Raw genomic sequence first — 57671 nt, 5'->3', positions numbered from 1 at the left:
GTATGGAAATCAATTCAAAACCAGAAGAATTAGACGTTTTGGATAGAAAAATCATGCAGTTGGAAATCGAAATGGAAGCGATTAAACGCGAAAATGACGAGACCAAATTGAAAGGTTTGGGCTTGGATTTAGCCAACTTAAAAGAAGAACGAAATGAAATCTTTGCCAAATGGAAATCAGAAAAAGATGTAGTAGATAATATTCAGGCAGTAAAACTAGAAATAGAAGATTTTAAAATTGAAGCCGAACAAGCCGAACGCAATGGAGACTATGGCAAAGTAGCCGAAATTCGTTACGGAAAAATTAAAGAAGCGCAAGAACGATTAGATGCTTTACAAACACAATTAGCAGAAAATCAAGCCGGAACTTCTCTAATTAAAGAAGAAGTAACTCGCGAAGATATCGCTGAAGTAGTAGCTAAATGGACCGGAATTCCAGTTATGAAAATGCTTCAAGGTGAACGCGAAAAACTACTTCGCTTAGAAGAAGAATTACACCGAAGAGTTGTAGGTCAAGAAGAAGCTATTGAAGCTGTGAGTGATGCTGTTCGTAGAAGCCGCGCTGGTTTACAAGACATGAAAAAACCAATTGGTTCGTTCTTATTCCTTGGAACAACAGGTGTTGGTAAAACCGAATTAGCAAAAGCGTTAGCCGAATATCTATTCGATGATGAAAATGCGATGACCCGAATTGATATGAGTGAATACCAAGAACGTCATGCAGTAAGCCGATTAGTGGGTGCGCCTCCAGGATACGTAGGCTATGACGAAGGCGGACAATTAACAGAAGCCGTAAGAAGAAAACCATATTCAGTTGTATTGTTAGACGAAATTGAAAAAGCACATCCTGATACATTTAATATCTTGTTACAAGTATTAGATGAAGGACGATTAACCGATAACAAAGGTCGTGTGGCGGATTTCAAAAACACCATTATCATTATGACTTCGAATATGGGAAGTCAAATAATTCAAGAGAAATTCGAGAATTTAAAAGGTGGAATTGAAGCAGCAACCGAAGCAGCAAAAACAGAAGTTTTAGGCTTGTTGAAGCAAACCGTTCGACCAGAGTTTATCAACCGTATTGACGAAATCGTAATGTTCACTCCTTTGACTGATAAAAACATCAAAGAAATTGTGAACTTACAATTGAAAAGTGTTATTAAAATGTTGGCTCACCAACAAATTACAATGGATGCCACTCCAGAAGCAATTGACTATTTAGCACATAAAGGCTATGATCCTCAATTTGGAGCGCGACCAGTAAAACGAGTTATCCAACGTGAAGTATTGAATCAACTTTCTAAAGAAATATTAGCTGGAAAAGTAACAACAGACAGCATCATTTTACTAGATAGTTTTGATGGCAATCTAGTTTTCAGAAATCAAAGTGAGTTGGTACATTAAATTCTAATTCACTAAAATATCCCCTAATCCATGGGCTCATAATGGGTTAAGTTTGTTTTAGTTTGGGAAACACCGTTTCAATTTTGAATCGGTGTTTCTTTTTTTATTTGATAACCAAATATTTTTCTATTTTTGAAACAAATGGAACCCATGAAAGAATTTACAACCCAAGAAAAACTAAAACACTTACTATCCTTTCCTGTAATTGTAGCGGCTTTAGGCTACTTTGTTGATATTTACGATTTATTACTTTTTGGGATTGTTCGTGTTCCCAGTTTAAAAGACTTGAATTTAGATGTAGACACCGCTGGAACAATGATTTTAAATTTTCAAATGGTTGGATTGTTATTAGGTGGAATTCTTTGGGGTATTTTGGGCGATAAAAAAGGTAGACTTTCCGTTTTGTTTGGTTCCATTTTAGTGTATTCTTTAGCGAATATTGCTTGCGGATTTTTGCCTCATTTCCCTGTCGAAGATAAAACGATGTTATACGCTTGGTTGCGATTTATTGCAGGAATTGGTTTAGCAGGAGAACTTGGAGCAGGAATTACTTTAGTATCAGAATCATTGCCTAAGCAATTGCGTGCCATAGGAACATCTATCGTTGCTGGTTTTGGTTTACTTGGAGCAGTTGTAGCCCAATTAACAGTAGAATTAGCAGGTGATTGGACGATTGCGTATTACATTGGTGGTGCTTTAGGATTAATGCTTTTAGTATTACGAATTAGTGTAGCCGAATCTGGAATTTATAACGACATTAAACATGATTCGAACATCAAAAAAGGAAATTTCTTTTCTTTTTTCACCAATTGGAATCGTTTCGTAAAATACATGAAATGCATTGCCATTGGATTACCTACTTGGTTTTGCATCGGAATTTTAGCGGTAATGGCCAATCAATTTGCACCTGTAATGGGAATTGATAGTATTCAACCTGGAAAAGCGATAATGTGGGCTTATGTTGGAATTTCTGTGGGAGATTTTGCCAGTGGTTTCATCTCGCATTGGTTACATTCTCGAAAAAAAGCGATTTTTTATATGATGTTGTTTACCATCGTTGGGGCATGCTTAATGCTTTTTGGTGGAACGAAATCAGAAAATATGTATTACTTCTATTGTGCTTGGTTAGGCTTAGGAACTGGTTATTGGGCTATGTTTGTAACCGTTGGAGCCGAACAATTTGGTACGAATATTAGAAGTACAGCTACTACCACTATACCAAATATGGTTCGCGGATTAGTTCCTGTAATGTTATTGGCATTTGACGGATTAAAAGTAAATAATGGAGTTATAACCGCTGCGGCAATTGTTGGTTTCTTTGCTTTTGCATTGGGCATCTACTCTACTCTAACTATTTCTGAAACACATAATAAAGATTTAGATTTCAACGAATAATTTCGTTAAATTTGAAGAACTAACTAAAACTAATCACATGAACAAAATTGTTTTAAAAAACGGATTTTTAGGAAGTAGTATTGTTACTGCACTATTGTTATCTGTTACTTTCTACATGAAAGCAAATCCAGAAAAAGAAGTAAGCATGTTTTTTGGTTTTGCCGGAATGCTTCTTGCTTTCATCTTTGTGGTATTAGGAATTAAACAACAAAAAGATGCTAACAACGGATTCATTTCTCTGGGAAAAGCTTTTCTAACTGGTTTTTGGATAACATTATTTATTTCAACCATTTATGTGATAGTTTGGCTAATTATCTTTTATAATTTCTTCCCAAATTTTGCAGAACATTATACGGACATGGCTATTGCAAAAGCAAGTCCAGACGAAGTAGCTAAAGTAACCGAAGATATGAATTCCTTCAAAGAAATGTACAAAAATCCTATTATGGTTATCCTATTAACTTATATGGAAATACTACCATTAGGAATTGTATTTTCATTTGTAAGCGCATTAATTTTAAAGAAAAAGCAAATTAACTAAATGAAAAAACTACAACTTTATACACTATTATTCTTTGTAGGTTTAGTAGTTTCTGGAATTTATCCAAAAGAATATTTTACTTGGTTTTTAGAAGTTTTACCTGCTGTAATTGGGTTAGCGATTTTAGCATTCACCTTTAAACGCTTTCAATTTAGCAATTTCACGTATTTCTTTATCTTAATTCATTGCTACATCTTATTTCTTGGCGGGCATTACACTTACGCTGAAGTACCACCATTTGAATGGATAAAAGAAACGTTTCATCAAACTCGAAACAACTACGATAAAGTTGGGCATTTTGCACAAGGTTTTGTTCCAGCTATGATTGTTAGAGAATTATTCATTCGTAAAAATGTAATTTCAAATAAGAGTTTCTTTAACTTCATCATTGTAGCAGTGTGTTTAGCAATAAGTGCCGCTTACGAATGGTTAGAATGGGGTGTTTCATTATCAACTGGTGAAGGTGGAGATGCTTTCTTAGGAACGCAAGGTTATGTTTGGGATACACAATCTGATATGTTATATGCAACCATTGGTGCTATTTGTATGTTGATTTTCTTCAGTAAAAAACACGATAAAGCAATTCAAGAGCAATTTCAAACTCAATAACAAGATTCAAATTATACAAAAATAATGTTACAACTTGACTTCTCTCCTTTTCCGATACTAGAATCGGAACGTTTACGTTTTAGACGACTAACCAATGAAGATGCTCCTGAAATTTTTGCTCTTCGTGGCAATCCTGAAACTATGAAATTCATACCAAGACCATTGGCAACAACTATTGAAGATGCTTTAAATCATATCAAAATAATAAATGATAAAATAGACGAAAACCAAGATATTAATTGGGCGGTAACCGAAAAAGGAAGCGACAAATGCATTGGATTGATGGGATTTTACAGAACGCAACCTGAACATTTCAGAACCGAATTAGGTTACATGATTGCTCCTGAACACAACGGAAAAGGTTATGTTACAGAAGCGGTTAAAACGCTATTAGATTATGCTTTCAACACCTTAAATTTTCATTCTATAGAAGCCGTTATTGACTCTAGACACACTGCTTCAGAACGTGTTTTACAAAAAAATGGTTTTGAAAAAGAAGCCCATTTTAAAGAGAACTTTTATTACAACAATGAATTTACTGATACCGTAATTTATGGCTTGTTAAAACGAAATTTCAACAAATGCTTATAACCATAACAAATACTAAAATTTCGGCATCAATTAATGCTCTTGGTGCCGAATTAATTCGATTAGAAAAAGATTCCAAAAATTACATTTGGACAGTTGATGAAACGTATTGGAACAAAACATCTCCAATATTATTTCCTATTGTAGGAAGATTAAAAAATGACACTTACAGCATTGAAAATAAAACCTATGAATTACCGCGACATGGTTTTGCTAGAAATTTAGAATTTCAAATTGTAAATCAAACCGAAAGTTCCGTTGTTTTTGTATTGGAAAGTAATTCCGAAACTTTGAAAAATTATCCGTTTGAGTTTGAATTACGATTGGAATATGAATTAGACGAAAACGAATTAAAAATGAAGTATTTCGTTGAGAACAAATCAGAAGCAACTATGCCTTTTTCTATCGGAGCGCATCCAGCATTTGCAATTGAAAATTCATTTTCTGATTATTCTTTGAAATTTAACCAAACCGAAGAATTTATATCGTATGAATTGGATAACGAGCAATTTAATGCAGCATCCAAAAAAATACAATCTGAAAAGGGGATTATTAATTTGAATTACACTCTTTTTGAAAAAGACGCTTTAGTTTTTAAGCATTTACAATCAAACGAATTAACAATTTTAAAAAAGAAGGAACCCGTTCTTTCTGTTCAGTTTGAAGGATTTCCCTATTTAGGCATTTGGACCAAACCTAACGCTCCTTTTTTGTGTATTGAACCTTGGTGTGGTTTAGCTGATAATAGAAATCATAACGGAAATATTTTTGAAAAAGAAGGCATTAACTTTTTACAAGCAAAAGAAACTTTTTCAAAAACAATCAAAATAAAAATATAAAAAAATCCCGATTTCTCGGGATTTTTAATTTAGTCGATATACGTTTTATTACCATTTTTATTGATGTAATATTTACCGCCTCTTGGTCCTGTAAATACTTTTTTTCCTTTGTATTCTCCAGTAACTTTATCTTTTACTTTTTTCTCAGCTGCTTTAGACATTGCAGTTTCTTTTAAGTCTTCTTTTTCTTCAGCTTCGGTTTTCTTTACTTTTGTTTTAGCATCAGCTTTTTTTGTTTCTACTTTTGCTTTTGTTTCTGCTTTTTTAGCATCAACTTTTGCTTTCGTTTCTTCTTGCTTTGCAGTGGCTTTTGCTTTTGCATCAGCAGAAGTTGATTTGCCTTTGGCAGAAGCCTCATCTGCTTTCGATTTAGAATCTTTTTTTACTGAGGTTGCTTTCTTTTCTGTCTCTTTCTTTTTCTTTTCAGCTTCTTTTTTACTTTTTTCAGCTTTTTCTGTTGTAGCCTTTTTAGCTTCTTTTGTTGTTTTAGTTTCTTGTGCTAAAGAACCTAATGTAAATAATAGGGATAAACCCAAAAGAGCGATTTTTTTCATAAGTAATCAGATTTTAAATTAAACAATTTTATGTATTCTTTTTACCGGAATTACAACTCCTTGTTTTAAAATAACACGTTCTTCTGTAACTCCCCAAATAGTAGTTTCTACCATTTTCTTTGACATATCATCTTCAAAATAAATTTTTATCTTAACATGCTCTAGGTTACCCAAAGAAAGTGCTCTATCTAAATCGTTTCTGCGTTCCGCGATATCTTCTTTATCTTCTAATACATCCTCTTTTGGAAAATTTAAAGATGTAATTATTTCTTTGTCGATTAATTCAAATACTGTATTCATAGTTTATTAATTAGGTTAGTTAAATAAAATTATAAAAAAAAACTAAATAAAATTACTTTTTTTCTCTTTTATTTCAAGGCTTAAGCATTATTTAAGCTAACTTTAAAATACATGTAAAAAAAAGAGACTACCCTAGAGTAATCTCTTTAAGATTAAAACTAACCGATAAGCTATTAGAACTTCATTCCAACACCAACACCAAACAACCAAGGATCAATGTCAACAGTAGCAGGAATACTCAATCCAGGAGCTAAATTTGAAGCGTCAACCGTTACGTCAGTGCTTAAAAATAAACGTTTAGCGTCTACGTTTATGAAAAATGTATCATCTAACATTAAGTCAAAACCTACTTGAGCTGCATATCCTAATGCATTATCATATTTTACATCAGCAACATCTCCTGACTTAACATTGTAAAACAAAGTATAATTTACACCAGCTCCAATATAAGGTTTGAAAACTTTTTGATCTGATGTATAAAAATGATATTGAGCCGTTAATGTTGGAGGCAATAACCAAACACTTCCTAAATCTACATCACCAGCAGCAGTATTAACAGCTTTTACATCATGTTTTGCAGTTCCTAAAATTAATTCCGTCGCAAAATGTTCTGTAAAGAAATAAGTGAAGTCTAATTCAGGAATTAAAGCATTCGAGATTGCAACATCACCCCCAATAATACCAATTTTAGCACTTTCATCTGGAGCAACTCCAACTGCTCTTAATCGAACTTGCCATCTTTTAAATTCATTTGATTTTGATTCATTTTTTGTTTCACTATCTTGTGCATTAACAAAATTTACTGTCATTAAAGACATTGCCATTAAAGCAAAAACTATTTTTCTCATTTTTAATTAGTTTAAAATTATGAGTCAAAGATATTCAGATGTAAAACCCTAAAAACTGATATAAATCATAGATTAAAAATTATTTATCTGTAATTATCATTTTAAAATGCTACAATTTTAATTTACATTTGTAGTCCTTATGCAAAAGACCGTTAACATACTTAATAAAAGAGCTAAATTCGATTACGAAATTTTAGACAAATACACCGCTGGAATCGTTTTAACTGGAACCGAAATCAAATCAATTCGTCTCGGAAAAGCTTCTATTGCTGAAAGTTTTTGCGAATTTCATGATGGCGAATTATTCGTAATTAATTCACACATTGAGGAATATTTATATGGTACGCATTACAATCACAAAGCAAAAAGTGAGCGTAAATTATTATTGAATAAACGCGAACTAAAAAAACTCGATAAAGATTCTGATAATAAAGGACTAACCATTGTTCCGCTTCGTTTGTTTACCAATGAAAAAGGATTAGCAAAGCTAGATATTGCGCTATGTCGTGGTAAAAAGAATTACGACAAACGTGAATCGTTAAAAGAACAAGATACCAAACGCGATATCGACCGAATTAAGAAAAGTTTCTAATCATTTTTTATGAAAGAAATTTTAAAACAAGGCCGAATAGATAAAGAACTTTCAACCCGAAAGTTAGCCGAAATTGCGAAAATCGACCAAGCTTTAATCAGTAAGTTTGAAAACGGATTTCGTATTCCAACAAAGAAACAAATTCAAACGCTTGCTCAAATTCTAGAAATTGATTTAAAACCATTGTTAGTTGCTTGGTATAAAGTAAAACTCGACCATAATTTCGATTTAAATCCATTTGCGATTCAAGCTATTACGGAAATTCTTCAAGAAAAAGGAATCGAAGTTGGAAATTCTTCAAAAGAAAAAGAAATCACTTCCATATTAGACGAATTGGAAGTTTTGAAACAAAAATTAACGAATCTTCGCTAATTAGTTTTTGTTTTCCAAAAGAGGCACAAATCTAAAATCACCAAATTCGTGTTTTTCAAATTGGGTTTCGTTTTTACGAATCAATAACGTCATGATTTGTTCTTTTTCGCCTACTGGAATCACTAACCTTCCTCCTATTTTTAATTGCGCCATTAAAGGTTGTGGAATAAATGGTGCTCCAGCAGTTACAATAATTCCGTCAAAAGGTGCATAATCGGGTAAACCTTTGTAACCATCTCCAAACGATAAATATTTTGGGCGAATATTTAATTTAGGTAATAAATTCGAAGTGATTTTAAACAATTTATTTTGTCTTTCTACCGAATATACTTTGGCTCCCATCATACACAAAACTGCGGTTTGGTAACCACTTCCGGTACCAATTTCTAAAATTTTATGGTCTTTTTCTACTTCTAATAACTGAGATTGAAATGCCACAGTATAAGGTTGAGAAATAGTTTGACCCGCTTCAATTGGAAACGCTTTATCTTGATAAGCAAAATTTTCAAAACTAGAATCTAAAAACAAATGACGCGGAATTTTTCCAATAGCCGCTAACACGTTTTTATCGGTAATTCCTTTTTCTTCCAATTGCTTTACCAACTGATTTCTAAGTCCTTGATGTTTATTAGTATCTTTCAATTTGGGATGATTTTGATTGGGTAAAAATAGCTTTAAAATCTCAAAAAACAAATCAGAAAATAAACTAACTTTTTTAAGAAGTTTCGGAATTTAATCTTTTGCACTTTCAACTAAAATCGTACTTTTGATAAAATTAATTTTTTATGCTAAAAGTGGGAGTTTTAGGTGCAGGTCACCTTGGAAAAATACATTTGCGATTATTAAATCAATCTGAAAAATATGAATTAGTTGGCTTTTACGATGCTTTTGAAGAAAACGCCAACAAAGTTGCAGCCGAATTTGGTTATAAAAAATTCGATTCTATTGCCGAATTAATCGCTGCAGTTGATGTAGTAGATATTGTAACACCAACGATGCAACATTTTGAATGTGCCAAACAAGTTATCGAAGCTGGAAAGCACATTTTCATCGAGAAACCAATTTCAAATACTGTTGCCGAAGCCGAAGAAATCATCACTTTAGCAAAAAAACACAACGTAAAAGGTCAAGTTGGGCATGTAGAGCGTTTCAATCCTGCGTTTACTGCTGTGAAAGATAAAATCAACAATCCGATGTTTATTGAAACGCATCGTTTGGCGGAATTCAATCCTCGTGGTACGGATGTTCCTGTGGTTTTAGATTTAATGATTCACGATATTGATGCGATTTTGAGCGTAGTAAAATCGAAAGTAAAATCAGTAAATGCTAGTGGTGTTGCTGTAATTTCAGATTCACCCGACATTTCAAATGCCCGTATCGAATTCGAAAACGGTTGTGTAGCCAACATTACTTCGAGCCGAATCTCGATGAAAAACATGAGAAAATCGCGTTTCTTCCAAAAAGACGCTTACATTTCAGTAGATTATTTAGATAAAGTGTGCGAAGTAGTTCGTATGAAAGACGCACCCGAAGTTCCAGGCGATTTCGACATGATTTTACAAAATGCTGAAGGCATTAAAAAACAAATCTATTTTGATAATCCACAAGTGGATGCCAACAACGCCATTTTGGACGAATTAGAAACTTTCGCGGATGCTATCAATAACAACACCACTCCAATCGTAACTTTAGAAGATGGTACAGAAGCACTTCGTGTGGCGTATCAGATTATTGAGTGTATGAATGCAAGAAAATAAAAACCAAACAAACCTAAAATAAAAATGAACACAATCGCAGTAATCGGAGCAGGAACAATGGGTAACGGAATTGCTCATACTTTCGCGCAAAGCGGATTTACCGTAAAATTAATCGATATTTCAGAAAAATCATTAGAAAAAGGAATGGCAACTATAGCAGCTAACCTTGACAGAATGGTAGCAAAAGGAAGTATCACCGAAGAAGACAAACACAAAACTATCGGAAATATCATCACGTATACTGACGTTAAAGATGGCGTTGTAGGTTGTGATTTAGTAGTGGAAGCGGCGACAGAAAACGTACAATTGAAATTCAACATCTTCAAACAATTAAGCGAAGTTTGCGATCATAACGTAATTTTAGCAACCAACACTTCTTCAATTTCTATCACTCAAATTGCAGCTAATGTTGTACATCCAGAAAGAGTAATTGGAATGCACTTTATGAATCCGGTGCCAATTATGAAATTGGTGGAAATCATTCGTGGTTACAACACTTCAGATGAAGTTACGAAAATCATCATGGATTTATCGGTGAAATTAGGAAAAACACCAACAGAAGTTAACGATTATCCAGGTTTCGTAGCCAACAGAATTTTAATGCCAATGATTAACGAAGCCATCGAAACGTTATACAACGGTGTTGGTGGTGTTTACGAAATTGATACGGTTATGAAATTAGGAATGGCACACCCAATGGGACCATTACAATTAGCAGACTTCATCGGATTAGACGTTTGTTTGTCTATCCTAAACGTAATGTACGACGGATTCAAAAATCCAAAATACGCTCCATGTCCGTTATTAGTAAACATGGTAATGGCTGGAAAATTAGGAGTTAAATCAGGAGAAGGATTCTACGATTACTCTGAAAGCAAAAAAGCAGAGAAAGTTTCGAAACAATTTTCTAAATAAAGTGAAAAGTGATTAGTAATTAGTGAATAGCTAGTTACTAATCACTAATTACTAATCACTCAAAAATGGCCAAAATAAAACCTTTCAAAGCAGTACGACCAGCGCCAGACAAAGTGGCTTTGGTAACCTGTAGAACATATGACGATTATAGTTCGGCTGAGCTTGCTGCTTGGTTGGATTTCAATCCGTATTCGTTTTTACATGTGATTCATCCTGCTTATGCCAATGCGCAAAAAGTGTCATTGGAAAAACGTTTTAAAGCCGTTGCTAATAAATATCAAGATTTCAAGCACGACCAAATTCTAATTGAAGAAGAACATCCTGTTTTTTATCTGTACGAAATTCAGTCAAAAGGACAAACTTTTACTGGAATTATTGCTGGAACTTCGGTGAAAGATTACCAAAATAACGTAATCAAAAAACATGAAGATACGCTGCAATATCGAGTAGAATTGTTCAAAGATTATTTGCATCAAACGAATTTTAATACGGAACCAGTTTTGATTACCTATCCTGATAGTGTGGAAATCAACACCTTTATTGCGTTACGAAAAAAGAGCAAACCAGTTTACGAATATTCGACAACCAATAAAGAAAAGCATACATTGTGGAAAATTGATACCCAAAGTGAAGTCGATTGGTTGCAAGAACATTTCGAAAACATCCCGAATTTATACATAGCAGACGGACATCATCGTTCGGCTTCGGCGGAATTGTTGTACGAACAAGACAAGCATTTAGGAAACGAAAATCTGAATTATTTCATGAGTTTCTTAATCGCCGAAAGCAACGTAAAAATTTACGAATTCAACCGATTAATTCACGATTTGAATGGTTTAAACAAAGAAGAATTCATCAAAAGACTATCCGAAAACTTCATCATTAAAGCAAAAGACCAAGAAATTTGGAAACCGCAAAACAAGTTTGAATTTGGAATGTACTTAGACGGTAGTTTTTACGCTTTGTTTTACAAAAAAGAAAATCACCAACAAGCTTCTATTTTGGATAATTTAGATGCTCAAATTTTATACGACAAAGTCCTTTTCCCTTTATTAGGAATCGAAGATTTAAGAAATGACGAACGCATTGATTACATTCCAGGAAAGCAATCAATTTCTGTTATTAAAGATTTAATCGACGAAGGCGAATTTGAAGTAGGCTTCATGCTCTACCCTTCCGATATCAATGAAATAAAAGCCTTAGCCGATAACAATTTAATCATGCCTCCAAAATCAACGTATATCGAACCTAAGTTTAGAAGTGGTTTGGTGGTGTATGAGTTGTAGTTTTTTAGAGAAAAGAAGCAAGAAAAAAGAAAAAAGACACAACTTTGTCATTTCGACGAAGGAGACTCGAGCGATAGCGAACAGATGAAATAAATCACATAAAAATGAAAAAAATAATATTCTTTTTATTGTTTGTTAACTTTTGTTTTTCGCAAAATGAAAAATTATCAATTACAAAGATTGATAGCATAACATCAAAACTGAACTCTATTCAAATCCAAGCTGAAGGGAGTGCAAAAAGGAAAAATGGATTAGTTGATTTTATTTTTGTAACAACCTATTTTAATCCTAAAGATTCAATATCAAAAAAAATTATTAAAGGTGAATTCTTTGAAGAAGAGAAACAGACAAATGATTATACTATTGGTTACAAATATTCATATTACTATTATGATGACAAACCTTTCTATTTAAAATTGATTATTTATAAAGTACTACCAAATTCAACAGAAAGAGACACTATAACTATTGAGCTAAATAAAGAAGAGCTAAAAAGCAACAGAGAAATAGAAAATAAATTCAAATTAAAATTAAGAAAAAGAATTAAGACAATAAATAAAGCACTTTTACATTATCATTATCCAAATGAAAATTAAAGAAAACCTCAATACCATAAATTTCAAAGTTTGTCATTTTGACGAAGAAGGAAGCATGAAAAGTTAAAAATGAAAAAGATTATAGCTTTTATAGTACTTTCTATAGTTGGTTTTATAATAGTTTTATGCTACTATAAACCAATAGTTATAAAATATCTATCAGGAAATGCAATCATTTTAGAGAAAGTAAAAAATTATAACGTAAAAATTGAAGGAAAAGAATATGAAGATGTATTGTATGAAAATGAAAACACACTTCTCCTTTTTCTCACAAATCGATTGATTTCAAATGATTTTTCAGTTATATCAATCGATAAGAAAAATAATATAGTTGGATACAATTGTTCGTCAAATAATTGTTATGATACCTTTTTGGGAAATTTATTCCAAAGTGATATGGGAAAAATGTTTGTGTTATTTAGTGATATGTACAAAGGTCCAAATTTTGACACAAAATTAAAAATAGACAGAGATAGTATAGAATTTTATATTCCGAATAAAGAAAATGGAAAAATTCATATTCAATTAAATTTACAAGATTCATGTATATAGCTAAAAACCTCAATACCATAAAATCCCAACTTCCAGCACACGTTACATTGGTTGCAGTTTCAAAAACCAAACCTGTGGCGGATTTAATGGAAGCGTATGATGCTGGCCAACGTATTTTTGGAGAAAACAAAATCCAAGAAATGACCGATAAATGGGAAGTCATGCCAAAAGACATTGAATGGCACATGATTGGTCACGTGCAAACGAATAAAGTCAAATACATGGCGCCTTATGTGAGTTTGATTCACGGAGTTGATAGTTTGAAATTACTGCAAGAAATCAACAAACAAGCCGCTAAAAATAATCGCGTAATTGATTGTTTGTTACAAGTGTATATTGCCGAAGAAGAAAGTAAATTTGGTTTAGATAAACAAGAATTAGATGAGATTTTATCATCTACAGAAATCAAACAATTAAAAAACATCAGAATCGTCGGTTTAATGGGAATGGCAACATTTACCGAAAATAAAAACCAAATCGAAAAAGAATTCAAGCATCTAAAAACGATTTTTGACAAATTCACAATTCACAATTCACAATTCACAATTCTTTCCATGGGCATGTCGGGCGATTATCAACTAGCAATTTCATGCGGAAGTACAATGGTTCGAATTGGAAGTAGTATCTTTGGATCCAGATAAGAGAAAATTGAATAAAAAAAACTAATCACTATTCACTAATTACTAATCACTTTTTTGTACGCAATAATCGACATAGAAACCACAGGAGGCCAATTCAACGAAGAAGGAATTACCGAAATCGCCATTTATAAATTTGATGGTCATGAAGTAATCGATCAATTCATTAGCCTTGTAAATCCCGAAAAACCGATACAACCTTTTGTTGTGAAGTTAACTGGGATTAATAACGCTATGCTTAGAAGTGCTCCAAAATTCTATGAAGTAGCCAAAAGAATTATTGAAATTACAGAAGGCTGTGTGATTGTAGCGCACAATGCTTCTTTCGATTATCGCATTTTAAAAACCGAGTTTAGACGTTTAGGTTACGATTTCAAAAAACAAACACTTTGTACTGTGGAATTGGCTAAAAAGTTAATTCCAGGTCAAGAATCGTATAGTTTAGGGAAATTGGTGCGTTCGCTTGGAATCCCAATGGCAGATAGACATCGTGCAAGTGGTGATGCTTTAGCTACAGTGAAATTATTCAAAATGTTGTTGGTAAAAGACATCGAGAAAGAAATCGTAAAAAGTTTCATTAAAACCGAAATCAAATCGGGGATATCTCCAAAACTATTGGATATCGTAGAAAATTTACCTTCAAAAACTGGTATTTACTACATTCACAATGAAAAAGGCGATTTGATTTACATCGGGAAAAGCAAAAATATCAAAAAACGCGTTAATCAACATTTTACAGGAACTTCAAGCAAAAGTAAAAAAATACAACGCGATGTTTATACTGTAACTTTTGAAGAAACGGGAAGTGAATTGATAGCACTTTTAAAAGAAAGCGAAGAAATCAAAATCAATAAGCCAATTTATAATAGAGCGCAACGAAAAAGCATTTTTCAATATGCTTTGTATCAACACAAAAACGAACAAGGCTACATCGCTTTAACCATTGAAAAAGCGGATGGTAGAAAAAAAGAAATAACCTCTTTTACTTCGTTACAAGAAGGAAAAAATGCGTTGTTCAAGATTACAGAAAAACACAATTTGTGTCAGAAAATCAATGGTTTATATGATACTCAAAACGGATGTTTTCAATACAAAATTAAAGAATGTAATGGCGCTTGTATTGGTGAAGAAAATCCAGAAAGTTACAACGAACGCGTTTTAGAATTCATCGAAGAAAACTCATTTGAAAATAACAACATGGTAATTCTTGACCGAGGCAGAACTTACGATGAAAGAACCGCAGTTTTAATTGAAAATGGTATTTATAAAGGCTACTGTTTTTACGATTTGAATTATCAGGTAAACAACATTGAAATTTTGAAAAACATCATCATTCCAATGCAACACAATCGCGATACGAAAACAATTATACAATCTTACATTAGAAAACATAAAGTATATAAAATAATTCGTTTTTAATGAACTATCTTATTACCATTATCGGCCCAACAGCCATTGGAAAAACAGCATTAAGTATTGCTTTAGCTCAACATTTTGGTTGCGATATTATTTCGTGCGATAGTCGTCAGTTTTTTAAAGAAATGAAAATTGGTACGGCTGTTCCAAGTGATGAAGAATTAGCTTCAGCTAATCATCATTTCATCCAAAACAAATCGATTTTTGAAAGTTATTCGGTAGGTGATTTTGAGCAAGAAGCTTTAGCTAAATTAGACGAATTATTTCAGAAAAACAACATTCAAATAATGGTGGGCGGTTCTGGATTATATGTCGATGCTCTTTTAAAAGGTTTTGATGATTTTCCAGATATTGATGATTCAGTTCGAACTGAAATTAATGCTAAATATGATGCATTAGGAATTACCTATTTACAAGAGCAACTCCAAAAACTAGATTCGGAATATTACCAAAAGTTACAAACTGAAAATCCGCAAACCTTACAAAATCCGCAACGAATGAAACGTTTTGTTGAAGTTTGCATTGGAAGTGGAAAACCCTATTCGAGTTTTATTGGAAAACGAAAAAATTTGAGAAACTTCACTCCTATCATCATTGGTTTAGAAGCCGAACGAGAAATCATGTACGATAGAATCAACCAACGTGTTGCTATTATGATGAATGAAGGACTTTTAGAAGAAGCGCAATCTTTATATCCAAACAAACATTTGAATGCCTTACAAACGGTTGGTTACAGAGAATTATTCGATTATTTTGATGGAAAAACAACATTAGATTTCGCCATCGAACAAATCAAAATGAATACCAGACGTTTTGCAAAAAGACAAATCACTTGGTTTAAACGAACCGAAAACGTGAGTTGGTTTGATTATTTAACCGATAGAAACGAGATTATAAATTCTGTAAACAATACAATTAATAATAAAGAAACACAGATTGAATAAATTTAAAAAATTATTATAATTTCTATAATTTTAATAATCTGTGTTACAAAAAATAAAAAAATTATAATGCCAATTTCACCCAATTTTACTTCTATTTTAGAACAAGAATACGAAATCAACTTTTTGCAATGTTATCCAAATGGTTTGTTGAAATATACTGAGTTATGTAATATTTTTCAAATCACAGCCGGAATTCATGCTGATTTAGGTGGAATAAGTTTTAGCGATATGCAAGAACATCATCAAGCTTGGGTAATGAGTAAAATGCGTTTGGAAATTATTAGTTTACCCAAATGGAAAGAAAAAGTAACGGTAAAAACGTGGATTAAATCGTTAGAAAATTCGCGTTCGACACGTTGTTTGGAATTGTATCGTGGTGATGAAAAATTAGCTGGGTGCGAAACGTATTGGGCAGTTTTAAATACGCAAATTAGAAGACCTGAAAATTTAGCTTTGCCACACGAACATTTTATAAAATATCCAGAACATAGTGCAACTGAGAAATCGGTAAAGCGTATTAACTTAGATATTCCGTTTGAAAAAGTATTGGATTATAAAGTACAATTATCCGATTTGGATATTGTAAATCACGCTAACAATGTAAAATACTTGGAATGGTGTTTGAATACTATGGATAGAAAATTCGTTTTAAAACAACACATAAAGGGTTTTGAAATGAATTTCTTAAAAGAATTAAATTGGAATGATGAAGCGGTGATTTCGAAAAATGAAAACACTTATATTATTACCAAAGACGATAAGATTTGTTATGCTTTAGAAATTATTGAATAAAAAAAGTCCTGAATTACTTCAGGACTTTTTTTATTATTTTTTGATCACTAATCTAAAACCTTCACCGTGAATGTTTAAGATTTCTACGTTTTCATCTTGCTTTAAGAATTTTCTCAATTTAGCGATATAAACGTCCATACTTCTTGATGTGAAGTAGTTATCGTCTCTCCAAATTTTGGTTAATGCTAACTCTCTTGGCATTAAATCGTTCTCGTGAAGTGCTAACATTTTTAAAAGCTCGCACTCTTTTGGAGATAATTTAATTGGCTCTTGACCAGGATATGTTAAGAAACGTAATTTTGAGTTTAAGTGGAATTTACCAATTTCGAACTCAAATTTAGTAGTATCTGGTTTTACTTCGGTTGCTTTTCTTTGAATAATCGCTTTGATTTTCATTAAAAGTACTTCAGAATCGAAAGGCTTATTCAAATAATCATCCGCTCCTACTTTATATCCTTTTAAAACGTCTTCTTTCAAAGTTTTAGCCGTTAAAAAGATAATAGGCACTTCTTGATTTTTCTCGCGAATTTCTCTAGCCAAAGTATATCCGTCTTTGTATGGCATCATTACGTCTAAAATACATAAATCGAAAGTGTCTTTTTTGAATTTCTCAAAACCTTCCATTCCGTTTTTAGCCAACGTAACTTCAAAATCATTTATCATTAAATAATCTTTCAAAACCGCACCAAAGTTTGGATCGTCTTCAACTAATAATATTTTCTTTGCTTCCATAGTAATTGTATGTATATTTTTTAATTTATTAATGGCATTTTAATAATAAAGGTACTTCCTTTACCTTTTTCACTCTCAACAAATATTTGACCATTATGATCTTCTACTATTTGTTTTACGTAGGCTAATCCTAACCCATGACCTTTTACATTATGTAAATCTCCCGTATGCTCACGGTAGAATTTTTCAAAAACTCTTTTTTGTGCTACTTTAGTCATTCCGGCACCTTGATCTTGTATTTTTATCAGGATAAAGTCTTTTATATTTTCTGTAAAAACATCAATTACAGGCGCGTTTGGCGAATATTTTATAGCATTATCTAACACGTTTACTAATACATTCGTAAAATGTACCTCGTTTAATAGAATCGTACTTCGTTGTGCATTAAAATGCGAATGAACAACTCCTTCTCTATCTTCTACTATTAAACTAACATGTTCGATGGCATCTTCAATTATTTCGGTTACATCTCTTGGCTCTTTTGAGATATCAAGTTCGTTTTTCTCTAATTTAGAAATACGCAATACATTTTCAACCTGAGCGTGCATACGTTTATTTTCTTCTTTTATCATTTGAAGATAACGTTGTACTTTTTCTCTATCTTCAATGATTTTTGGGTTCTTAATGGCATCTAAAGCTAAATTAATGGTCGCAATAGGTGTTTTGAACTCATGTGTCATATTGTTAATGAAATCGGTTTTGATTTCTGAAATTTGTTTCTGCTTGATTAATTGATTCAACGCACTAGAATACGTTAATACGATAACCAATGTGAACAATAATGACAAACTCGAAATTCCAATTAAAGAAGAGAATACAAATTTATTTTTTTGAGGAAAACTGACTAATAATTGATATTTAGACATCCCTTCATTGTCCTGAAAAACAGGAATTCCATAAGTCGTTTTCACATCATATTTGAAGTCTTCAGAACGCACTTTTGTTGCTAAACCATTACTGTAAATACCAAACTCAAAAGGAGTTTTAACACCATATTTATGAAGTTCATCTTTTAAATATTTACCTAATTGCTCTGTTGAAACTCTTTCTTGCAAAGGTTTTAAAGAAACAACATCTTTAAAAGCAACTTCAAAATTGGCTTTATCCAAGCTAGAAACACTTCCAGATTTTTTTATCGTTACATCTGGAAAGGAACGCATTTGTAAACTTCCATCATTAATAGTATTTCCATTAAAAATTTCTGTTTTTCTTTTAGAAACCACGTTTCCAAAATTAACTGAATTTGCATTTTTATCAAAGAACGAACCATTAATACCGTAGTTTTCGGCTACTAGAGTATTGGTGTAAATTATTGTTTCATTTGTTTTTTTATCACGCTCATAGAAATAAATTTCTTTCAATTCCTCTTCCTTTGGAATTTTCCCTGTACTATCAATAATTTTATTATAGTAATTGTAAAAAGAAACTAACTCTTTTTCTTTAATTGTGTTTGAAACATTTCCTAAAACTTGCTGAACGTGATATTTGAATTCCTCTTCATTTTTATCCAAAGAAGTGGAAATCCAATACAATTGAACTAAGATGATTCCAATTAATGACAAACTCATTAAAAAGACCAATAATCTAAATCTTGACTTATTCATCGAAACAAATTTAACATTTTAACATTTCTTGTTAAAATACATTAACCAAAGATTAACATATAAACCTTTTTTTAAAGTTTTGCTAATATTTTAAGAATTTCATCGATTTTTAAGAAAGTATTGCTCAAATTTATATTTTCTATTATAAAATCGCTCAATTCTTTCTTTTTTGACTCAGGAAGTTGATTGTTAATTCTAACTAAAATGTCCTTTTTTGTTACATTATCACGTTTCATGGCTCTTTCTATTCTAAGTTCTTCGGGAGCAGTGATTAAAATAACTTTATCACATTGTTTATTACCACCTGTTTCAAAAAGGATGGCAACTTCTTTGATTATGTAGGGAAAATTTTCATGTTCTTTTACCCAATTTTTAAAATGGAGTTGAACTTCGGGATGTACAATTGCATTTAACTCTTTTAACTTTTCTGGGTTGTTAAAAACGAATTCGGCAATTTTTTTTCTATTAAGTGAATTATCAGGATTGAGTACCGAATCAGAAAACAAATTTTGAATTTTTTGTTTGACATCTTCTCTCTCCATAATTTTTTTGGCTTCTTCATCAGCTATGTACACCGGAATTCCCTTTGAAGCAATATAATTTGCAACAGTAGATTTTCCACTTCCAATTCCGCCTGTTAAACCAATTATTTTAGTCATATTTATTTCTTAAAAAATAACTCTGGAAATGCTTTTTGAGGCTCTTGCTTTAACACCTCAACTCTATAGTAGGAAAGAAAGAATCCTTTTCCATAACCATAAAACTGAATTAAGGCAGCCCATACCGAATATAACGCTATTTTGAGACTTTTATTGGATAGTAATGAGCTTATGAATAATAACAAAAAGTATAATCCGTAAACACCAATAAAAAAGTAAATTTTAAAAATGACCAATAACGCAGAGAATAGAAAGCCTAATAAAAATAAACTTGGAAACCAAAATGTAATTTTTTTATGCTCTGGATACCATGAATTTAAAATTGGTCGCGCTTTTCCAAATTTATTGACTTGGATTTGGAACTTTTCCCAGCTGATTCTTCGTTTATGATACACGAAGGCGTTTTTAATTAACTTCGTTTTGAAACCTAAATTCCACAATCGAATAGATAAATCAGGATCTTCTCCGGGATGAATATTTCCAAAACCATTTGATGCTTCAAATGCTTTTTTGGATAATCCCATGTTAAAACTTCGAGGTTGAAATTTATCTACTTTTTCACTTCCTCCTCTAATTCCTCCTGTAGTTAAGAAAGAAGTCATCGTGAAATTAATTGCTTTTTGAATATCGGAAAACGAATCTAATGCTGCATCTGGACCTCCAAAACAATCTACATATTCTTCATTTAAACTTTTCTCAACTTGAGATAAATAATCCGATGGTATTATACAATCAGAATCAAGAATAATAAAATAATCGCCTTGAGCAACTTTCATTCCGTAATTTCGAGAATCTCCTGGACCTGAATTTGGTTTAAAATAATAGGAAATAGTTAATTTATCAGCATACTTTTCAATTATATTCTGACAAGGAATAGTTGAACCATCTTCAACAATTACTACTTCAAAAGGAATAGTTGATGTAAACTTAGTTAAGCTTTCAAGTAATTCATCAATCTCATCTGGTCGGTTATACACCGGAACTATAAACGAAAAATACATCTTAAATTTTTTACAAATATAATAAAAGAAAAGTCCCGATAAATCGGGACTTTAATCATTAACTCAATTTAATTTATTATTGTTTAATAACTTTCAATGTTTTAACTGAGTCACCTACTGTCACATTCACAATATATGTACCAGCACTTAATTCAGACATATCAACCTGAGTTGAAGTAGCATTAATATTCTTTGAAATTACTTCCTGGCCTATCATATTGATAACTCTTACAGAAGATATTTCAGTTGTGTAAGAAATATTTATAATATCTCTAACTGGATTTGGATAAGCTAAGAAATTTGAATTATCAAAATCACTATTAGATAAAGCCACATCAACAACAATATTATCTACAAATAAATAGAATTGATCAGCTATTGAATAAGCATTAAATCCGAAATAATATACCCCTGATGTTGCTGGTGTAAAATTAACAATATTATTAACCGGAGTAGAACTATTCACGTTTGGATGATCAGCTAATAAAGTTGTCATTGCAGCAGCATTAGCTGAATTACCATAAGAAACTTTTAATTTTTCTGGGTAAGTAGTTCCGGTTCCTCCGTAATCATAAGTAATTTTATAAGTAGTTCCGCCTACTAAATTAATTCCATTTGTATAGAACCAAACATTAGCTGCATTTGAACCATTCCAAGCATAACGTAATGCCTTTGTAGTAAATCCATAGCCAGGATTGTTTTGAACAGTCCAAAGATTACCAGTTCCTACATTTTGTTGTGTTGTACAAGAAGGTAAAGCTGGCACAGTTGCCGATTCAAAATTTTGAGAATAAGGCACGTTATCTGCAACACAAGAAGTAGTAAAACTAAACGGTCCAGACCAAGTACTATAACCACCCGCACCACAATTAGCTCTTACATAAAAACTATATGTTGTATTAGGACTCAATGACGAAATTGGTTGTGTATTAGTAGCATTAGCAATTGTTGGTGTTCCAGTTGGAGTAAATCCGAAAGTTCCCCATTCTACATCCCACACAGTTGCAGTTCCTGCTTCTGTCCAACCTAAATTAGCTGAAGAAGAAGTTACAGCAGTTGCATTTAAAGCTGTTGGAGGTAAACAAGCTGGAGTTGGCAATATATTAACTAGGTAATCTTCTGTTTGTCCATATGTACTTGAAGAAGCTCCACAAGCTTGTGTATTTAGAATAGCAGCATCATCACCCCCTCTAATTCTCATTCTAGTAACTCCTAAAGTTGCACCAGCAGGCACGTTAACAACAATGTTAGCAGTTCCACCACCAGCTACACTTGTTCCTAAAGAAAATGATTCTGAAGGTTCAAAAGTTAGGTTTTGATTAAAATCAACCCAAACTCTACTATATTGAGTCCCATCTGTACCCATTGTAACAGCAACTGTTGAATTTAAACCCGCAGTTAATGTAGGAATAGCGATTGGAGCTGGTTGTTGTGTAGTAAAATCTTCATAATAAGGTGTAACATTACCAGTTGATGCGTTAGACCAAGAACCAATTACCACATTAGTAATATTATCTCCAGTTCCACCATTTGTGTAAGTAGGAATACAAAAACATCCATTTAAGCTTGTTGTGAAAGAGACCTCAGAACAACCTGTAGCTGGCCCAACACCATTATAAGGTGAAATTGTAAAATAATAAGTTGTATTAGCATTTCCACTGAAAGAATAAGACAATACGTTTCCTAAATTAACATTATTTGCAACGTTATTTCCTCCAGTCGTTGTGCCAATAGTTATATTGTAACCATCAGCTCCTGCAACTGCATCCCAAGTAATAGCGTTTGCAAAATTACCACATGTTGCATTAGGTGTTGCTACAACATTAGTTGCACAAGCTGGTACTGACGCCGGAGTTAATCTTACTTCAAAATTATCTACAAAGAAATCCACATCAGCTCCACCATCAGCAGCACCTTCTACTCCTCTAAAAGCAAAACGAACATCTAAACCCGCATATGCATTAAGATTAATCACATTTGTTGCTCCAGTTGGTGCTGGAACATTCGTATTATTGTATGTGTATAAAACTGTCCAGTTATTTAAACCAGATGTTGATATCAAGACTTGAACAAAATCATCAGCCTCCCATGGTGTTGTTGGAGCACCTGTTCCATTCCATTGAGTAACAGCAGCATCAAATTTCAATTCGTATCCAGCTGCTGGTATATTAACAATTGGAGAAATAACCCAATCATTGTCACCAGTAAAGTCTATATTAATCTTAAATGCTCCTGTACCACTTGTATTACCAAAACCATCAGCGGCCCAACTTGAAGTACCAAATGTATCTGGACCCGTTGTTAGGTTTCCGTTATCAGCAGCTTGCCAACAAGATGGTAAAAAAGTACTAAACGTTTCTAAATGAGGCACAGATAATGCATCACATGTTGTAAAGTTAATTTCTGTACAGCCTGTCGCTTGACCAAAAGTATTATAAGGAAAAACGGTTACGTAATATGTTGATCCAGGATCTGTAGGAAATGAATATGATAAAACATTACCAACATCAAAATTATTTAAAACATCTGTTGCACCTGATGAAGATCCAACACTTATTCTGTAACCAGTAGCATCTAAATCACTAGCCCATGTTACAATTGAATTCATTACATTAATAGCACCAGTAGTTGGCGAAGTAATAGCAACACAACTAGGAGCAACAGCAGGAATATCTTCAACTGTTACATCATCAATGTATATTCTCCATCCATCAAGACCTCCAGAAGGAACATGCCATGCAAAATATACATCACCAGAAACACCACTCAAATCTAAAGCCATAGTTTCTGGTGTAGTGTTAGAATAACTTGCCAAAGATGCTAATTCAGTAGTGAAATTAGCAGGAGCATTTCCAGTTGTTGATAACAACACTCTAAAATCATTAGGCTCAAAAGAACTTTGAACTTTGTATTTAAAAACTAATCTTTGATTACCAGATAAAGTAATACGAGGAGAAATCAACCAATCGTCATTTGCTCCACCATTAAAGTCAGTATATATGTTTGCAGATTGATCACCCGTGATTGGTGAATTAGAGTAATTTGTATTCCAAGAATCACCATCACCATTTACATTTAAAACAGACCAACAAGATTCTGAAGAAGATGTAGAATCAAAAGTTTCTAAGAAAGGAACTGTAAAAACATCACATGTCGTAAAGTTACTCTCAACACATCCTGTTGCTGCACCATTTAAGTTGTAAGGAAAAACCGTAACATAATAAGTTGAACCTCCTACTAGACCAGTTAATGAATAAGAAAGTACATTACCTACATCAAAATTATTTAAAACATCTGTAGCGCTAGGTGAAGATCCAACACTTAGCCTATAACCTGTTGCACCACCTGAAGCAGCTGGCCATGACACAACACTTGAGCTCACATTAATAGCTCCATTTACTGGAGACGACACTGTCACACAAGATGGTGGTGTCATAGGCACAAAAGTAGCCTCTACACCTATTGTTATAGTTACTCCATCTGAGTAAACATCATCATCATGTGAAGTAATTGTTAAAGTAGTGAACCCTGTTATGTCTAAATTATTGAAAGCTGCCGCACAACCTGTAATAATTGGTCCACCATCAATTGATAAATCAAAGCCATACCAACTCGAACCATCAGCAGTACAAAAACCAGAAGTTAAACTTCCTGCTGGATTTATTAATCTTAAACTAGTTAATGGATTAGCTCCATAACAAGTTATGTCTGCCGCATTAATTGTTAAAACTGTTGGGTCATCGTCTTGTCCTGTAGCTGTAAATGTTTGGCTACACGTTTGTGCATTTAATTGCCAACAGGTTAAAAGAGCGAAAAACAACCATAAAGTAATTTTTTTCATGTATTTATATTTTAAGTTATGTTAAAACAAATTTAATGATTTAATTATACCTCAAAAGTTAAAAAAAAAATCAAAAAAACTATACGAAAAAAAAATCGACGAAAAACAAAAAAAACCGATAAAAACAATAAAACCCTAACTAAGTCAGGGTTTTATAACAATTTTTATGTAAAATGTGTTAATTATTTAATACTTGGCACCATTACCATTTCATTAGTATCCGCTTCGTAATCAACACCGTCAAATCCAAACCCAAATAAATTTAAGAAATCTTGCTTATATCCTGCTAAATCTCCTAGTTCTACTAAAGTTTCTGTAGTTGATTCTCCCCAAAGTTTAGCAATTTTTTCTTGAACATCAGTTCTCATTTCCCAATCATCGATACGGATTCTTCCTTTATCGTCCGTTGGAACTGCATTTCCAGTGTACAATCTATCCGCATACAAACGTTGGATTTGCTCAATACAACCTTCATGAATTCCTTCAGCTTTCATTATTTTGTATAGCAATGAAATATATAATGGAATTACAGGAATTGCCGAACTTGCCTGAGTTACTAACGCTTTGTTTACTGAAACATATCCTTTTCCATTAATATCTTTTAACTTCTCTGTAATTTCAAAAGCTGTTGCTTCTAAATGATCTTTTGCTCTTCCGATAGTTCCTTTTCTGTAAACTGCTTCAGTTACCTCAGGTCCTATGTAAGAATAAGCAATTGTAGTTGCTCTTTCTGCTAAAACTCCTGCACCTTTTAAAGCATCCATCCACATTGACCAGTCTTCACCACCCATTACAACAACTGTGTTTGCAATATCTTCTTCGTTAGCTGGTTCGATTGAAACACTAGTTACATTTCCTGTATGAAAATCAACTGTCTTATTAGTAAAAGTACTTCCAATTGGTTTTAAAGTTGAACGATGTAGAACACCAGTTACTGGATGTTGACGCACTGGAGAAGCTAAACTATAGATGATTAAATCAACCTGACCTAAATCCGCCTTAATCATATCGATAGTTTGTTGTTTTACTTCGTTTGAGAATGCATCACCATTGATACTTTTTGCATACAATCCTGCTTTTTGAGCTTCCACTTCAAAAGCGGCTGAATTGTACCATCCTGGAGAAGCTGTTTTGCCTTCTGAAGGTTCTTTTTCAAAAAACACACCAATAGTTGCTGCATCAGAACCAAAAGCACTTGTAATTCTTGAAGCCAAACCAAAACCTGTTGAAGCTCCAATTACTAAAACTCTCTTTGGTCCGTTGATTTTTCCTTTCGATTTTACATATTCAATTTGATTTTTTACATTTTGTTCACAACCTTTTGGATGAGCTGTCAAACAAATAAATCCTCGCATTCTTGGTTCAATAATCATCTTATTCTATTTTTATAATTGGTTTGTTCTCGTTTAAAATAGTAAGCAAAAGTACTTTAAAAAATTAATTCAACAAAGCTTTTGCGTGTTGTAAAGCCGAATCGGTAATATCTTTTCCGGATAACATTTCGGCTATTTGTTGGATTCTTTCTTCTGATGTTAACAAATTTAATTCTGAAATTGTAGTTTCACCTACATTTCGTTTTGAAACCTTGTAATGAGAATTTCCTTTAGCTGCAATTTGTGGTAAATGCGTAATGGCAAATACTTGCATAGAAGCACTCATATCTTTCATTATTTCACCCATTTTAATGGCAATTTCTCCCGAAACACCTGTGTCAATCTCATCAAAAATGATGGTTGGTAGTTTGGAATAATTCGCTAAAATGGCTTTTATTGCCAACATGATTCGCGACATTTCTCCTCCTGAAGCTACTTTTTTTAACAAACCAAAACTCGTTCCTTTATTTGCCGAGAATAGTAAAACCACTTCATCTTTTCCTTTTGTATTATAAGAATCGGTATGATTGATTTCGATTTGAAAATTAGCTTCCAACATTCCTAGTTGTGATAAAATTGCTTTAATTTTTTCAATTAAAATTGGAGCGGTTTTCTTTCTGTTTTCAGAAATCGATTTTGCTATTTCATCAACTTTTTGTTGTTTCGAATTTAATTCAGATTGTAATTTATTAATGGTACCATCCAAATCATCAACACGAATAACTTTTGCATCCAACTCGTTTTGAATTACCAACAATTCGGAAATCGTTTGCACTTGATGTTTCTTCTGTAAATTATAGATGGTTTGTAGTTTTGTATTTACCAATTCTAATCGCTCAGGATCGGCTAAAATCTTTTCATTACTTTGTTCGCATTCCGAAATAATATCTTCAATTTCGAGTAAACTACTCGTCAAACGTTCTAATAATTGTGCATTTGAATTAGAAAAAGCAGCCACTTTTTGAAGTGCAAATTTGATTTCCTTCAAGTTTACAATAGCTCCTACTTGCTCTTCATTGGCAATAGCTAATATTCGGTCGAAATTTTCTTTTATAAACTCAACATTGCTAAGTTGTTCTAACTCTTGCTCTAATGATTCTTGTTCGCCTTCAACTAAATTGGCAGCTAAAAGTTCGTTTAGTAAAAAAGAATTGTATTCATATTCTTTAATTAAAGCTTCTTTTTCAGAAACGAATTGTTTCAACTCCTTTTGAGTCAATTTGAAATCAGCTAATGAATTCTTATATGAATTTACGAATTCTCCATTATTGGCAACCGCATCTAAAATATCTATTTGGTAGTTTTCTTCTGTAAGTTCTCTGGTTTGATGTTGGGAATGAATATCTAACAACATCGCACCTAATTCTTGCAATTCTTGAAGATTTACTGGACTATCATTTACAAAAGCACGCGATTTTCCAGAAGGTAAAATTTCTCTTCTAATGATGGTTTTATCTTCATAATCCATGTCATTATCCTCAAAAAAAGATTGAAGATTATAATTAGAAATAGCAAATTGTGCTTCGATAATGCATTTTTGCTCTTTATCTTTTAAAGAAGTTAAATCGGCTCTATTTCCTAAAACCAAACCTAAAGCACCAAGAAGAATTGATTTTCCGGCACCTGTTTCTCCTGTAATAACAGAAAACTGATTGGAAAAATCAGTTTCAAGCGATTCGATTAACGCATAATTTTTTATGGAAAGTGAAAGCAACATAAGTTAAATATTCATTAAGCGATTGAACTACCTTATTTTATTCCACTTTTGAGAATTAAGAGGAGAAATTCTATTTAAAGTTTCTAGTAATTTAGTGTTATTAGTTTGTGGTCCACCAGAGAAAATAGAAACTAATTCATCTCCTTTAGCATCAAAAAATGTTCGGACTAACAATGAATTTGGTCTAGTTTTTTGAATTTCCGCAAGTATTTCAATTGAATTTGCAATATTTTCTTTTCCTTTTTTTACATCGTCACTCATGATGTCTAAACCTTGTCTATGATACTCATAAAGGGTTTTTCTAAAAGGGGCAAAAGTGGTTGATAACATATCAGAAATTAAAAAATAACGATTGTTATTATTTCCTTCAGACTGTGACCATCCTTTATATCCACTAGATTGAGCTAAGTTAACAATATTTGAAGCTACTTCTAAATATTTTGAACCACCATTTAAAGCAAAAGAATCCATATCCATTCCAATAATCATATTAGAATAAAATGCTAACACAGAAACCAAGTTGGAATTAAACGAGTTTTGATCGTAAATCATAGTTTCAAATTCGATAAATCGAAAAGTGAAATTTTTGTCGTTTATGTTTAAAATTGGCGTTACTAAAGTAGAGTTTAGAACTGGCCTTGAAGATTGTACTTGTAATGTTGCTTCAAAAACATTAGAGCCGTAGGATGTTACATTGATAAAGAAGTTACATTCTATTTTTTCTACATCAGTATATTCTTTAGTAGTCCATTTTGTGGTATTCAAAAATTCTTTAACCTGAGTTTCAAGATTTTTAAAAAGTTGTGGGTTACCATTCGCTACTTGTTGGTAATTAACAGATACCGTTGCTTTTAGTTCTTGTGAAAACACATTAACTAATGAAAACAAGAAAACCACTACTAGTAATACTTTACGCATCATAAAATTGAATTACTTTATTAATAATATCTTGAGCTACTTCTTCTTTAGATTTTAATTCTTTAGGTTCAATAGTAAAATCTTTTGAGATAAAAGTTACTTTGTTAGTTGGCATTCCAAAACCAGCTCCTTTATCATTTAAAGAATTTAAAACTATCAAATCTAAGTTTTTTTTCTGGATTTTTTGCTTTGCATGTTCAATTTCATTCTCAGTTTCTAATGCAAATCCAATTAAGAATTGATTTTCCTTTTGTTCACCTAAAGAAGCTAAAATATCTTTTGTTTTTTCTAGCTCTATAGAGAACGTTGCTTCATTCTTTTTTATTTTCTGTTCGGCAACATTTTTTGGTCGATAATCTGCAACAGCTGCTGCTGCAATAGCGACATCAACGCTATTATAAAATTCATGACAAGCATCGTACATTTCTTGTGCCGATGTTACTCGAATTAATTTAATAGCTGAATTTTGTACATTCAGATGTGTTGGTCCAGTTACTAGAATAACTTCTGCTCCTTTATTTGCCGCTTCATTTGCAATATCAAATCCCATTTTACCTGAAGAATGATTTCCAATAAAACGCACAGGGTCAATAGCTTCATAGGTTGGACCAGCGGTAATTAAAATTTTCTTTCCTTTAAGTGGTAATTTTTCTAGTAAATCACGTTCCAGAAACGAAAAAATATTTTCAGGTTCTGCCATTCTTCCTTCACCAGACAAACCACTTGCTAATTCTCCACTTTCAGCAGGAATTATAATATTTCCAAATGATTTTAACTTGTGAAAACTATCCAAAGTAGAAGGATGTTTGTACATATCCAAATCCATTGCAGGTGCGAAATAGACAGGACATTTAGCAGAGAGATAAGTTGCAATTAATAAATTATCGCAATTTCCATTTGCCATTTTAGAAAGGGTATTTGCTGTAGCTGGAGCCACAAGCATTAAATCAGCCCATAATCCTAATTCTACGTGATTATTCCATTCCCCATTTCCTTCTTCTTCGTTGTAGAAAGTAGAATAAACTGGGTTCTTGGAAAGGGTTGCCAAAGTAAGTGGCGTAACAAAATGCAAAGAAGCAGGCGACATTACAACTTGTACTTGTGCGCCTGCTTTTATGAATAATCTAACCAAGTTGGCTGTTTTATAAGCAGCTATACCACCAGATATACCTAGCAAGATTTTTTTACCGCTTAAAACAGACATATTGATTTATTTAGCTTCTCTGTAATAGATTTTCCCCTCTTCCCACTCTTGTACAGCTAAAGCATGTGGCTTAGGTAATTTTTCATAGAATTTTGAAACTTCAATTTGCTCTTTGTTTTCAAAAACTTCCTCTAAACTATCGTTATATGTAGCAAACTCTTCTAATTTTTCAATCAATTCTTTTTTAATTTCAGTATTGATTTGGTTAGCACGTTTTGCCATGATAGTAATCGCTTCATAAATGTTTCCAGTAGGCTCTTCTAATTTACTTTTGTTGTAAGTAATAGTGTTTACAGGAGCATTTGTTTTCTTTAAATCCATGATTTACTTTTATTTAGAAAATTGTTTTAATTCTTGTTCAATATCGGCCAATATTTTATCAGCTTCTTCTTTAAATTTTGTATTAGGCTTAAATTTAATCAAACTATTGTATAATGATTTAGCAGCATTGTAACGTTCAGCTTTTTTTAAATCGATACTATTTTTAGCAAAACGATATGCAGTATCAAATCTCAAAAACATAGCTTCTTCCTTGTAAGGTGTACCTGGATAGTCTGCAATGAAATTTTCCAAACTCTTTAGAGCGGCATTATACTCTAATCGATAATCTGCAATTTTATGATATTGCTTCGCTATTTCAAACGCTTTCTTTTCTTGTTTTTCTCTTAAATCTTTAACATATCCATTTGCGGTAGCGATGTACTGAGATTCAGGATAATTATCTATGAATCTTTGCATCTTATCTAATGCCTTTTCAGTATCCGACTGATCCAAACTATACGCTGGTGACAATTTATAAAAACACTCAGCCGCTAAAAAACTTGCTTCTTCTCTTTTATCACTTTTTGGATATGAAACAACATAATTTTCAAATTGATATCCAGCTAAATAATATTGTTTGGTATTATATAACGCTTTTGAATAATTATAAAAAAAAGCTTCTGATGTTGGTTTCCCTTTATATGCTGGTGCTACTTGCTCATATAAACGAAGTGATTTTTCATATTTACCCCTTTCATACATTCTATTAGCAACAGCAGCTTTCAAATCAACATCATCTGATTTTAAAGCCTTTTGATAAGGACTACATGACACCAATAAAATGGTAAGAATAAGGAAACTAAAAAATTTATTCATTTGGCTTTATATTTTTTCTTTATAAACATCAATAAGATGTCACCTAAAAAGCAACTGCAAATTTAGGCATTATTTAATTACTATAAAAATCTTTTTTTTAACTTAATTTTCTTGTAAAATTATGCAATCTTGTAGCTAAATCTTCATTTACGTTTACAAGTGGCAATCGAACTGTATTCTCCGATAATCCTAATGCTTTAAAGACTTCTTTAATTCCTCCAGGATTTCCTTGTTCGAAAATCATATCGATACTATCTGCTAATAAATAGTGTAATTTATACGCTTCATCTACTTTTCTTTGCAATCCTAAACGCACCATTTCGGAGAATTCTTTTGGAAAACCTTCTCCAATTACCGAAATCACACCTGCTCCACCGGCTAAAACCATTGGTAAAGTAATCATATCATCGCCAGAAATTACTAAAAATCCTTCTGGTTTTGTTTGAATTAATTTCATTGCTTGTACAATATCGCCAGCCGCTTCTTTAATTCCGATTACATTTTTGAAATCATTTGCAATTCGAATTGCAGTTGATGGCAACATGTTACTTGCTGTTCTTCCAGGCACGTTATACAAAATAACTGGAATAGGAGACGCTTCTGCAACTGCTTTGAAATGTTGGTAAATACCTTCTTGCGTTGGTTTGTTGTAATATGGTGAAACTGATAAAATTGCTGAGAAATGAGAAAAATCTCTTGTTTTCAATTCTTCAACTACTTTGTGCGTATTATTTCCGCCAACTCCTAAAACTAAAGGTAATCTTCCTGCATTAGCTTTTATAATCGTATCGATAACTAATTCTTTTTCATCCTGTGATAACGTTGCTGATTCTGCTGTAGTTCCTAAAACTACTAAATACTCTACTCCTCCTTCAATTACATGATTTACAATTCGAGTTAAAGCATCAACATCAACCGAAAAATCTTTTTTAAATGGTGTAACTAAAGCAACACCTGTACCAATAAATGATTGCATTTTTTATATTTTATTTAAAATTTTCAAATATTTAAACAACTCTAAAACAAACTCATTAAAATCTTCAACAAGCGTTTTTATGATAAAATGATTCACTCGTTTGTCAACCGTATCAAATCCTACTTTAAATTTAGCCTTTGATTTTGTTGACAACAGTAACAATCCACTTTTATTAACGTCGTAATAATTAATTAATAAATCAAACGATGTATTAATAAAGTCGTTCACTTCTTTTTTATCAATTTCTCCTGAAATCGAAATATTTTTTAAAGACAAAAAAGGTTCGTTTATTACTTCTTTCTTTTTAATTTTATCTTTATAAACTAAGATAGAAATATTACTTTCTTGAATTCCCTGTGAAACAATTCGCTCCACTAATTGACTAGTTTCATTGAAATATGTTTCGTCTACTAAAACTCCAACCGTCAACACTTTATCGTTTGAACCTAACGAATTTTGAGTTGCTAATCGCTTAATAACATTTTTTTTAAGAAAAAAGTTCTTTATAATATTATAAAACATAGTATTTTTACCTATTCGACAAAATTAAAAATTTAAGCTTTTGTTATGTATGTAAATGTAAAAAAGAATACGATATCTTTTGGTTTTTTTGTTATATTATTAACATTTAATCTCTTTATATCTTGTAAATCTACCTATTCCTATCAAACTACTAAAATTGAAGGAAAAAAAATAGGTGTTACCAATGAAAAAGGCGAAAACGAAGCCATTGCGACTTATGTAAAACCATACAGTGATAACATCAATAAAGATTTAAACAGCGTATTAGCTTACTGTCCAGAAACACAAGACAAAAGCAAGGGAATATGGCAATCGAATATCGGAAATTTATTAGCCGAAATTACTTTCGAACTTGGAAATCCGGTTTTTCAGAAAAGTGAAAATAAAACAATTGATGTTTGTTTGCTTAATCACGGCGGTATCAGAGCTGTAATTCCAAAAGGTGATGTAACTACAAGAACAGCTTTTGAAGTTATGCCATTTGAAAATAGTTTAATTATAGTTGGTCTTACTGGAAAAGAAATCAAAACGTTAGCCGAATACATTATAAAAGAAAAGAAACCACATCCGTTATACGGAATGAAAATTTACATTGATAAGTCAACTTCAGTAATTAATAAGATTGAAATCAACAATCAACCATTGGATGAAAATCGAATCTATTATGTAGGCACTTCTGATTATTTGGCAAATGGAGGCGATAATATGACGTTTTTTAAAGAAAGTAAAATCAAATTTGACATGGAATACAAGCTTAGAAATATGATGATTGATTATTTCAAGAAAGTAGACACAATTCCGAATATTACAACAGAAAAAATAATTTTAGAATAAACTTAGGGCTATGAAGAGAAGAGATTTTATCCAAAAAACAGCTGCGAGTTCGGCTTTACTTGGTTTATCAGGAGTGAGTTTAAGTAGTTTTTCTACTGTTGACACCAAAAAAATCACCATTTTACATACGAATGATACGCACAGTCATATCGATCCATTTCCAGCTGACCATCCAAAAAATCCAAATATGGGTGGCGCTGCCAGAAGAGCTGCTATCATTGAAAGCATCCGAAAAGAAGAAAAAAATGTGCTTTTATTAGATGCTGGTGATATTTTTCAAGGAACTCCATACTTCAATTATTATGGTGGCGAATTGGAATTCAAACTAATGAGTATGATGCAATACGATTTAGCGACGATGGGAAATCACGATTTTGATAACGGAATTGATGGTTTTTATGCTCAATTACCTCATGCAAAGTTCGATTTTGTATCTGCTAATTACGATTTTAAAAACACCGTTTTGAATGGTATTGTAAAACCTTATAAAATCATTTTTAAAGACGGGATTAAGATTGGAATTTTCGGATTAGGCGTTCAATTAGACGGACTTGTTGACAAGAAACTTTACAAAGAAACGGTTTACAACAATCCAATTGAAGTAGCACAAGACATGACGCGAATTCTAAAAGAAGAAAAGAAATGTGATTTGGTAATTTGCTTATCACATTTAGGATTCAAATACAAAGACGAACCTGAAAAACCTAGCGATATCATTTTGGCACAAAAAACAAAAAATATCGATTTAATTATTGGTGGTCACACGCATACTTTCTTAGACAAACCCTTTATTGAAAAAAATAGTGAAGGAAAAGAAGTTTTGATTAATCAAGTAGGATGTTTTGGAGTAAATTTAGGACGAATTGATTTCTACTTATCTAACGATAAATTGCATCACAATCAAACAAAGAATATTATTGTGTAATTACTTTTCTCTGTGTAATAAATATTTCAGAAGAAAATAATAGGTTGGAATTTCGATGATACAAGAAATGTAAATAAACGAGTCATTTTTACTGTAATATTTATTTAATGTAATAAAAACATCCGAAAAAAACAAACAAATTATTGTTAACAATAAAAATCGGGAAGCAATAGATTTAAATCGTAAGGCATTGTAAATACTTAATAACAAAACTAATAAAAACATTACAATATATCCAATTACCACAAAAAACTCTTTGAATTCGATATTTAAATACACACTTAATATTTTATACAAAACAATCAAAAAGAAATAAACTGTTGTAAAATATTTAAAATTTTCTTTTAAAAAGTAATTTCTTTTAAGGATTCTAGAATCAGCCACAACATAATCAAATAAAATTCCGATAGCAATTAAATATAAAAAAGTTGAAATAACTTTAATATCTCTTTCTTCCAATAAAACTAAGTTATCTGCCAAGAAAATAACTAAGAACAAAAATAAGTTAAGATATATTCTCGTTGATTTTGTAATAAAAAAATAGGCAAAAGCTATACTCGGAACAATAATAGGTTTAAAAATTAATGCAATGTCTGCATCATCATAAATCCTATAAAAAAACAAATAACATAAATATGCTATAAAGTAAACATATAACGCTGCACTTGCTCTACCATCAATATCTTTTTCAGTTTTGAATATTTCTTTTACCATAGAGCTTAAATTTAGTTCTGTAAATAAAATAACTTATATAGCAGAAGAACGAAAGTTCTTGAGTACTAACATTTATAATTTTTAAAGCTATTAAATCTGGAAGTTTTTTATGAAAAACAAAAAACAAATCAGACATAATGAAACTAATTACCATTAAACCTGAATATAAAATAGTTCGATTTGTAAAATTTATTTGCATCACAAAAGTCAAAACCCCCATAAATAAGAGGGAAACACCATATAATGCATATATAAAAAACTCAAAATTATCCTCTTCAAAAACCATCATTAATACATTAAAAAAAAGATAAACTAATAGCATTAGAATGATATAGAATGAAAAAGTATTCAGATTTATTTTACCTTTTTTTAAATAATAAATCAAATCTTGAACAAGAAAAAACAGTATGATAAAATAGGGAATTAATAGAAAAATAAGTCCAGAAACATAAAACTCATCTTTACTGATTAAATGCAAAATTTCACCAATAAAAAAAGATAATACAGAAAAAGAAAACAAGTAATCAATTTTACCTCTTACACTTATATAATAAAAATAATAAATCGACGGGATAATTATTGGCTTACTAAAAAGTTCTAAATTATCACTATCTATAAATACCGCTATTATATAAATTACAAATGCAGTAAAATAAAGTATTAACGCCGAATTTACTTTAATCATCTATCATGTGTTTGAAATCAATTTCAGAAATTATAGCAATTTTTAGTTGATTCGCTTTTTCAAGTTTCGAAGGCCCCATATTATCTCCTGCAATTACATAATCGGTTTTTGATGAAATAGAACTTCCAACTTTTCCGCCATTATCTTCAATGGATTTTTTCAGTTCGTCTCTCGAATAAATTTCAAAAACTCCTGATACTACAAAGGTTTTTCCTTTTAACTTTTCAGAAAGTAAAACATCATCTTCACCTGATTCTAATTGTACTCCATAACTCTTAAGCCTATCAATAATACGAATATTTTCTTGATTTTCAAAGAATTGCACGACACTCTGTGCGATTTTATCGCCAATCTCATCAACTAAGATCAAATCCATCATACTCGCTTGTGCAATTGCATCAATTGATTTGTAATGTTTTGCTAGTTTTTTCGCAACTGTTTCACCTACATATCGAATTCCCAAAGCATATAAAACACGTTCAAAAGGAATAGTTTTCGATTTTTCAATTCCATTGATTAAATTCTCAGCTGATTTTTCAGCCATTCGTTCCAACGGAATGATTTGCTCTTTTTTCAGTTCGAACAAATCAGCATAATTGGTAACCAAACCAGCATTGAATAACAAAGCAACAGTTTCTCCGCCCAAACCATCAATATCCATGGCTTTTCGAGTAATGAAATGTTGAATTCTTCCTATAATTTGTGGTGGACAACCATAAAAATTTGGACAAAAATGATTCGCCTCACCTTCACTTCTAACTAATTCTGTTTGACATTCCGGACAATGTGTGATGTATTTTGTCGGTTCCGCTTGATTTCCTCTTTTGGCAACCGCAATAATCTTTGGAATAATTTCACCACCTTTTTCTACAAAAACTTCATCTCCAATTCGGATATCTAATTTTTCAATTTGGTCAGCATTATGCAATGAAGCACGTTTTACAATTGTTCCTGCCAATTGCACTGGTTCTAAATTCGCGACAGGTGTAATCGCTCCTGTTCGCCCAACTTGGTACGAAATCGAATTTAATTTAGTAGTTACTTGTTCGGCTTTAAACTTATATGCCATCGCCCAACGCGGTGATTTTGCCGTATAACCTAATTCATCTTGATGCTGTAAATTATTGACTTTAATTACCACTCCATCTGTCTCATAAGGTAAATCATGACGATGTTTGTCCCAATAATTGATGTATTCAAAAACTTCGTTTAGATTTTTAGCTAATTTAGATTGTGTTGGTACTTTAAATCCCCAATCTCTTGCTTTTTGTAAGCCTTCAAATTGGGTTTTAAATGGTAAATTATTTCCAATTACAAAGTACAATAAACAGTCTAATGGACGTTTGGCAACTTCAGCACTGTCTTGTAATTTTAAACTTCCTGAAGCGGTATTTCTTGGATTTGAATAAGGAGTTTCGCCAATTTCAATTAATTCTTGATTCATTTTTTCAAATCCGGCAAACGGCAAAATGATTTCTCCTCGAATGTCAAATTTTTCAGGAAAATCACCTTTTAAATGAATTGGAACTGCTTTTATAGTTTTGATATTATTGGTTACATCATCGCCTTGAAAACCATCGCCACGTGTAACTGCACGAACTAAACGACCATTTTCGTAACTAATACTAATTGATGCTCCGTCGTATTTTAATTCGCAAGTATATTCTAATGGAACATCGCCTAACACCTTTTGAATTCGGGTTTCCCAATCTTGTAAATCTTCTATGGAATACGAATTATCCAACGAATACATGCGATATTCATGTTTCACTGTTTCAAAATTCTTCGTAATCATTCCTCCTACTCGTTGAGTTGGGGAATTTTCATCAAAAAATTCGGGATGTAGTGCTTCTAAATCTTGTAATTGTTTTAGCTTTTGATCAAATTCAAAATCAGAAATTGTTGGTTTATCCAACACATAATAGTTGTAATTATGCTGATTTAATTCGTCTCTTAAACTTTTAATAGTATCTAAAACGCTCATATTTACTGATTGATTAAGCTGTCTAATTTGGTAAACAATTCTCCTTTGCTAATGATCCCACCTTGCTTGATGATTTCAAATAAAGATTCATTTCTGTTTTCTAACAAATCTTTCTTTCCTCTTGTAATTTCTACTTCATCGGAAAATAAATTTTCAGATAACCAGTGAATTCCATCAGCAGAAACGAAGTCAATTTGAGGATTATTGGTCTTAATTACAAATGAAAAAACCGCATTTTGCATACATTTAAAAAGAAAAATATAGTTTTTAGAAAAATGATCAATATGTGTGACATTCGTTAATGCTTTTTCCCAAATCATATCGGAAAAAACATCAATCTCTTGTTCGGCTACATGAGGACGATTTTTTTTAATATCATCCCACTCGATTTTATCAATAGATTGTGTTGCCAAAAAATTAATAAATTCAGGATGTAATTCTTCTAATTGTTCTTTAGTTAATCTTGCGTATTTCATAAAGTAAAGATAAAAAAAAAGCTCCGATAAAATCGGAGCTTTTTTATATTTTGAGAAAAATTATGCTTTTTCACCTACGATTTCGTATGGTAACTCAACGATAACATCTCTGTGTAATCTAACTGATGCAGTATATTTACCTACACGTTTTACCACACCGCTAGTGATGAATTTTTTCTCAATTGAATGACCGTTAGCTTCTAATGCTTCCACGATGTTAGCACTAGTAACTGAACCAAACAATTTATCACCACCTGCTTTAGCAGTAATTTTAATTTCTAAAGCTTTTAAAGCTTCAGCTAAAGCTTTTGCATCAGCAACAAGTTTAGCCTCTTTGTGCGCTTTTTGCTTTAAGTTTTCAGCTAAAACTTTTTTAGCAGATGGAGTTGCTAAAATAGCAAAACCTTGAGGAATTAAATAGTTACGACCGTATCCGTTTTTCACAGTTACTACATCGTCTTTAAATCCTAAATTTTGAACGTCTTGTTTTAAGATAAGTTCCATGTTGTTGTCCTTTTAATTAGAAGTTAGCTCACCTACGGCGAAGCAACAACTATTTGTTAAATATTATTTTAATAAATCGGCCACGTATGGCATTAAAGCTAAGTGACGAGCTCTTTTAACAGCTACAGAAACTTTTCTTTGGTATTTTAATGAAGTACCTGTTAAACGTCTTGGTAAAATTTTACCTTGCTCGTTAACGAATTTCAATAAAAAGTCTGCGTCTTTGTAATCGATATATTTAATACCTGATTTTTTGAAACGACAGTATTTTTTAGTTTTGTTTGTATCTATGTTTAAAGGCGTAAGATATCTGATATCTCCGTCTTTTTTCCCTTTTGCAGATTGCTCTAATGTAGACATGATTAGTTTGTTTTAGATTTTAATTTTGCTCTTCTTCTTTCTGCCCAAGAAATTGCATGTTTGTCTAAAGACACCGTTAAGAAACGCATAACACGCTCGTCACGACGGAATTCAGTTTCAAATGCAAGGATAATTTCAGCTGGCGCTTTGAATTCGAATAAGTGGTAAAATCCACTTTTCTTGTGTTGAATTTCGTAAGCTAATTTTTTTAAGCCCCAATCTTCTTTCGATACCATCTCAGCCCCTTTAGAAGTAAGAAAATCTTCAAACTTGCTTACTGTTTCCTTTACCTGTTGCTCAGATAAAACGGGATTCAAGATGAAAACAGTTTCATAATGATTCATAATCTTTATATTTATTGTTATAAAATTGGGTGCAAAAATAATACTTTTATTTGAAATAACAAGTATAACACATTATTAATTTTTATTAAAAAAACTTGTGTATTTGTAATAATTGTTCTACTTTTAACAAACTATAAAAAATATATGCCCATGAAGTTGAATTGTATCGTTGTCGATGATAGTGCTATTCAAAGAATTACCATCACAAAATTAGTTAACGAATCAACATTATTAAACTTAGTAGGAGATTTTGCCAATGCTCTTGAGGCAAAGAATTGTATCAATAACAATACAATCGACCTTATATTCCTTGATATTGAAATGCCGTTAATAAACGGTTTCGACTTATTAGACGGACTAAAAACCAAACCACAAATTATATTCATTACCTCAAAGGCAGATTACGCTGTAAAAGCTTTTGATTATGAAGCAACCGATTTTCTTCAAAAACCTATTTCTAAAGAACGTTTCAATAAAGCAGTAAAGAAAGCAACAGAACTTCATGCTTTACGTTATGAAAATCATGAGGAACATGGAGACAGTATTGTAATCAAAAGTAATTTAAAGAAACTAAAAGTGTATGTTTCCAAAATTAAATGGATTGAAGCATACGGAGATTACATCAAAGTAGTTACCGACGATGAAAGTCATTTGGTGTTATCAACTATGAAGGGATTTGAAAAAGAACTTCCAGAAGGTAAATTCATTCGTGTACACAAATCATACATTATTAATTTAGACCGAGTGGAGAAATTCAATAGTAAGTTTGCAGAAATTGGAAACACTAAAATACCTTTAAGTCGTAATAAGAAAGAAGAAATTGTAAAAGCTATCGAAAACGCTTAATACACATCGACATCTACTTTTACCTTAATAGCACGATATTGCGGAACTGCTTCAAAACTCATAAGCACTTTCGCAATATTTTTTTTGGTATTACCCAAATGCTTCTGAACCGGAATTTTAACCATAATCGTTCGAATATATTCATTTCGAATTCTATTAATCGCTGGTTCTTCTGGACCCAAAACAGGCATATCTAAATTTTGAGATAATACATTATACAACCACATTGAACCTTCTTTCAATTTATCAAAATCGCGATGTTTCAACGTAAGTTTCACTAATCTAAAGAATGGCGGATATTTGAAATTCTGACGTTCGTAAATTTGTTCTTTATACATTCCCATATAATCATTATCCAAAACTTGTTGAATAGTATTATGATACGGATTATACGTCTGAATAACCACTTTTCCTTTTTTCTCTGAACGTCCTGCCCTACCCGAAACTTGCATCATCATTTGATACGCTCTTTCGTAGGCTCTGAAGTTTGGTTGATTCAATAAATTATCGGCATTTAAAATCCCAACTAAAGTTACATTATCAAAATCTAAACCTTTGGCTAACATTTGCGTTCCCACCAAAACATCAATTTCTCTATTTTTGAAGGAATCGATAATTTTTTCGAAGCCAAATTTTCCTCGTGTCGTATCTTGATCCATTCTTCCGATATTTTTCTCTGGAAAAAGGGTTTTCAATTCCATTTCAATTTGTTCGGTTCCAAAACCTTTAGTTGTTAAATCTACCGATTGACAACTATGACAATGCGAAGGATTTGCAATCGAATGACCACAATAATGACAACGCAATTGGTTTTTGAATTTGTAATACGTCAAACTCACATCGCAACTTGGGCAATGCGGCACATGACCACACGTCATACATTCCACATAAGGCGAAAATCCTCTGCGGTTTTGAAATAAAATAACTTGTTCTCCTTTCGATAACGTTTCCGTGATTTCTTCCAATAATTCATCTGAAAAATGTCCCGACATTTTCTTTCTGAAATACTTATCTTTTAAATCAACCAATTGAATTTCAGGTAATACTACATTTCCGTAGCGCACTTTTAATTCGGTTAACCCATATTTTTTAGATTGTACATTATAATAGGTTTCCAAACTTGGCGTGGCACTTCCTAAAACCACTTTCGCTCCATGTTGCTTAGCTAAAACTATAACTGCATCACGAGCATGATATCTTGGAGCAGGATCGTGTTGTTTGAAGGTTTGCTCGTGTTCTTCATCTACAATAATACATCCTAAATTTGAAAATGGAAGAAACAGAGCGCTTCTCACACCAATCACTACTTTAGCTTTTGGCGAATTTTCTAAAACTTGATTCCAAACTTCAATGCGTTCGTTATTAGTATATTTCGAATGAAAAACGGCTACTTCATTTCCGAAATAAGCTGTTAATCGTTGAACTAATTGAGTGGTTAGAGCGATTTCTGGTAACAAAAACAACACTTGTTTGCCATCCTTAATATATTGCTCTAATAGTTTGATGTAAATTTCGGTTTTACCTGAAGCTGTGACACCGTGTAATAAATTCACGTCAAAAGTTTTGAAATTTTGTTGAATACTATCAAATGCGGCTTGTTGGGCTTCACTTAACGTGAATTGACTATCATCATCTTTATCGAAAGTTACTCTATCTTGGGCAATATAATATTCTTCGAAAATCGTTTTATCTACCAAGGATTTTACTATTGCAGCAGAACTTCCTGAAGTTTCAATGAGTTTTTTTACTGAAATAGGAGCTTTTTCTCGAGCTTGTAATTGGAAATAATGTAAAACTAACTCGCGTTGCTTTTTGGCTTTGGACAAAACTTCTAATAATTCGGCTAATCTTTCTTGTTGTAGAAATTCTTCTTGTAATCTGATATATCGAACTAACTTGGGTTTGTATTGCTCCGAAATTTCTTCTTGTAATACTAATGCGCCTTTTGCTAATAGTCGATTAATAATTGGAAAAACCGTTTTCTTTCCTAAAATCTTAATCACCTCTTGAACTGTAATCGAAGATTGACTTTTTAAGGCTTCTAAAATTAGATATTCATCATCTTTAAGTTCATTAGAATCAATTTCGACATTTTCTTTAGCTGAAATAATGGTTTCACTTTCCAAAATATAACCAGAAGGCAATGCACTTCGAAAAACCTCGCCTAACGAACACATATAATAAGACGCAATCCATTTCCAATGCTCGATTTGATGTGAATTTACAACTGGTTTTTCATCTAAAATTTGATGGATTTCTTTTGCTTCGTATAACTGTGGTGGTATATTGGTTTTATCTAATACCAAAGCCGTAAAAATCTTAGTTTTTCCAAATGGAACGGCCACTCGCATTCCAATTTGAATGTAGTGAAATTCCGCTTCCGAAACCTGATAAGTAAAGGTTTTAGAAACCGCTAAAGGTAAAACGACTTCGATAAAATACAGCATAGAACAAATATAGTTTGAAAAAGAGAATAGAGAAAAGAAAAAAGAGAAAAGATGTTAAAACCTCAAAGTTGAAATTATAAAACGGAAGTTTAATCCATAAAAAAAGCGCTCTCGATTGAGAACGCTTAGTTTTTTATTTAGTTGGAATTATTTTCCTAACATTTCATCTTTTAAATCTTTATCAGCAGGTTTGTCGCACAACCAAATTCCGAATAAAGCTTTTTTGAAATCGTGTCCGTCGATACTTCCTTTTTTAGTTCCGTTTTTATAAACTACAACTCCTTCATTTGGAACATTCATAATGATGAAAACATCCCCTTTTTTAATTTCTTCTTTAAAGAAACCTTTGAATTTATCGATTTTTGCTTTTAATGGAGCTGTTTTCTTTCCTGTAGAATTCTCAAAACCTTCATTAATTGCCGATATCATTTTATCAGAAGTAATCAAACCAGAAACAATGTTTAATTTAATAGCTGCTCCTTCTTTGCTGTTCATGATTTCAGAAGCATTTGTACTTTTTTTCTCTAAATACAAAGCCCCAACATACATATCCATAAACATTTTAACACGAGTTCCAGCTCCATTTAAAACTAAAGATTGACCTTCTAAATTCATTTTAGCATCAACCTTAACTCCTGATACTGTTTTCTGTGCATTTACTGTAAACACAGTTGCAATCAACATTAAAAATGTAATAACTTGTTTTTTCATAATTTATTTTTTTTAGTTTGGTTAAATATATAAATTTTTTCTTTTCAATTTTGAAATAGTTGCATTTAGTTCGAAACCTAATAACAAAACCATGCAATTAATCCAGATATAAAACATTAATACAAGAAGCGTACCAATTGAACCATATAGCTCGTTATACTTAGCAAATTTAGTTACGTAAATTCCAAAAATATAAGAGGACAAAATAATTAAAATAGTAGTAAAAACAGCACCATAGCTTATAAAAGATATAGAGGAAGTCTCTTTTGTTCCAAATTTATACAATATTGAAGTTGTAATCAAAATCATCAAAAGGATGAATCCGTATCGGCTCCATTCAATAACTGAAACATCAGCTACATAACCTCGAATATTAATTTTTTGAATCATTACTTCAGCAACTACAATCGCAGCAACCGTGATTAGCAAAATCATCGACAACACTAAAGAAATGGCTAATGAAATAAAATATTGTCTGAAAAAACCTCTGGTAATAGTAATGTGGGCCGACATTTCAAATCCGCCTAAAATGGCATTAATTCCGTTAGTCATCAACAAAATAGACAAAATAAAACCTGATGAAAGTAAGCCTTGGTGACTAGTTTCCATAATATCTTTCAAAATAGCTTCAATAGCTTCGTAAGTATTGGGTGGAACTCCTTCTTCCACAAACTCTAAAAAATCGGCTTGGAAATTTTCCAAAGGGATAAACGGAATTAAATTCAAGATAAATAAAGCAAAAGGAAATAACGCCATAAAGAAACTGAACGCAATGGCACTCGCTCTATATGAAAAAGCACCTTTGAAAATTCCCAAAACATAAAGCTCTAAAATATCATAAAGCGATAAACCTTCTAACGTTTTTAGTTTTATGGCTTTTGTAAGCGAAACTAATTGTCTTACAAGAGGAATTTTATTGAGTTTATTTTCTATTTCTTCTGACATACATTATATTGCTTTTAGGCTTAAATCCATATTGTAAACTGAATGTGTTAAAGCACCTGAAGAAATATAATTGACGCCACATTCAGCATAATGACGAATGGTTTTTTCATTGATATTTCCTGACGATTCTGTCAAAGATTGATTTCCAATCATGGCTACCGCTTTCTTCGTAGTTTCGTAATCGAAATTGTCTAATAAAATTCGGTAAACGCCGCCAGCATCTAAAATTTGTTGCACTTCGTCTAAATTTCTGGCTTCAACAATGATTTTTAAATCTTTATTATTATCGATTAAATATTGCTTAGTCTTTGCAATCGCTTGCGGAATTCCTCCAGCAAAATCGTTGTGATTGTCTTTCAACATAATCATGTCATACAACGCAAAACGATGATTTTCACCACCACCAATTTTTACTGCCCATTTTTCAATAGCACGAATTCCTGGTGTGGTTTTTCTAGTATCTAAAATTTTAGTTTGTGTTCCTTCTAGTAAATCAACAAACATTTTGGTTTTCGTTGCGATGGCGCTCATGCGTTGCATTGAATTCAAAACCAAACGTTCGGCTTTCAAAATAGATTGTGAACTTCCAGAAACGTGAAAAACAACATCACCATGTTTCACTCTTTCACCATCATTGATAAAAGTTTCCACTTTCATGTCTTTATCTACATAATGAAAAATCATTTTAGCGAATTCTACTCCTGCGATAATCCCTTCATCTTTAACTAATAACTTCGCTTTTCCTTGTGCTGAAACTGGAATACAAGCTAACGAACTATGGTCGCCATCTCCAACATCTTCGCGAATGGCATTGCTAATGATTAATTCTAATTCTTTTTGAAATTGCGCTTCTGAAATCATGATTTATTAATTGAATTGCTAATGTAAGAAATCCTTTGAAGTTTAAAAAATATTGAGCTCTTAAAAACAAAAAACTCCCAGATAAATCTGAGAGTTTCTTTATGATTGAATTTTAAATTCGATTAAGATAAAGCTGCTTTTACTTGGTCAGCTGCTTCTTGGAATTGTACTGCAGATAAAATTGGCATACCAGAATTATCGATTAATTCTTTAGCGATTTCTGCATTTGTTCCTTGTAAACGAACGATGATTGGCACTTTAATAGCGTCACCCATGTTTTTGTAAGCATCAACAACACCTTGAGCAACACGGTCACAACGAACGATTCCACCAAAAATGTTAATTAAAATAGCTTTTACGTTTGGATCTTTTAAGATGATACGGAAAGCAGTTTCCACACGTTTCGCATCAGCAGTTCCACCTACGTCTAAGAAGTTAGCTGGCTCAAAACCTGCATACTTAATTAAGTCCATAGTAGCCATTGCTAAACCAGCTCCGTTTACCATACAACCTACAGTTCCATCTAAGTCAACGTAGTTTAATCCTACTTCTTTAGCTTCCACTTCGATTGGATTTTCTTCTCTAACGTCTCTCATTTCAGCATATTTTGCTTGTCTGAATAAAGCGTTATCGTCGATATTTACTTTAGCATCAACTGCTAAGATTTTATTGTCAGATGTTTTTAATACAGGGTTGATTTCAAACATTGATGAATCAGAACCGATATACGCTTTATATAAAGCATCGATAAATTTCACCATTTCTTTGAAAGCTTCTCCAGATAAACCTAAATTGAAAGCAATTTTTCTAGCTTGGAAACCTTGTAATCCGTAAGCAGGATCAATTTCTTCTGTGAAAATTAAGTGTGGTGTGTGCTCAGCAACTTCTTCGATATCCATTCCACCTTCAGTAGAATACATAATCATGTTACGTCCTGTTGCTCTGTTTAATAATACAGAAACATAGAATTCAGAAGTTTCGCTTTCACCAGGATAATAAACGTCCTCAGCAATTAATACTTTGTGAACTGTTTTTCCTTCTGGTGGAGTTTGTGGTGTAATTAACTGCATTCCGATGATTTGCTCAGAAATTTCAGTTACTTGGTCTAAGTTTTTAGCTAACTTAACTCCTCCACCTTTTCCTCTACCTCCAGCATGGATTTGTGCTTTTACTACGTACCAACTTGTACCTGTTTCAGCAGTTAATTGTTTTGCTGCAGCTACCGCCTCAACTGGATTGTTTGCAACAATACCACGTTGAACACGTACTCCATAACTAGCTAGGATTTCTTTACCCTGATATTCGTGTATGTTCATAATTGTTATGCGTTTATCTTGTTTAAAAAAGTGCCACAAAAATAGCAAAGTAATTTTTAATGGACTAACTTTTTTTCGTTTAATTTGGGAATTTGATATACATAATCCTATTAAAACTGCAACTTCAAAAAAACACAAATGTTACAAATAAAACATTTTGTTACATTTTGTTAATAATTGTTTTAAAAATTGCATAAAGTAAATATTGAATTAATTTTGCATCAAATTAAATCAAAAATGAAACCAGAAGTATTACAACAATTAGCAACAGAATTTGGGAGTCCGTTATATGTTTACGATGCGGAAAAAATTGCCTTTCAATACAACCGATTACAAAATGCATTTAGCAAAGTAGAACGTTTTAAGGTGCATTATGCCGTTAAAGCATTGTCGAATGTTTCTGTTTTGAAATACTTAAAAAGCTTGGGTTCTGGATTGGATACGGTTTCTTTACAAGAAGTGCAATTGGGATTACATGCAGGAGTTGAGCCGAAAGATATCATTTACACTCCAAATGGTGTTTCGATGGAAGAAATTGAAGAAGTAGCGCAATTAGGTGTGCAAATTAACATTGATAATTTATCGATTTTAGAGCAATTTGGAACGAAACATCCGAATGTTCCTGTTTGTATTCGAATTAATCCGCATGTAATGGCAGGTGGAAATGCTAATATTTCTGTAGGACATATTGATAGTAAATTCGGGATTTCAATTCATCAATTGCCTCATATTTTGAGAATTATTGAAAATACAAAAATGCACATCAATGGCATTCACATGCATACGGGTTCGGATATTTTAGATGTAGAAGTGTTTTTATATGCAGCTGAAATCCTATTCGAAACAGCTAAAAATTTCCCAGCGTTAGATTTTATCGATTTTGGAAGTGGATTTAAAGTACCATATAAAAAAGGGGATATCGAAACCAATGTAGAAGAATTTGGAAGAAAATTAACAAAACGCTTTTTAGCTTTCGAAAAAGAATATGGTCGCCCGTTAACTTTAGCTTTTGAACCTGGAAAATTCTTGGTAAGCGAAGCTGGTTATTTCTTAGCGAAAGTAAATGTAGTAAAACAAACTACTTCAACTGTTTTTGCTGGAATTGATTCAGGATTCAATCATTTGATACGTCCAATGTTATATGGTGCGCAACATCATATTGAAAATATATCCAATCCAAAAGGAAAAGAGCGTTACTACTCGGTAGTAGGTTATATCTGCGAAACCGACACTTTTGCTAGCAATCGAAGAATTACTGAAATTCACGAAGGTGATATATTATGCTTTAGAAACGCAGGCGCTTATTGCTTTTCAATGGCATCTAACTACAACTCACGACTAAAACCAGCAGAAGTGCTATGGAAAGACGGAAAAGGACACTTAATCAGAGAACGCGAAACGTTTGATGATATTTTGAAAAATCAAGTAATGATTGAGGTATAACTCGAATTTCACGAATTAGCACGAATAAAAAAGCATCAAATTTTTAGTTTGATGCTTTTGTGTTATTTTTCTAAAACCTCCAACAAAACTTTACCACCAGAACTATTTGGCATGGTAATTTTTAACATTTGGGTAACAGTTGGAGCAATTTGTGTGATTTCTTTTCTATCGTGGGTTAGTCCTTTTTTGATGTTCCAACCAAAGAAAATTAAGGGAACATGAGTATCATAAGAATAAGGCGAACCATGAGTTGTTCCGGTTGAAGAATATTCTACATAACCTGGTTTAAAAATCATAATGAGTTCTCCGTTTTGGGTTGGGTCGTAACCTTTTGTAATGAAATCTAAATAATAATCGCTTGGATTTCCGTTGGTGATTTCTTCTTCAGTATAAACACGTTTGATGTAGTCTTGTTTGTGTAAATAATCTTTGAAGGTTTGTTTTACTTCTTGTAAATTCAAGCCTTTTGCTTTTACTTTTGCTTTATCAAAAAACACGTTATAATTCGAGTAATCCAATACCAAGTTTTCTCCAAAAGTAGTTTCTGAAAACTCTTTTAAGTCTTTCTGGATGTTTTTATAATTGATGTTATCAACTTTGTATTTATTGTCTTTCAAATACGTTACATTTTCCGCTCCAGCGTGATCTGCCGTTAAGAAAACCAAGTAATTTCCTTTTCCAACCGTTTTGTCTAAGTAAGTCAAGAAATCAGCAATCGTTTCGTCCAAACGCAAATACGTGTCTTGTAATTCAATCGAACGTGGACCTAAAACGTGTCCGATGTAATCAGTTGAAGAGAAACTTACTGCTAAGAAATCGGTAATATTATCCTTTCCTAAATTTTCGCTTTCGATGGCTTTTTTTGCAAAATCGGCTAATAAATTATTTCCAAAAGGTGTTGAACGAAGAATTCCAGCATCGTTTGCATCATACATATCTTGCAAATTGTAAGGCATAAACGGCGCTTTTTTATACAATTTCCCTTCGTATGGATTGTTATCAGTTAAACTTTCGTTGTACGTTTCTTTTGGTTTTAATAAATCCCAACCTTTGGTTACATATTTCAAATAATTTTTCTCCGCATTGAATTGCGTTGCCCAATCTGGAAGTTTTTCTCCGTAATACGTACTCGAAATAAAAGCTCCAGTTTTACTGTACCAAAAAGCCCAATCTGCAAAATGTCCAGCTGGCAAAATAGCTCCTCTATCTTTGATACTGATTCCGATAACTTTTCCTTTGAAATTAGTTGAAAGTTTCAATTCGTCAGTAATGGTAGAACTTTGCAAGTTTCTTGGCGACATTTTCCCTTCTTTCTCTGAATTATCTCCAATTGTTGAAACCGTTGCATCATCGGTACAATAAATTTCTTTTCCAGTCGCTTTATTGAACCATTCGTTACCTACAATTCCGTGAACAGCTGGTGTAGTTCCTGTATAAATTGAAGCATGTCCAGGCGCGGTGTATGTTGGCATATAGTTGTAATGCGTGTTATGAAACGTGTAGCCTTGATTCATTAATCGTTTGAAACCATTTTCTGAAAAGTCGTTTGAGAAACGGTATAAATATTCCATTTTCATTTGATCAACAACGATTCCAACAACTAATTTTGGTTTGTCTTGCGCAGTTCCTATAAAAGAAACTAGAACGACTAACAAGGCTAAGGCTTTTTTCATTTTAAAACTATTTTATACAAAAGTACGTTTTTGATGTAAATGGAATGTTAATAAATACAAAAATGACTTTCTATTACATTCAATAAAAAGTCATTTTAAATATAGTTTAGAATTATTTCTTCTTTGCGGGCTTATCTTCAAGAACTGTCATATTGTAAGCAATAATCATATCTTCGTATGTAATGTATAATTGATTTCTACCACCTTGTTTCTTTCTGGTGTAAATAGCTAAAACGCATTCTACACCATTGTTATCCACACAATTGAATTTAACCACATCGTCATCACCAATCGTTTCTTGGTTTCCATATTTCATAATAGAAAACAGCTGAAGTACTTCTGAATAAACCACAATTCGGTGACTTTCCATATCTAACAGCACCGTCATCTCTGATTTTTGCAATTTAGACCAATCGCTCCAATTTCCCTTATTATCTTTCTGGCTTACCATATAACCAGAAGTTTTGAAATTATATTTTTGAGCATAAGTCGTTGCCGATGCAAAAAACAAAAAAATTAGTATATATTTTAAACTTTTCATTTCGATGTTTTTTTTAAAATTCAAAGGTAGCTACCTCTTTTTTAGCAATGTTAAATTCGGTAATGATATTATCAACAATAGTTTCAACAGGCAAAATATCGTGAATTAATCCCGCAATTTGACCAATTTCTAATTCGCCTTCCACTAAATCACCTTCAAACATACCTCTTTTTGCTCTTCTTTTTCCTAATAATGCTTCTAAATCTTCTTTTGATGGACATTTAGCGTACAATTCTTGAACATCATTATAGAATTTATTTTTGATTAGTCGAACCGGAGCTAATTCTTTTAATGTTAATTGCGTATCACCTTCTCCTGTTTCCACAATTGTTCTTTTGAATTCATCATGTGCAGAACTTTCAGTTGAAGCAGCAAAACGACTTCCCATTTGAACGCCGTCTGCTCCTAAAGTCATGGCAGCTAGCATTCCTCTACCTGTTGCGATTCCTCCTGCAGCAATTAATGGAATTGAAATTTGTTCGCGCACCATTGGAATTAAGGTTAACGTTGTCGTTTCCTCTCGCCCGTTGTGTCCGCCGGCTTCAAAACCTTCTGCAACTACTGCATCTACTCCAGCTTCTTGTGCTTTTAATGCGAATTTAGAACTACTAACTACATGTACAACTGTTATGCCATTTTCTTTTAAAAACGGAGTCCAAGTTTTTGGATTTCCTGCCGATGTAAAAACAATTTTTACGCCTTCTTCTTTTAAAATTTGCATGATTTCTTCAATGTTTGGATATAACATTGGAACATTTACTCCAAAAGGTTTATCGGTAGCTTTTTTGCATTTTTGGATGTGCTCTCTTAACACTTCTGGATACATTGATCCTGCTCCAATTAATCCTAAGCCGCCCGCATTACTCACGGCACTCGCTAATTTGTATCCACTGTTCCAAATCATTCCGCCTTGGATAATTGGATATTTTATATTGAAGAGTTGGGTAATTTTATTCATTATAATTTTAATAATTTTCCTTGAGTTGTTTTATTTGCTGTTTTTAATTGGTAAAAATACAAACCTGATGCCAAATTTTCTAAATTAACGGATGCATTTGTTTCAGTAATCTCAAAAAATCCTACTTGTTGTCCAATATTATTAAATAAAATAAGATTTCCAGAAAAATTGGTATCTGAAAAAACAATAGTTACTTTATCTTGAACTGGATTTGGATACAATAATATAATATCATTTTCAAAATTGTTTGCTGATAAAGCATTGGTTAAAGCCAATTGAAAATCGGGCACACCATATCCTTTATATATGGTTGGATTATTATACAAATCAGCCGATTGTTTTACAAATTGAACGATTTGAGCATTTGTCATATTTGGAACAGCCGACCAAAAGGTAGTTACCATTCCGGCTAAAATAGGACTAGAAAAAGAAGTTCCATTAGCAGTTGTTATACTTCCTGAAGAATTACTAACGGTTGAACCAGCACCTTTTGCGCAAACATCGGGTTTAACTCTTCCATCAAATGATGGTCCAATAGAACTAAAAGAAACATAATTTTCAGTTGCATCTACAGCACCAACCGTTAATGTTGTAATTGCATCAGCTGGTGTTGCTATATGTGGATTTGCTGAATTTCCTGAATTCCCAGCGCTTGTAACGCAAATCATTCCTTTAGAAAAAGCTTTGTCAGCACCTCTTGCTGCAAATGTTTTAATACCGTTCATATCTGAATACGAATAGGTATAATTTGGATTATCGTATTCAAAATAACCTAATGAAGTATTAATTACATCAACTCCTAAACTATCTGCCATTTCTGCTGCTTCTACCCAATACGATTCCTCTACTGGATTTTCAGAATTTGCATCTTCAGTTATGAATAAGTAATATTGTGCATCTGGAGCAGTACCTACTAATTGATTATCAACATATCCCGCCATGCAAGACAATACTGATGTTCCATGAGAATTTCTTGTATAAATAGAGGTATTTCTGTCTGGAAAATTATAACCTCCTAAAATTAAATTATTATCACGTAATCTTTGGAATGGACTTGCAGAATTTACTCCAGGAAAACCTGCATCCATAATAGCTACCATCTTACCTTGACCCGTATAATTTTGTTGGTGCAAAAAATGACCATTTAACATTTGAATTTGATTCGATGAACCTCCGTAGTTAAAATCGGTTAAAACTTCTAATTGTTTGTTTACAGGTTGTATTACTGTAGTTTTTTGAATCGTATTAGAATGTCTAGAATTCAAACTAGCATTTGCGAACTGAATATGATTTACAAAAGGCAAATTAGTTAGTAATTGAATATCCACTTGAGTTCCTCTAACATGAAGTGCATTTAACCATTTTGATTTAGCCATAACTGTAATTCCAGTTGAAGCAGTAACTTGGTCTATATACGTTTGAGCAATAGGAACATCGGTATTATCCAAAATAATTCCTTGAGAAGTTCTTCTGTCTAATGCTCTTTGAGATAACATTTGTAAAGGATTCGCTAAATAATAAGTGGCATCAGGTTTATCATTAAAATACACCCAAGCGTCTTCTTGAGAAAAGCCAAAATTAAAAACCAATAATGTAAAAAGTAGTAGTTTCTTCATATAACATGGGTTTATTAAATCAAATTTACTCATTTTTATTGAAGAAACTACAATTGTTTTATGCAATAACTCCGCTTCCTAAAACTTCATCGTCATGATGCCAAGCCACGAATTGTCCTTCTGTTATAGCTGATTGTGGATTTTCAAACACTACATATATCCCCTCTTTGAATTGATGTAAAGTTGCTTTTTGCAAAGGTTGGCGGTAACGAATTCTTGCCATTACTTCCATTTTTTCACCCTCTTTCAAAGCTAAATCTTCTCTTATCCAGTGAATTTCATCATTTGCAATAAACAATGCTTTTTTAAATAATCCGGGATGTTGATTGCCTTGTCCAGTATATACGATATTCTTTTCTACATCAGTTTCTATAATGAAAAGCGGTTCTTTTGTTCCTCCAACATTTAAACCTTTGCGTTGCCCTTTTGTAAAATAATGAGCGCCTTGATGTTTGCCCATTACTTTTCCAGGCACTTTTAAATAATCAATTCTTCTTGCTTCAAAAGCAAAAGCTTCTTCTTCCGAATTGAATTGGGGTTGTTCTTGATGATATATTTCGGCTTCTGCTGGAATTTCGATAATTACACCTTCTTTTGGTTGTAATTTTTGTTGTAAAAATTCAGGTAAGCGCACTTTTCCGATAAAACAAAGTCCCTGCGAATCTTTCTTCTCGGCTGTAATTAAATCTAATTTCGATGCAATTTCACGAACTTCAGGTTTGGTTAATTCACCAATTGGAAATAACGCTTTCGAAAGTTGGTCTTGTGATAATTGACATAAAAAATACGATTGATCTTTATTTCCATCTTTACCTGCTAACAATTGATAGACTTCTTTTCCCTCTTTTTCGATGGTTCCTTTTCTACAATAATGCCCAGTTGCTACATAATCAGCTCCTAAAGACATAGCGATTTTCATGAAAACATCGAATTTGATTTCACGGTTACACAATACGTCTGGATTTGGAGTTCTTCCTTTCTCGTATTCGTTAAACATGTAATCAACGATTTTCTCTTTGTATTGTTCTGATAAATCAACCGTTTGAAAAGGAATTCCAAGTTTTTCAGCAACTAATAAAGCATCATTACTATCTTCTAACCACGGACATTCATTTGAAATCGTAACGGAATCATCATGCCAATTCTTCATGAATAGCCCAATAACTTCGTATCCTTGCTCTTTTAATAAATAAGCGGCAACACTCGAGTCTACTCCACCCGAAAGTCCTACTACTACTCTTTTCATTTATTCTTGTCCTCCTTTTTCTTCTTTTAACTGTTCTAATGTTTTTGATGCTTCTTTAGCATTTCTTTGCTCATATTTAATCAATTCTTGACCAAATTTTGCGGCTTTAACTTGTTTAATTACCTTGTTTTTTTCGAAAAACTTCCAAGTTCCTACACGTTTTCCGTTAACATAGTTTCCTTCATACATTTTATTGCCCAATCCATCATAGTAAGAAGCAACTCCATCATATTGACCATTTTTATAGATATGTGAATCTATTAATTGTCCTTTTTCAGAATATGTTTTTGATGCTCCAACTTTAATACCTAATTTGTAATTGGTTTCTTCAGCAATAGTTCCATCTTTATAAAATACTTTTCGAACACCATCAAGTTTACCATCTTTATAATATTCTTGTGACATTAATTGTTTCGATTCGAAATGATAGTATTTCCATTCACCTTCTGGAAGTTTGTTTACCAATTTCCCTTCACTTACTTTATTGCCTTTTTGATCATAAAAAACGGCATAACATGAACCATCTCCTTTAGAAAAATCTCTAGTAGCAATAACAGTTCCTGCTTTTGTATCATCAAAATACTTAAATATACCGGTTTCTTTTCCATGATCAAAAGTACCTTCATATCGAACACGATTCGATTCTTTATGAGTTCCTCTCCATAAACCATGACGGTTCCCTTTATCGTCTAATTGGTTAATTTTATCTTGAGCATTTGCAATAAAAGCTCCTAAAAGTAAAAACGCAAGAAATAATTGCTTCATTTTTTTGACTATTGTTTAATTTATTAATTATTAATCACAATGTAACAATTGAAAAATCAAATATTAGACCAAATACTGATTAAACAAAAAATAAATGTGAGTTAAATCTGCTATATAACGCAGCAAAATAGTTTTTTATTTGTTTAGTCTTTTTTAATTTTGGTTAAACAAAAAATAAATCACTATGAAAAACTATGCAAAATTAATCAAATTAACGTTATTAGTAGTAAGTTCTACATTAATGTTTTCATGTTCTGATGATGATAGCTCAACACAGAACAATTCAATAACTGATATCGCATCTGAAAATCCTAATTTTTCAATTCTTGTTGAAGCATTAAGTCGTGCTGATTTAGCTGAAACACTTGATCAAGAAGGATCTTACACCGTTTTTGCTCCAACAAATGAAGCGTTTATGAATTTTCTAGATGACAATGGCTTTGAATCTTTAGATGATGTTCCGCTACCAACACTAACACAAGTTTTATTAAATCATGTGGTTAGTGGAACAAATTTATCTTCAGGATTAACAACAGGTTACGTTAAAACTCTAGCAACTGGTAGCGCGTCATCAACAAACACATTAAGTATGTTTATTAATACAGCTTCAGGAGTTAGATTAAATGGAGTATCTAGTGTAACATCAGCTGACATTATTGCCGATAATGGTGTAATCCATGTTGTTGATGCAGTTATTGGCTTACCTACAATTGTTACACATGCAACAGCAAATCCAAATTTCAGTACCTTAGCTACATTACTAACAGAACAAGAGTTAGTTGGAACTCTTAACGGAACTGCTAGTTCTCCTTTTACCGTTTTTGCTCCATTAAATAGTGCATTTGATACTGCAACATTAAATTTATATGGTGGATTGAATTCTACACAAAAAACAGCTGTATTAACCTATCATGTTGTTCCTGGTGCCAACGTTTTATCTAATGCGATTCCATCTGGTCCAATAACCACTTTTGAAACAGGAACTTTTACAATTTCTGGAACTGTAATTACAGATGAGCAAAGTAGAGCTACAAATATTGTTGCTACCGATGTGCAAGCTTCAAATGGTGTAATACATGCTGTAAATCAAGTATTACTTCCAAACTTAGATTAATTCGTTTCTATAAATAAAATTGCTGTGAATAAAAAGCGCTTTCCATTGGAAAGCGTTTTTTTATGCTCCTAATTCTATAGCTCTTGTGTTCGCAGCATCTATCCCATCTATTATGATTTCTTTAAGTTCCTTCCGATTAAAAACAGACAAAGCAGCTTCTGTTGTTCCTCCTTTTGAGGCTACTCGCTGAATCCAAGCTTCGTTTGACAATTTGCTTCTATTTTGTAAATGTACCGAACCAGACAAAGTTTGACTTACTAAAAATTCAGCCTCAGATGTCGAAAAACCTAATTTAACAGCCGATTCTATCATTGCTTGCATGAAATAAAAGACATAAGCAGGTCCACTCCCTGAAACTGCTGTGGCAGCATTTAGCATATCTTCTTTTTCAATATAAATGGATTTTCCAGTGGTGTTAATTAAATTCTGAACTATGAAAAGTTCTTTTCTATCCACAGTATTTGAGGCACAAAAAACAGTTATTCCCTCACCTATTTGTGTTGGTATGTTTGGCATTGAGCGAACAATTTTAGAAACACCCAATTCCTTTTGCATAGCTTCAATTGAAATCCCGGCCATAACTGACAACACAACATGTTCTGGATTTAAAAACGCATTTATTTCAGACGCTAATTGTTTAAAATCTTGAGGTTTCACAGCTAAAATCAAAATATCAGATTCAAAGATTTGGGGATTTGGATCTATGTAAAAATTTGTTGAATCAATTCCAAAACTATTCTTTTCTTCAATTTTCGTTTTGTTCAAAACTAAAATATCTGAAGCTCCTACAAATCCCGAACTCATAAAACTGTTGGCATAGGTTTGTCCCATATTACCAAATCCTATAATAGCTATTTTCATTATTAAAATATAAAAAGAAACCCTGTCGATTGAAGACAGGGTTTGTATTAAGATAAAATTATTTTTTCCTTTGTTGCGCTGCTTTTTGAGCTTCTGCTTGCTCCATCATTTCGCGCATTTTTCTTTGGAATTTACTTTCCTTTTTCTCTTTTGTTTTATTCTCCTGAATTTGAGCGTGAATTTTATCTTCTTTCACGATGTAGTTTTTAATCACTAACATAATACCGATAGTAATTAAGTTAGAAATGAAATAATACAAACTCAATCCTGATGCGTAATTATTAAAGAAGAACAACATCATTACAGGCGAAATGTAAATCATAATTTTCATGATTTTACCCATATCTGGCATACCTTCTTGTGGAGGTGTACTCATCGCTTGATCACCTGTAGTCATCTTCATGTAGAAGAAAATAGCGATAGAAGCCAAAATTGGGAATAAACTCACGTGACTACCATAAAATGGAATATGGAATGGTAACTGAATTACCGCATCAAATGAAGATAAATCATCTGCCCATAAGAATGATTTTTGTCTCAAATCGAACATCGATGGGAAGAACTGAAACAACGCATAAAAAACTGGTAATTGCATCAACGCTGGTAAACATCCTGCCATAGGATTCACACCTGCTTTTGAATACAACTTCATTGTTTCTTGTTGTTTCTTCATCGGATTATCTTTGAATTTTTCATTCAATTCCATGATTTCAGGACGTAACACCTTCATTTTTGCTTGTGACAAATACGATTTATAGGTTACTGGCGACATCACGATACGAACTAAAATTGTAAATAAAATAATCGCCATTCCGTAACCAATTCCAATGCTAGAAATCAATCCGAAAACTGGAATAAAAATATAACGGTTAATCCAT

General features: G+C 32.3%; 59 protein-coding genes (2 of these 59 cut by a window edge). 22 read left to right on the top strand and 37 right to left on the bottom strand.

Annotated features, from left to right (window positions below):
• From clpB to IM755_RS09590, 6 genes are all read left to right on the top strand, one after another.
• Positions 1-1406, top strand: the 3' portion of a protein-coding gene (clpB, locus tag IM755_RS09615; protein ID WP_194096232.1) for an ATP-dependent chaperone ClpB. The gene continues 1198 nt to the left of window position 1, outside the view; 1406 of the gene's 2604 nt are visible here — the last part of the coding sequence; its start codon lies off the left edge, out of view; it ends in the stop codon at positions 1404-1406.
• A 150-nt stretch (positions 1407-1556) separates the two neighbouring features.
• A complete protein-coding gene (locus IM755_RS09610) occupies positions 1557-2801 on the top strand; it encodes an MFS transporter (protein ID WP_194096230.1) in 1245 nt (414 codons plus the stop codon).
• 37 nt (positions 2802-2838) lie between these two features.
• Positions 2839-3342 carry a DUF4199 domain-containing protein gene (locus IM755_RS09605; RefSeq protein WP_194096228.1) on the top strand — a complete coding sequence of 168 codons (504 nt, stop codon included), beginning with the start codon at positions 2839-2841 and terminating at the stop codon, positions 3340-3342.
• Positions 3343-3951, top strand: a complete 609-nt coding sequence (locus tag IM755_RS09600) for a DUF2238 domain-containing protein (protein ID WP_194096226.1) — start codon at positions 3343-3345, stop codon at positions 3949-3951.
• A gap of 24 nt (positions 3952-3975) precedes the next feature.
• On the top strand, positions 3976-4542 hold the full coding sequence (locus IM755_RS09595) for a GNAT family N-acetyltransferase (protein ID WP_194096224.1): 567 nt from the start codon (positions 3976-3978) through the stop codon (positions 4540-4542).
• Positions 4533-5378 (top strand): aldose 1-epimerase family protein, encoded by an 846-nt coding sequence (locus IM755_RS09590; RefSeq protein ID WP_194096222.1) that lies wholly within the window; start codon positions 4533-4535, stop codon positions 5376-5378. Before IM755_RS09595 ends, IM755_RS09590 begins: the two co-directional genes overlap by 10 nt.
• Before the next feature lie 29 nt (positions 5379-5407).
• Here IM755_RS09590 and IM755_RS09585 read toward each other — a convergent pair whose 3' ends face one another.
• The 3 genes from IM755_RS09585 to IM755_RS09575 all read right to left on the bottom strand — a co-directional run bounded on the left by IM755_RS09585 (position 5408) and on the right by IM755_RS09575 (position 7080).
• Positions 5408-5932: a hypothetical protein gene (locus IM755_RS09585; protein ID WP_194096220.1), complete on the bottom strand. Its 525-nt coding sequence runs from the start codon at positions 5930-5932 to the stop codon at positions 5408-5410.
• An 18-nt stretch (positions 5933-5950) separates the two neighbouring features.
• On the bottom strand, positions 5951-6232 hold the full coding sequence (locus tag IM755_RS09580; protein WP_194096218.1) for a hypothetical protein: 282 nt from the start codon (positions 6230-6232) through the stop codon (positions 5951-5953).
• A 173-nt stretch (positions 6233-6405) separates the two neighbouring features.
• A complete protein-coding gene (locus IM755_RS09575; RefSeq protein ID WP_194096216.1) occupies positions 6406-7080 on the bottom strand; it encodes an OmpW/AlkL family protein in 675 nt (224 codons plus the stop codon).
• A gap of 139 nt (positions 7081-7219) precedes the next feature.
• On the opposite strand from IM755_RS09575, the gene smpB reads away from it, so the two are divergent.
• Both smpB and IM755_RS09565 read left to right on the top strand, forming a co-directional pair.
• A complete protein-coding gene (smpB, locus tag IM755_RS09570) occupies positions 7220-7672 on the top strand; it encodes an SsrA-binding protein SmpB (protein WP_194096214.1) in 453 nt (150 codons plus the stop codon).
• A gap of 9 nt (positions 7673-7681) precedes the next feature.
• The gene (locus tag IM755_RS09565) at positions 7682-8044 is read left to right on the top strand and encodes a helix-turn-helix domain-containing protein (RefSeq protein WP_026726571.1); all 363 of its coding nucleotides are present in this window, start codon (positions 7682-7684) and stop codon (positions 8042-8044) included.
• On the opposite strand, the gene IM755_RS09560 is transcribed toward IM755_RS09565, so the two are convergent.
• On the bottom strand, positions 8045-8686 hold the full coding sequence (locus IM755_RS09560; protein ID WP_026726572.1) for a protein-L-isoaspartate(D-aspartate) O-methyltransferase: 642 nt from the start codon (positions 8684-8686) through the stop codon (positions 8045-8047). It lies immediately after the preceding gene.
• A gap of 143 nt (positions 8687-8829) precedes the next feature.
• Here IM755_RS09560 and IM755_RS09555 point away from each other — a divergent pair, with 143 nt between their 5' ends.
• From IM755_RS09555 to IM755_RS09515, 9 genes are all read left to right on the top strand, one after another.
• Positions 8830-9801, top strand: coding sequence for a Gfo/Idh/MocA family protein (locus tag IM755_RS09555; RefSeq protein WP_194096204.1), 972 nt, complete (start codon positions 8830-8832; stop codon positions 9799-9801).
• Between the two features lie 24 nt (positions 9802-9825).
• On the top strand, positions 9826-10716 hold the full coding sequence (locus IM755_RS09550) for a 3-hydroxyacyl-CoA dehydrogenase family protein (RefSeq protein ID WP_194096202.1): 891 nt from the start codon (positions 9826-9828) through the stop codon (positions 10714-10716).
• Positions 10717-10781: 65 nt separating this feature from the next.
• The gene (locus IM755_RS09545; RefSeq protein WP_194096200.1) at positions 10782-12002 is read left to right on the top strand and encodes a DUF1015 domain-containing protein; all 1221 of its coding nucleotides are present in this window, start codon (positions 10782-10784) and stop codon (positions 12000-12002) included.
• Positions 12003-12106: 104 nt separating this feature from the next.
• Entirely contained in the window at positions 12107-12598 is a 492-nt protein-coding gene (locus IM755_RS09540; RefSeq protein ID WP_194096198.1) for a hypothetical protein, read from the top strand.
• A 69-nt stretch (positions 12599-12667) separates the two neighbouring features.
• Positions 12668-13150, top strand: coding sequence for a hypothetical protein (locus tag IM755_RS09535; RefSeq protein WP_194096196.1), 483 nt, complete (start codon positions 12668-12670; stop codon positions 13148-13150).
• Positions 13141-13791, top strand: a complete 651-nt coding sequence (locus IM755_RS09530; RefSeq protein WP_194096194.1) for a YggS family pyridoxal phosphate-dependent enzyme — start codon at positions 13141-13143, stop codon at positions 13789-13791. The genes IM755_RS09535 and IM755_RS09530 overlap by 10 nt, the downstream gene beginning before the upstream one ends.
• Before the next feature lie 54 nt (positions 13792-13845).
• Positions 13846-15207 carry an exonuclease domain-containing protein gene (locus tag IM755_RS09525; RefSeq protein WP_194096192.1) on the top strand — a complete coding sequence of 454 codons (1362 nt, stop codon included), beginning with the start codon at positions 13846-13848 and terminating at the stop codon, positions 15205-15207.
• Positions 15207-16148, top strand: coding sequence for a tRNA (adenosine(37)-N6)-dimethylallyltransferase MiaA (miaA, locus tag IM755_RS09520; protein ID WP_194096189.1), 942 nt, complete (start codon positions 15207-15209; stop codon positions 16146-16148). Before IM755_RS09525 ends, miaA begins: the two co-directional genes overlap by 1 nt.
• Before the next feature lie 66 nt (positions 16149-16214).
• Positions 16215-16940 carry an acyl-[acyl-carrier-protein] thioesterase gene (locus tag IM755_RS09515; protein ID WP_194096187.1) on the top strand — a complete coding sequence of 242 codons (726 nt, stop codon included), beginning with the start codon at positions 16215-16217 and terminating at the stop codon, positions 16938-16940.
• 33 nt (positions 16941-16973) lie between these two features.
• Here the strand turns inward: IM755_RS09515 and IM755_RS09510 are convergent, their stop codons facing one another.
• The 13 genes from IM755_RS09510 to IM755_RS09450 all read right to left on the bottom strand — a co-directional run bounded on the left by IM755_RS09510 (position 16974) and on the right by IM755_RS09450 (position 32624).
• Positions 16974-17672 (bottom strand): response regulator transcription factor, encoded by a 699-nt coding sequence (locus IM755_RS09510; protein WP_026726583.1) that lies wholly within the window; start codon positions 17670-17672, stop codon positions 16974-16976.
• Between the two features lie 20 nt (positions 17673-17692).
• Entirely contained in the window at positions 17693-19276 is a 1584-nt protein-coding gene (locus IM755_RS09505; RefSeq protein ID WP_194096185.1) for a sensor histidine kinase, read from the bottom strand.
• Positions 19277-19347: 71 nt separating this feature from the next.
• Positions 19348-19935 (bottom strand): dephospho-CoA kinase, encoded by a 588-nt coding sequence (coaE, locus tag IM755_RS09500; RefSeq protein ID WP_194096183.1) that lies wholly within the window; start codon positions 19933-19935, stop codon positions 19348-19350.
• A gap of 2 nt (positions 19936-19937) precedes the next feature.
• Positions 19938-20936 (bottom strand): glycosyltransferase, encoded by a 999-nt coding sequence (locus IM755_RS09495; RefSeq protein ID WP_194096181.1) that lies wholly within the window; start codon positions 20934-20936, stop codon positions 19938-19940.
• A gap of 76 nt (positions 20937-21012) precedes the next feature.
• Positions 21013-24777, bottom strand: coding sequence for a T9SS-dependent choice-of-anchor J family protein (locus tag IM755_RS09490; protein ID WP_194096179.1), 3765 nt, complete (start codon positions 24775-24777; stop codon positions 21013-21015).
• Positions 24778-24959: 182 nt separating this feature from the next.
• Positions 24960-26150 (bottom strand): enoyl-ACP reductase FabV, encoded by a 1191-nt coding sequence (gene fabV / locus IM755_RS09485; RefSeq protein WP_194096177.1) that lies wholly within the window; start codon positions 26148-26150, stop codon positions 24960-24962.
• 64 nt (positions 26151-26214) lie between these two features.
• Positions 26215-27867, bottom strand: coding sequence for a DNA repair protein RecN (recN, locus tag IM755_RS09480; protein WP_194096175.1), 1653 nt, complete (start codon positions 27865-27867; stop codon positions 26215-26217).
• A gap of 27 nt (positions 27868-27894) precedes the next feature.
• Positions 27895-28788: a type IX secretion system protein PorD gene (gene porD / locus IM755_RS09475; protein ID WP_194096173.1), complete on the bottom strand. Its 894-nt coding sequence runs from the start codon at positions 28786-28788 to the stop codon at positions 27895-27897.
• Positions 28778-29989 (bottom strand): bifunctional phosphopantothenoylcysteine decarboxylase/phosphopantothenate--cysteine ligase CoaBC, encoded by a 1212-nt coding sequence (gene coaBC / locus IM755_RS09470; protein WP_194096171.1) that lies wholly within the window; start codon positions 29987-29989, stop codon positions 28778-28780. Before coaBC ends, porD begins: the two co-directional genes overlap by 11 nt.
• A gap of 6 nt (positions 29990-29995) precedes the next feature.
• Entirely contained in the window at positions 29996-30310 is a 315-nt protein-coding gene (locus IM755_RS09465; protein WP_026726592.1) for a DNA-directed RNA polymerase subunit omega, read from the bottom strand.
• A gap of 9 nt (positions 30311-30319) precedes the next feature.
• A complete protein-coding gene (locus IM755_RS09460) occupies positions 30320-31126 on the bottom strand; it encodes an outer membrane protein assembly factor BamD (RefSeq protein ID WP_194096169.1) in 807 nt (268 codons plus the stop codon).
• A gap of 97 nt (positions 31127-31223) precedes the next feature.
• Complete coding sequence (gene dapA / locus IM755_RS09455; protein ID WP_194096167.1) at positions 31224-32102, bottom strand: 4-hydroxy-tetrahydrodipicolinate synthase; 879 nt, start codon at positions 32100-32102, stop codon at positions 31224-31226.
• Positions 32103-32105: 3 nt separating this feature from the next.
• The gene (locus IM755_RS09450) at positions 32106-32624 is read right to left on the bottom strand and encodes a DUF6913 domain-containing protein (protein ID WP_194096165.1); all 519 of its coding nucleotides are present in this window, start codon (positions 32622-32624) and stop codon (positions 32106-32108) included.
• A gap of 45 nt (positions 32625-32669) precedes the next feature.
• Here IM755_RS09450 and IM755_RS09445 point away from each other — a divergent pair, with 45 nt between their 5' ends.
• Positions 32670-33458, top strand: coding sequence for a 5'-nucleotidase C-terminal domain-containing protein (locus IM755_RS09445; RefSeq protein WP_194096162.1), 789 nt, complete (start codon positions 32670-32672; stop codon positions 33456-33458).
• A gap of 10 nt (positions 33459-33468) precedes the next feature.
• The gene (locus IM755_RS09440) at positions 33469-34383 is read left to right on the top strand and encodes a bifunctional metallophosphatase/5'-nucleotidase (RefSeq protein WP_194096160.1); all 915 of its coding nucleotides are present in this window, start codon (positions 33469-33471) and stop codon (positions 34381-34383) included.
• Here IM755_RS09440 and IM755_RS09435 read toward each other — a convergent pair whose 3' ends face one another.
• The 7 genes from IM755_RS09435 to rpsF all read right to left on the bottom strand — a co-directional run bounded on the left by IM755_RS09435 (position 34384) and on the right by rpsF (position 39450).
• Positions 34384-35097: a hypothetical protein gene (locus IM755_RS09435; RefSeq protein ID WP_194096158.1), complete on the bottom strand. Its 714-nt coding sequence runs from the start codon at positions 35095-35097 to the stop codon at positions 34384-34386.
• Positions 35072-35782, bottom strand: coding sequence for a hypothetical protein (locus IM755_RS09430; protein ID WP_194096156.1), 711 nt, complete (start codon positions 35780-35782; stop codon positions 35072-35074). The genes IM755_RS09435 and IM755_RS09430 overlap by 26 nt, the downstream gene beginning before the upstream one ends.
• Positions 35775-37766 carry an NAD-dependent DNA ligase LigA gene (ligA, locus tag IM755_RS09425; RefSeq protein ID WP_194096154.1) on the bottom strand — a complete coding sequence of 664 codons (1992 nt, stop codon included), beginning with the start codon at positions 37764-37766 and terminating at the stop codon, positions 35775-35777. Before ligA ends, IM755_RS09430 begins: the two co-directional genes overlap by 8 nt.
• 2 nt (positions 37767-37768) lie before the next feature.
• Positions 37769-38242: a DUF6495 family protein gene (locus IM755_RS09420; protein WP_194096152.1), complete on the bottom strand. Its 474-nt coding sequence runs from the start codon at positions 38240-38242 to the stop codon at positions 37769-37771.
• Between the two features lie 60 nt (positions 38243-38302).
• Positions 38303-38746, bottom strand: coding sequence for a 50S ribosomal protein L9 (rplI, locus tag IM755_RS09415; RefSeq protein ID WP_194096150.1), 444 nt, complete (start codon positions 38744-38746; stop codon positions 38303-38305).
• Positions 38747-38809: 63 nt separating this feature from the next.
• Positions 38810-39106 carry a 30S ribosomal protein S18 gene (gene rpsR, locus IM755_RS09410; protein WP_008253655.1) on the bottom strand — a complete coding sequence of 99 codons (297 nt, stop codon included), beginning with the start codon at positions 39104-39106 and terminating at the stop codon, positions 38810-38812.
• Between the two features lie 2 nt (positions 39107-39108).
• Complete coding sequence (gene rpsF, locus IM755_RS09405; protein WP_194096148.1) at positions 39109-39450, bottom strand: 30S ribosomal protein S6; 342 nt, start codon at positions 39448-39450, stop codon at positions 39109-39111.
• 150 nt (positions 39451-39600) lie between these two features.
• On the opposite strand from rpsF, the gene IM755_RS09400 reads away from it, so the two are divergent.
• A complete protein-coding gene (locus IM755_RS09400; RefSeq protein ID WP_194096146.1) occupies positions 39601-40296 on the top strand; it encodes a LytR/AlgR family response regulator transcription factor in 696 nt (231 codons plus the stop codon).
• Here IM755_RS09400 and priA read toward each other — a convergent pair.
• From priA to sucC, 5 genes are all read right to left on the bottom strand, one after another.
• A complete protein-coding gene (priA, locus tag IM755_RS09395) occupies positions 40293-42743 on the bottom strand; it encodes a replication restart helicase PriA (RefSeq protein WP_194096144.1) in 2451 nt (816 codons plus the stop codon). The two genes, IM755_RS09400 and priA, sit on opposite strands and share 4 nt — an antisense overlap.
• A gap of 147 nt (positions 42744-42890) precedes the next feature.
• On the bottom strand, positions 42891-43454 hold the full coding sequence (locus IM755_RS09390; RefSeq protein ID WP_194096142.1) for a chalcone isomerase family protein: 564 nt from the start codon (positions 43452-43454) through the stop codon (positions 42891-42893).
• A 21-nt stretch (positions 43455-43475) separates the two neighbouring features.
• Complete coding sequence (locus IM755_RS09385) at positions 43476-44399, bottom strand: YihY/virulence factor BrkB family protein (RefSeq protein ID WP_194096140.1); 924 nt, start codon at positions 44397-44399, stop codon at positions 43476-43478.
• 3 nt (positions 44400-44402) lie between these two features.
• Entirely contained in the window at positions 44403-45260 is an 858-nt protein-coding gene (nadC, locus tag IM755_RS09380; RefSeq protein ID WP_194096138.1) for a carboxylating nicotinate-nucleotide diphosphorylase, read from the bottom strand.
• A 122-nt stretch (positions 45261-45382) separates the two neighbouring features.
• Positions 45383-46576 (bottom strand): ADP-forming succinate--CoA ligase subunit beta, encoded by a 1194-nt coding sequence (gene sucC / locus IM755_RS09375; RefSeq protein WP_026726609.1) that lies wholly within the window; start codon positions 46574-46576, stop codon positions 45383-45385.
• 237 nt (positions 46577-46813) lie between these two features.
• On the opposite strand from sucC, the gene lysA reads away from it, so the two are divergent.
• Positions 46814-48019: a diaminopimelate decarboxylase gene (gene lysA / locus IM755_RS09370; protein ID WP_194096136.1), complete on the top strand. Its 1206-nt coding sequence runs from the start codon at positions 46814-46816 to the stop codon at positions 48017-48019.
• A gap of 62 nt (positions 48020-48081) precedes the next feature.
• On the opposite strand, the gene pafA is transcribed toward lysA, so the two are convergent.
• The 6 genes from pafA to IM755_RS09340 all read right to left on the bottom strand — a co-directional run bounded on the left by pafA (position 48082) and on the right by IM755_RS09340 (position 54818).
• A complete protein-coding gene (gene pafA / locus IM755_RS09365) occupies positions 48082-49692 on the bottom strand; it encodes an alkaline phosphatase PafA (protein WP_194096134.1) in 1611 nt (536 codons plus the stop codon).
• Positions 49693-49804: 112 nt separating this feature from the next.
• Positions 49805-50233: a hypothetical protein gene (locus IM755_RS09360; protein WP_194096132.1), complete on the bottom strand. Its 429-nt coding sequence runs from the start codon at positions 50231-50233 to the stop codon at positions 49805-49807.
• Between the two features lie 13 nt (positions 50234-50246).
• Positions 50247-51191: an NAD(P)H-dependent flavin oxidoreductase gene (locus IM755_RS09355; protein ID WP_026726613.1), complete on the bottom strand. Its 945-nt coding sequence runs from the start codon at positions 51189-51191 to the stop codon at positions 50247-50249.
• Positions 51191-52807: a S8 family serine peptidase gene (locus IM755_RS09350; RefSeq protein WP_194096130.1), complete on the bottom strand. Its 1617-nt coding sequence runs from the start codon at positions 52805-52807 to the stop codon at positions 51191-51193. Before IM755_RS09350 ends, IM755_RS09355 begins: the two co-directional genes overlap by 1 nt.
• A 58-nt stretch (positions 52808-52865) precedes the next feature.
• Positions 52866-54053, bottom strand: a complete 1188-nt coding sequence (mnmA, locus tag IM755_RS09345; RefSeq protein ID WP_194096128.1) for a tRNA 2-thiouridine(34) synthase MnmA — start codon at positions 54051-54053, stop codon at positions 52866-52868.
• Positions 54054-54818, bottom strand: coding sequence for a toxin-antitoxin system YwqK family antitoxin (locus IM755_RS09340; RefSeq protein ID WP_194096126.1), 765 nt, complete (start codon positions 54816-54818; stop codon positions 54054-54056). It abuts the gene before it with no gap.
• A 184-nt stretch (positions 54819-55002) separates the two neighbouring features.
• Between IM755_RS09340 and IM755_RS09335 the strand changes: the two genes are divergently transcribed.
• Positions 55003-55932, top strand: coding sequence for a fasciclin domain-containing protein (locus IM755_RS09335; protein WP_194096124.1), 930 nt, complete (start codon positions 55003-55005; stop codon positions 55930-55932).
• A gap of 60 nt (positions 55933-55992) precedes the next feature.
• Here IM755_RS09335 and proC read toward each other — a convergent pair whose 3' ends face one another.
• Together proC and yidC are read right to left on the bottom strand one after the other, a co-directional pair.
• Positions 55993-56793, bottom strand: coding sequence for a pyrroline-5-carboxylate reductase (proC, locus tag IM755_RS09330; RefSeq protein ID WP_194096122.1), 801 nt, complete (start codon positions 56791-56793; stop codon positions 55993-55995).
• 58 nt (positions 56794-56851) lie between these two features.
• Positions 56852-57671, bottom strand: the final stretch of a protein-coding gene (gene yidC, locus IM755_RS09325; RefSeq protein WP_194096120.1) for a membrane protein insertase YidC. The gene runs 1070 nt beyond the window's last position; 820 of the gene's 1890 nt are visible here — the last part of the coding sequence; its start codon lies beyond the right edge, outside the window; it ends in the stop codon at positions 56852-56854.

Origin of the sequence: Flavobacterium proteolyticum (assembly GCF_015223105.1) — a bacterium.
Classification (GTDB): domain Bacteria; phylum Bacteroidota; class Bacteroidia; order Flavobacteriales; family Flavobacteriaceae; genus Flavobacterium; species Flavobacterium proteolyticum.
This window is presented reverse-complemented; position numbering and strand designations above follow the sequence as displayed.

What these genes read in the sequence shown, in the direction of transcription:
- dapA (WP_194096167.1), bottom strand. Translation starts at nt 32,102, where the DNA reads ATGCAATCATTTATTGGTACAGGTGTTGCTTTAGTTACACCATTTAAA.
- coaE (WP_194096183.1), bottom strand. Translation starts at nt 19,935, where the DNA reads ATGACTAAAATAATTGGTTTAACAGGCGGAATTGGAAGTGGAAAATCT.
- IM755_RS09540 (WP_194096198.1), top strand. Translation starts at nt 12,107, where the DNA reads ATGAAAAAAATAATATTCTTTTTATTGTTTGTTAACTTTTGTTTTTCG.
- porD (WP_194096173.1), bottom strand. Translation starts at nt 28,788, where the DNA reads ATGATGCGTAAAGTATTACTAGTAGTGGTTTTCTTGTTTTCATTAGTT.
- IM755_RS09505 (WP_194096185.1), bottom strand. Translation starts at nt 19,276, where the DNA reads ATGAATAAGTCAAGATTTAGATTATTGGTCTTTTTAATGAGTTTGTCA.
- IM755_RS09445 (WP_194096162.1), top strand. Translation starts at nt 32,670, where the DNA reads ATGTATGTAAATGTAAAAAAGAATACGATATCTTTTGGTTTTTTTGTT.
- coaBC (WP_194096171.1), bottom strand. Translation starts at nt 29,989, where the DNA reads ATGTCTGTTTTAAGCGGTAAAAAAATCTTGCTAGGTATATCTGGTGGT.
- IM755_RS09555 (WP_194096204.1), top strand. Translation starts at nt 8,830, where the DNA reads ATGCTAAAAGTGGGAGTTTTAGGTGCAGGTCACCTTGGAAAAATACAT.
- IM755_RS09575 (WP_194096216.1), bottom strand. Translation starts at nt 7,080, where the DNA reads ATGAGAAAAATAGTTTTTGCTTTAATGGCAATGTCTTTAATGACAGTA.
- IM755_RS09605 (WP_194096228.1), top strand. Translation starts at nt 2,839, where the DNA reads ATGAACAAAATTGTTTTAAAAAACGGATTTTTAGGAAGTAGTATTGTT.
- IM755_RS09530 (WP_194096194.1), top strand. Translation starts at nt 13,141, where the DNA reads ATGTATATAGCTAAAAACCTCAATACCATAAAATCCCAACTTCCAGCA.
- rpsF (WP_194096148.1), bottom strand. Translation starts at nt 39,450, where the DNA reads ATGAATCATTATGAAACTGTTTTCATCTTGAATCCCGTTTTATCTGAG.
- IM755_RS09595 (WP_194096224.1), top strand. Translation starts at nt 3,976, where the DNA reads ATGTTACAACTTGACTTCTCTCCTTTTCCGATACTAGAATCGGAACGT.
- IM755_RS09565 (WP_026726571.1), top strand. Translation starts at nt 7,682, where the DNA reads ATGAAAGAAATTTTAAAACAAGGCCGAATAGATAAAGAACTTTCAACC.
- pafA (WP_194096134.1), bottom strand. Translation starts at nt 49,692, where the DNA reads ATGAAAAAAGCCTTAGCCTTGTTAGTCGTTCTAGTTTCTTTTATAGGA.
- rpsR (WP_008253655.1), bottom strand. Translation starts at nt 39,106, where the DNA reads ATGTCTACATTAGAGCAATCTGCAAAAGGGAAAAAAGACGGAGATATC.
- IM755_RS09585 (WP_194096220.1), bottom strand. Translation starts at nt 5,932, where the DNA reads ATGAAAAAAATCGCTCTTTTGGGTTTATCCCTATTATTTACATTAGGT.
- smpB (WP_194096214.1), top strand. Translation starts at nt 7,220, where the DNA reads ATGCAAAAGACCGTTAACATACTTAATAAAAGAGCTAAATTCGATTAC.
- IM755_RS09360 (WP_194096132.1), bottom strand. Translation starts at nt 50,233, where the DNA reads ATGAAAAGTTTAAAATATATACTAATTTTTTTGTTTTTTGCATCGGCA.
- IM755_RS09550 (WP_194096202.1), top strand. Translation starts at nt 9,826, where the DNA reads ATGAACACAATCGCAGTAATCGGAGCAGGAACAATGGGTAACGGAATT.
- IM755_RS09350 (WP_194096130.1), bottom strand. Translation starts at nt 52,807, where the DNA reads ATGAAGAAACTACTACTTTTTACATTATTGGTTTTTAATTTTGGCTTT.
- fabV (WP_194096177.1), bottom strand. Translation starts at nt 26,150, where the DNA reads ATGATTATTGAACCAAGAATGCGAGGATTTATTTGTTTGACAGCTCAT.
- IM755_RS09590 (WP_194096222.1), top strand. Translation starts at nt 4,533, where the DNA reads ATGCTTATAACCATAACAAATACTAAAATTTCGGCATCAATTAATGCT.
- IM755_RS09335 (WP_194096124.1), top strand. Translation starts at nt 55,003, where the DNA reads ATGAAAAACTATGCAAAATTAATCAAATTAACGTTATTAGTAGTAAGT.
- lysA (WP_194096136.1), top strand. Translation starts at nt 46,814, where the DNA reads ATGAAACCAGAAGTATTACAACAATTAGCAACAGAATTTGGGAGTCCG.
- IM755_RS09385 (WP_194096140.1), bottom strand. Translation starts at nt 44,399, where the DNA reads ATGTCAGAAGAAATAGAAAATAAACTCAATAAAATTCCTCTTGTAAGA.
- IM755_RS09600 (WP_194096226.1), top strand. Translation starts at nt 3,343, where the DNA reads ATGAAAAAACTACAACTTTATACACTATTATTCTTTGTAGGTTTAGTA.
- rplI (WP_194096150.1), bottom strand. Translation starts at nt 38,746, where the DNA reads ATGGAACTTATCTTAAAACAAGACGTTCAAAATTTAGGATTTAAAGAC.
- IM755_RS09355 (WP_026726613.1), bottom strand. Translation starts at nt 51,191, where the DNA reads ATGAATAAAATTACCCAACTCTTCAATATAAAATATCCAATTATCCAA.
- priA (WP_194096144.1), bottom strand. Translation starts at nt 42,743, where the DNA reads ATGCTGTATTTTATCGAAGTCGTTTTACCTTTAGCGGTTTCTAAAACC.
- IM755_RS09535 (WP_194096196.1), top strand. Translation starts at nt 12,668, where the DNA reads ATGAAAAAGATTATAGCTTTTATAGTACTTTCTATAGTTGGTTTTATA.
- miaA (WP_194096189.1), top strand. Translation starts at nt 15,207, where the DNA reads ATGAACTATCTTATTACCATTATCGGCCCAACAGCCATTGGAAAAACA.
- IM755_RS09545 (WP_194096200.1), top strand. Translation starts at nt 10,782, where the DNA reads ATGGCCAAAATAAAACCTTTCAAAGCAGTACGACCAGCGCCAGACAAA.
- IM755_RS09340 (WP_194096126.1), bottom strand. Translation starts at nt 54,818, where the DNA reads ATGAAGCAATTATTTCTTGCGTTTTTACTTTTAGGAGCTTTTATTGCA.
- nadC (WP_194096138.1), bottom strand. Translation starts at nt 45,260, where the DNA reads ATGATTTCAGAAGCGCAATTTCAAAAAGAATTAGAATTAATCATTAGC.
- IM755_RS09435 (WP_194096158.1), bottom strand. Translation starts at nt 35,097, where the DNA reads ATGGTAAAAGAAATATTCAAAACTGAAAAAGATATTGATGGTAGAGCA.
- IM755_RS09495 (WP_194096181.1), bottom strand. Translation starts at nt 20,936, where the DNA reads ATGTATTTTTCGTTTATAGTTCCGGTGTATAACCGACCAGATGAGATT.
- IM755_RS09440 (WP_194096160.1), top strand. Translation starts at nt 33,469, where the DNA reads ATGAAGAGAAGAGATTTTATCCAAAAAACAGCTGCGAGTTCGGCTTTA.
- IM755_RS09390 (WP_194096142.1), bottom strand. Translation starts at nt 43,454, where the DNA reads ATGAAAAAACAAGTTATTACATTTTTAATGTTGATTGCAACTGTGTTT.
- IM755_RS09400 (WP_194096146.1), top strand. Translation starts at nt 39,601, where the DNA reads ATGAAGTTGAATTGTATCGTTGTCGATGATAGTGCTATTCAAAGAATT.
- mnmA (WP_194096128.1), bottom strand. Translation starts at nt 54,053, where the DNA reads ATGAAAAGAGTAGTAGTAGGACTTTCGGGTGGAGTAGACTCGAGTGTT.
- IM755_RS09460 (WP_194096169.1), bottom strand. Translation starts at nt 31,126, where the DNA reads ATGAATAAATTTTTTAGTTTCCTTATTCTTACCATTTTATTGGTGTCA.
- IM755_RS09510 (WP_026726583.1), bottom strand. Translation starts at nt 17,672, where the DNA reads ATGGAAGCAAAGAAAATATTATTAGTTGAAGACGATCCAAACTTTGGT.
- recN (WP_194096175.1), bottom strand. Translation starts at nt 27,867, where the DNA reads ATGTTGCTTTCACTTTCCATAAAAAATTATGCGTTAATCGAATCGCTT.
- IM755_RS09465 (WP_026726592.1), bottom strand. Translation starts at nt 30,310, where the DNA reads ATGGATTTAAAGAAAACAAATGCTCCTGTAAACACTATTACTTACAAC.
- ligA (WP_194096154.1), bottom strand. Translation starts at nt 37,766, where the DNA reads ATGAGCGTTTTAGATACTATTAAAAGTTTAAGAGACGAATTAAATCAG.
- IM755_RS09580 (WP_194096218.1), bottom strand. Translation starts at nt 6,232, where the DNA reads ATGAATACAGTATTTGAATTAATCGACAAAGAAATAATTACATCTTTA.
- sucC (WP_026726609.1), bottom strand. Translation starts at nt 46,576, where the DNA reads ATGAACATACACGAATATCAGGGTAAAGAAATCCTAGCTAGTTATGGA.
- IM755_RS09430 (WP_194096156.1), bottom strand. Translation starts at nt 35,782, where the DNA reads ATGATTAAAGTAAATTCGGCGTTAATACTTTATTTTACTGCATTTGTA.
- IM755_RS09450 (WP_194096165.1), bottom strand. Translation starts at nt 32,624, where the DNA reads ATGTTTTATAATATTATAAAGAACTTTTTTCTTAAAAAAAATGTTATT.
- IM755_RS09610 (WP_194096230.1), top strand. Translation starts at nt 1,557, where the DNA reads ATGAAAGAATTTACAACCCAAGAAAAACTAAAACACTTACTATCCTTT.
- IM755_RS09515 (WP_194096187.1), top strand. Translation starts at nt 16,215, where the DNA reads ATGCCAATTTCACCCAATTTTACTTCTATTTTAGAACAAGAATACGAA.
- proC (WP_194096122.1), bottom strand. Translation starts at nt 56,793, where the DNA reads ATGAAAATAGCTATTATAGGATTTGGTAATATGGGACAAACCTATGCC.
- IM755_RS09490 (WP_194096179.1), bottom strand. Translation starts at nt 24,777, where the DNA reads ATGAAAAAAATTACTTTATGGTTGTTTTTCGCTCTTTTAACCTGTTGG.
- IM755_RS09420 (WP_194096152.1), bottom strand. Translation starts at nt 38,242, where the DNA reads ATGAAATACGCAAGATTAACTAAAGAACAATTAGAAGAATTACATCCT.